This is a genomic window from Rhodopila sp., assembly GCF_035548095.1.
GTDB lineage: Bacteria > Pseudomonadota > Alphaproteobacteria > Acetobacterales > Acetobacteraceae > Rhodopila.
This window is the reverse complement of sequence record NZ_DASZUV010000023.1, coordinates 56,420-112,822: the sequence shown is the minus strand read 5'-3', so window position 1 is coordinate 112,822 and position 56,403 is coordinate 56,420. Positions and strand designations below refer to the sequence as shown.

Sequence of the window (56,403 nt, the reverse complement as noted above, 5' to 3'; positions counted from 1 at the left end):
GCATAAGCCCCGCTTCCGCCGGCGTGGCGCCCGAGGCGGCCACCAGGTAGATCGGCAGGAATGTCATCAGCGCCGTCAGCGAGGCGCCGGAACACGCCGCCATCACGTCCGACCGCCAGAAGGACGGGTTGCGCAGCAGCCGCACGTCCAACAACGGTGCGGGCGTGCGGCCCAGATGCCAGGCCAGTGCCCAGACCCCGGCGACTGTCAGCAGCATCAGAATGGCGATCCGCGGCCAGGCGGAGGCGTCCGGCTGCTGCAACTGCGTCACCGCCAGCAGCAGCGGCACCACGGCACAGGCGAGCAGCAGCACGCCGATGACGTCAAAGCTGGCCTTGCCCTGGCCACGCACGCCGTGTGGCAGCCGCAGCGTCAGCGCGATGGCGACGGCGCAAAGCGGCAGATAGGTCAGGAACACTGCGTGCCAGCCCCATGCCTGGGTAATCAGGCCGCCCGCCACGGGCCCGATGGTGGTGCCGGCAACGATGTTTGCGGCGAGATAGCCTTGGAACGTGCCGCGTTGGCGGGTCGGCACATGCTCGCCCACCAGCGCCTGGGCCATCGTCATCAGGCCGCCGCCGCCCAGCCCCTGCAGCACGCGGCCCACCAGCAGGATCCCGAAGCTCGGCGCAAAGGCACATAACGTGGAGGCGAGGGCGAAGGCCAGCAGCGACACGATCATCATCCGGCGCCGGCCGAACAGGTCCCCCAGTCGCCCATAGGCCGGGGCGGCGACCGTGCCGGCAATCAGGTTGGCGATCACCACCCAGGACAGGTTGTGGACTTCGCCGAAGCTCTTGGCGATCGACGGCAGCGCGGTAGCGACGACGGTGCCGTCCGCAGAGGCGAGAAAAACCGGTAGAATGATGGGTGGCACCACCAGCCCGAACAGGTTTCGCGGCGGCGGCACGCGCGGCGCCTGTTGCAGGGCGCTGGGCGAAGTCATCGGCTGGAACGTTTCCGTGGTTGGTGGTTCTGTCTCTGTTGCCACACTTGGCGGCGCGGCGCCATCTGGCGGGGCAGGGCGCCAGCGGTGTTGTGCCGCCTCTACCGATGTGGTGGCATCGGCGCATCGCCAACGAAGCCGGGGACATCGCATGGCCACGCACCGCCTGACCTCCACGCCCGAGACCGTCCGCTGGGGAATGTTCGACGCATCCTTCCCGCCGCTGCTGACGATCGCGTCCGGTGATACGGTGGTCATGGAATGCGTCTCGGGCGGGCCGGAGGTGATGCCGCCGCCGGAGTCGGGCCTGAAGATCCCGCCGGCGCTGGCAGCGATCCACGCCGCCAATATCCCCCGCGCGCCCGGTCACCTGATTACCGGCCCGATCGCCATCGCCGGCGCGGAGCCGGGTGACATGCTGGAGGTCCGGATCGACGCGATCGAGCTGGGCAACGACTGGGGCTTCTGCGGCTTCCGCCCGCTGGCCGGCACCTTGCCCGAGGACTTCCCGGAAAAATTCCTGTCGCATATTCCTGTCGATCGGGAACGGATGACATGCCGGATGGCCTGGGGGACGGAGCTCAATCTCGCGCCGTTTTTCGGGGTGATGGGCGTAGCGCCGCCGCCCAATTACGGCACGATCTCCACCGTCCAGCCGCGTGAGCATGGCGGCAACCTGGACAACAAGGAGCTGACCGCCGGGTCCACGCTCTTCCTGCCGGTCTGGGCTCCGGGCGGCTTGTTCTCGGCCGGTGACGGGCATGGCGTCCAAGGTGACGGCGAGGTGTGCATCAACGCGCTGGAAATCTGCCTGACCGGCACGTTCACCTTCGTGCTGCACAAAGGCGGCGGTCCGCGTGATCCCCTGTTGCGCTATCCGCGGGCGGAGACCGCCAGTCACTACATCTCCATGGGGATGCATGAGGATCTGGACATGGCGATGAAGACCGCGCTGCGGGAGATGATCGCCTTCATCACCAGTCGGGCCAACCTGTCGCGACAGGAAGCGTATCAGTTCTGCTCGTTGGCGGTGGATTTCCGTGTCACCCAGACGGTGAACGGTGAGAAGGGGGTGCACGGCCTGTTGCGGAAGGGGCTTCTGTTCTGATCGGCCTGCTATTCTGATCGGCCTGGCAAGGCGCAGGCTGGTTCAGCCGGCCTGTTCCCTGCTGCCCTGATCCCTGCTGCCCTGATCCCCTGATCCCCGGGGATTACTACATCGGTACGCCCAGCAGCGCCGCCCGCAGCTCAGGCGACGGCGGATGGCTGCCGATAAAGCCCTCGATCACCATGTTGCCCAGCCGGTTGTCGTTGAACGTCGCGACCTGTCTGCCGTTGAACAGCACGAGGAATGCATTGGCGGTGACGATGAATTCGGTGACATCCCCCTCCTGCACCGGTGCCGCCGATGCCATCAGCTTGTCGAAATCGGCCTGCAGAGCGGGATCGCAGCCGCCACCGCCGCAATTCACCTTCTCACCCTCGCGATAGCGGTCCTGCACCTGGTCCTTGGAGCCGCTGTGGATGTAGTGCAGGGCGATCACTTTCGGCCCCGGCGAGGCGAGGATGGCCTGTGAATCCGCGCTGCGCTGCGGCAGATACAGAGCGACGACATAGATGCGGACATGGAGGAAGGTCAGCGTGCGCAGGGCGGCGCCGTTCAGCACCAGGGTCTTGCCATCGACGACCATGCTGTCCGGCACGGCCACGCCCGAGACGGTTGCCGCGCGGGCCACGGTTGGCAGGAACGGCATGGCGGCGATGCCGGCGGCGTATCGCAGCAGGGGGCGCCGGGTCCAGGCCGTGGACGGGGCTGTGGCAGGGGCGATCGCTGTCATGAAGAACCTTCTGTCCGGAGCGAGGGAACGGGGCGGGTTATGGCTATGATGAAATGATGCGTGACTGTTCCTGCCATGGTCAATGCACGCAAATATGAACAGTCGGATCGGCTTGGCACGGTCGGCGGGATGCGCAATGACCGCCTGACGGCGCGCCCGGCCACGGTGCCGGCCGGGACGCCGGTCCTTCGCAGGTTGGTTGCCCAGGTCGGTTGTCCAGGTCGGTTGTTCAGGTCGGTTGCATGGCCGCGACCCTGCCAGTAACGTCCGCCGCGCAGAATTAAGGGTTTGTACCGATGGATATGACGGGCGAGCGGCGCATTCCGGCGCCGCGGCAGATTGTCTGGGATGCCTTGAACAATCCGGAAGTGCTGAGAGCCAGCATTCCCGGCTGTGAGAGCCTGGAGAAGACGTCCGACACCCAGATGAAGGCGACGGCCGCGGTCAAGCTGGGCCCGATTTCGGCCCGCTTCAACGGCAATGTCACCTTGTCCGACATCAATGCCCCTAGCAGCTACAAGATCAGTGGCGAAGGGCAGGGCGGAGTCGCCGGTTTCGCCAAGGGCGGCGCGGATGTCAGCCTGGCGGACGACGGTGAGGCGACACTGCTGCGTTATCAGGTCAACGCCCAGGTCGGCGGCAAGCTGGCGCAGCTCGGCGCGCGGCTGATCGATGCCAGCGCCAAGCAGATGGCCGATGCGTTCTTCGACCGGTTCTCGGAAGAGGTGCGTCGGCTGTCGCCCGACAGCGAGGTGCTGCCGTCCGGCCTGATGGCCGGAGAGACTTATGCGTCGGAGCCCGAGGTTGTGATAGGCAGCGCGCTGCACCGGCCGCCCTCGGCCATCCCGCTCTGGGCGCTGATCCCCAGCGAACCATTTGGCTGGCCGCTGGCCGCCTGGATCGGCGGCGCCGTTTTCGTGCTGCTCATCCTGTTCGCCCTGGGAAGCATGCTGTAGTGGCGGACCGGCCCGCAACGGTCGCCGACACCGAGGCCTTGCTGGCGAAAGGCGGCTATATCGCCGACCGGGAACTGGCGACGACGGTCCATCTCGCCCTGGCGATGGAGCGGCCGCTGTTCCTGGAGGGCGAACCCGGGACCGGCAAGACGGAAATCGCCAAGGTGCTGGCCGCCGGACTTCAGCGGCGGCTGGTGCGTCTGCAGTGCTATGACGGCATGGATCTGTCGGCGGCGGCCTATGAGTGGGACCATGCGCGGCAGTTGATGGCGATCCGCCTGGCCGAAGCCGCGGGTCAGACGGACCGCACGGAACTTGCCCATGACATCTATACCGCCGAGTTCCTGCAGGCGCGGCCCCTGCTGTCGGCGGTGAATCCCGACCTGCCGCCGGCGGTGCTGCTGATCGATGAGCTGGATCGGGCCGATGAGCCATTCGAGGCGTTTCTGCTGGAGCTGCTGGCCGACTTCCAGATCAGCGTGCCGGAGTTCGGCACCGTGCGGGCCAAGGTCCGCCCCGTGGTGGTTCTGACATCGAACCGGACACGCGAGGTGCACGATGCCATCCGCCGGCGCTGCCTGTACCACTGGGTCGACTACCCGGACGCCACCCGGGAGCGCGCCATCCTGGCCGCCAAGGCGCCGGGCGTGCCAGAACGCCTGGCCGCCCAGGCTGTTTCTTTCGTCCAACGTCTGCGTCAGGAGGATCTGTTCAAGCTGCCAGGTGTCGCCGAAACGATTGACTGGGCGCAGGCGCTGTCCTATCTGAACAAGACCGAACTGACAGCCGGCGATGTGGATGAGACGCTGGGCGTGCTGCTGAAATACCAGGATGATATCGCCAAGGTGAAAGGCGCCGAAGCGGCGCGCCTGGTTACGGACATTACCATGGCAGGCTGAGCGGTATCGCCTGGTGGCAATCAAGTACCGGTCGGCGCGGCGTTTGCCACAACGGATTTACTACGGCGGATTTGCCACGACGGATTTGCCACGACGGAAAGGAACGGCGGACCGCGCCTCGGCCTCGATGCCGCCTGGCATGTCTCCTCCGCTGTCTGGTATGGGGCAGCCGGTTGCCGTTCAATCGAACGGCAACCCGACATAGTTTTCGGCCAGCATCCGAGCGGCTGTTTCGGATGTGCACAAAAGGTCCAGCTCGGCGGAACGGATTTGCCGATCGAATCCGTCATCGGAATCGTTCTGATGAAGAACCGTGGTCATATACCAGGAAAACCGTTCCGCCTTCCACACCCGCCGCAGGCACGTGCGGCTGTAGTAGTCCAGCGCCGCGCCATCGTTCCGATGGTACATCGCTTCCATGGCGCGGGACAGGATCAGCACATCGGCCACCGCCAGGTTCAGGCCCTTGGCCCCGGTTGGCGGTACGATATGGGCGGCGTCCCCGGCGATGAACAGGCGCCCATGCTGCATCGGCTCGCAGACGAAGGATCGCAGGGGAACGATGTTCTTCTGAAAAATCGTGCCTTCCGTCAGCGCCCAGCCATCGACGTCCAGCCTCGCATGCAGTTCGTTCCAGATCCGGTCATCCGGCCACGCGGCCAGATCGTCCGCCGGGTCGCACTGCAGATACATCCGTTGCACCGCGGGTGACCGAGTGCTCAGCAGCGCGAACCCCTTGTCCTGTTTGCTGTAGATCAGCTCGTGCCAGGATCGCGGCGCTCGGACCAGAATGCCGAGCCAGCCGAACGGATAAAACTTCTGATATTCCCGCCGGACGGCAGTGGGAATCGCCTGGCGGCCGGGTCCATGGAAGCCGTCCGCGCCGACGATGTAGTCGCATCGCAACACCGTCCGCTCCCCGGTGCCGGCCCGGCGAAAGGCAATACTTGGCCTCTCCGTATCCGCGTCCAGGACCGTGGTGTCGCCGACGCCGAACAGGATCTGGCCGCCGCGATCGAGCAGGCCGGCGATCAGGTCCCTCAGTACTTCATGCTGGGCATAGACGGTGACGTGCTTGCCGCCGGTCAGCCCCGAAATATCGATGTGATGGCGTTGGCGGTCCCATTGCAGGGTAATGCCGCTATCGAAATGGCCTTCCCGCCGCATCCGCCCGCCCAGCCCGAGTTCGTCCAGCAGCAGCGTGACCCAGTGCTCCAGCACGCCGGCGCGCAGCGTGCCCTCCACCTGTTCGCGGCTGCGTGCCTCCAGGACCACGGCATCGATGCCGGCGCGCTGCAGCAGCAGGGCCAGAAACAGCCCCGCGGGTCCAGCACCGATGATCCCGACCTGGGTCCTCACGTCGATGATCCTCTCACACTCAGCGCGCCGTGGTTTTGTCCTATTGGCATTTTAATGGCGTGCTCCGGCGCGATGACCATAAGCTGATGGCGCATGCCCGCAAACAGGGCAGCGAAACAGGGAGTTGCCCAGAAGGGGAGTTGCCCAGAAGGGAGTTGACCAGACATGATCACCAGACGTTCCATGCTCACCGCTGCCTCGGCGGTCGGCCTGCTGCCGATGATGCCGGCCATCGTCAGAGCCGACGACATGCCAGGCGTGACAGCCACCGAAATCCGCATCGGTAACACCATGCCATATAGCGGCCCCGCCTCCGCCTACGGCACCATCGGCAAGGCGATCGCGGCGATGTTCAGAATGTACAACGATGACGGAGGATTTGCCGGCCGAAAGGTCACCTTCATCTCCTACGACGACGGCTACAGCCCGCCCAAGACGGTCGAGCAGGTGCGACGCCTGATCGAGGAGGACAAGGTGGCCGCCATGTTCGCGCCGTTGGGCACGCCGACCAATTCGGCCACGGTCCGCTATATCAACGCCAGGAAGGTGCCCGACCTGTTCCTGGCCACCGGCGCCGACAAATGGGGTGACTACAAGCAGCACCCGTGGGTGATCGGCTGGCAACCAAGTTACGTGGTCGAGGCGCAAGTCTACGCGAAGTATATCGAAAAGGAGAAGCCGGATGCGAAGATCGGCATCCTGTATCAGAACGATGACTTCGGCAAAGACTACCTGACCGGCGTGCGGGACATTCTGAAGGACAAATATGACAAGCTGGTCACCACCGCTTCCTATGAGGTGACGGATGCCACCATCGACAGCCAGCTGACCTCGCTGCGGACAGCGGGTGTCCAGGTGCTGATGACGATCGCCTCTCCGAAGTTCGCCGCCCAGTCGATCCGCGGCGTGGCCTCGATGGGTTGGAAGCCGCTGCACATCCTGTCCGGCGTATCGGTGTCGGTGGGGGCGGTGATGCAGCCCGCCGGGCCTGAGCACGGGATCGGGATCGTCAGCTCCGCATATCTGAAGGACCCGACGGATCCGCGCTGGGACAATGACGCCGGCATGAAGCAGTGGCGCGCCTTCATGGCGAAATACTATCCGGACGGCGATGTGAAGGATGGCGGCAACGTATCGGCCTTCGGTCTGACCTATACCATGGCGCAGGTGCTGAAGCAGTGCGGCAATGACCTGTCGCGACCCAACATGATGAAGCAGGCGACCAGCCTGAAGAATGTGGAAGTGCCGGTGCTGCTGCCGGGGATCGCCATCAACACCAGCGCGACCAACTACCGGCCGATCCGGCAGCTTCAGCTCATGCGCTGGACCGGCAAGACCTGGGACCTGTTTGGTGACATCATCTCGGGCGAGGCCGCCTGACCTTCCGGCTGCGGGCGCTCTCGCCCCGCTGGCCGCGGCGCTCTATGCTGCTGCCAGCGGGACTGGGCCAATGGGTTGCGTCCAGCGGGCTGCGGTGAGGCGGGTGCGGCCGCGCGCCTGAGGGCCATTGCGGAGGGCCATTGCGCCCCGAGGGAGATTCCGAATGGACGCAGGCGACCTGCGCGTCTTCGAAGCCGTGGCACGCCTGGGCGGGATGAACCGGGCCGCCGAGGAACTGCACACGGTGCAATCCAACGTCACCGGCCGTATCCGCGCGCTGGAGCAGGAGCTGGGCGTCCCCTTGTTCGACCGCCATGCGCGTGGCGTCGTCTGCACGGCGGCCGCCCGGCGTCTTCTGCCTTATGCCCATCGCGTCGCCGCCTTGCTGCACGACGCACGGCGGGCCGCCCGCGACGACGGCGAGCCGTCGGGACCGCTGGTGATCGGCAGCCTGGAAACAACCGCGGCGATCCGGCTGTCACCCCTGCTGGCCGGCTACGCCGCCGCATATCCTCATGTGGACTTGTCGTTGCGCACCGGCACCACCGGCGAACTGATACAGGATGTGCTGGCCCGTCGGGTCGAGGGCGCCTTTGTCTGCGGCCCGGTGGATCACCCGGACCTTGCCGCCGAATCCCGCTTCCAGGAGGAACTGGCGGTGCTGACCGCCCCGACCGTCACCGATCCGGACGCGATCATCAGTGGCGGCGATTTTCGGATCGTCGTGCTGAAGGCCGGCTGTTCGTATCGTCTGCGGTTGGAGGCCTATCTGGCCCGCCGCGGCGCGACCGGTATCCGCATTCTGGAATTCGGCACGCTGGAGGCCATTCTGGCGTGCGTCGGCGCCGGCCTGGGAATTACCCTGTTGCCGCGTGCCCTGGCGGAAACCGTGCGCCGAGCCGGCCAGGTGGCGGTGCATCCGTTGCCGACAGGGGAGGCGATGGTGGAGACCGTTTTCCTCCGCCGCCGTGATGGCTATGTCTCGAAAGCTCTTGCCGCCTTCATCGCCATGACGGCGCCGGGCGAAACGGGACCGGCCGATCGGTTTGCCAGTGCTGCCGAGTAATCGGCGCCACCGATCGCAGCGATCATTTCTTTCCGTTTTCCCTGATGGATGCCACAGCCTAGATCGGCTGGCATGTCCAGTCCCCGCACGATTGCATTTCCCGCTGCCACCCATGCCGGCGCCATGCCGGTGGCGCTTGGGGGAATGATTGCCATGGCCGGCGCGGTTGGCATCGGACGCTTCGTCTATACGCCCATCCTGCCGGTGATGATGGCAGCGTTGCACCTTTCGAAAGGGCAGGCAGGGCTGATCGCGTCGGCGAATTTCCTTGGCTACCTGGCGGGGGCGCTGCTGGCGGGCGTGGCCGCCCTGCCGGGCTCCCGGCGCTGCTGGCTGCTGGGCACGCTGGCGGTAACCGGCCTGACCACGGCGGCGATGGGGGCGACCGCTTCGGTATTCGCTTTCCTCGGCCTGCGCTTCATCGGCGGTGCCGCCAGCGCCTTCGTCCTGGTGATCGCCTCCGTGCTGGTGCTCGAGCGTCTGGCCCTGATCGGACGGCCCGGGCTGGCGGCACTGCATTTTGCCGGGGTCGGTATCGGTATCGCCGTCTCGGCGGCCGCGGTTTCGGCCGGCCTGATCGCTGGCATGAGCTGGCAGGGCCTGTGGTTTGGTGTCGGCGTACTGGCACTGCTCGCGGTGCCGCTCGCCGGTTGGCTGATCCCGCCCGAACCGGCGCACGCATCCCCCGCGGCCCGCCATGCGACCGGGCGTGGCGCCGGCCTGGTGTGGCTGGCGGCCGCATACGGGTTGTTCGGCTTTGGCTACATCATCACCGCCACGTTCCTCGTCGCGATCGTCCGTGCATCGCCGGCCATGCGCGGCGCGGAAATGCTGGTGTGGTTGCTGGTCGGCCTGACAGCCGCGCCCTCCGTCGCGTTGTGGTCACGCCTGGCGGGCCGGATCGGCGCTCGTTCCGCCTATAGCCTGGCCTGTCTGCTGCAGGCGGCCGGCGTGGCGGCCAGCGTGTTGTGGCCGAGCGCGGCCGGCGCGCTGCTGGCCGCCGCCTTGCTGGGCGGCACTTTCATGGGACTGACCGCCCTAGGCCTCGCCGAGGCTCGGCTGCTGGCACCCGCGAATCCGCGACCCGCGTTGGCATTGATGACGGCTTTCTTCGGCCTCGGGCAGGTCATCGGGCCGGCCTTGGCCGGCGCCCTGTCGGATCGCACCGGTTCCTTCGTATTGGCTTCGCTGCTGGCCGCTGCGGCGCTGATGGTCGCCGCGCTGATCGCGCAGATCCGTCCGACACGTTCCCGGCTTTGACAGGAACGCTTTGACAGGGAAGGGCACCGGCGCTTTTCTCCGCCGCGTACTGCGATTGAGGAAACGTCCGAATGCGCCCGATGGAAGGCATGCGCGTGATCGCGCTGGAACACGCGGTGGCCGCCCCGTTGTGTACGCGGCACCTGGCCGACCTGGGCGCGGAGGTGATCAAGATCGAGCGTCCGGGCGAGGGCGACTTCGCCCGCAACTACGATGACTTCGTCCACGGCCAGTCCAGCCACTTCATCTGGCTGAACCGCGGCAAGCGCAGCGTGACGTTGGACGTGAAGAACCCCGACGCACGAGAGGCGTTGGACAGGCTGATCACCGGCGCCGACGTGCTGATCCAGAACCTCGCGCCTGGCGCCGCCGCGCGGCTCGGCCTGAGCTACGAGGCGTTGAAGCCGAAGAATCCAAGGCTCGTGGTCTGCGACATCTCCGGCTACGGGGAGAGCGGACCCTACGTGACGAAGAAGGCTTATGACCTGCTGATCCAGGCCGAGGCCGGGTTGATCGCCGTGACCGGGCCGGCGGATGAGCCGTCGCGCGTCGGCATCTCGGCGGCCGACATCGCCACCGGCATGTACGCACTGACCGGCATCCTGTCCGCCCTGCTGCGCCGTGGCCGGACCGGGGAGGGAGCGAACGTGAAGGTCGCCATGCTGGATGCCGTGGCCGAGTGGACCACCTGGACGCAGCTCCGCCACGCCTATCTGGGCTCCCCGCCGCCCCGCGCGTCGACGGAGCATCCGTCGATCGCGCCGTATGGCGCGCACAGGACGAAGGATGGGCAGATCATCCTGGGCTTGCAGAATGAGCGGGAATGGGCGGTGTTCTGCGAGAAGGTACTGGGCGACAAGTCCATCATGGAGGATCCGCGTTTCAGCACCCAGACTGCACGGCGGGAGAACCGGCCGGCGCTGACGGCGCTGATCGAGGACAAGCTGTCCACCATGACCTCGGCCGAGGCGGCGGACTATCTGGAACAGGCCGGCATCGCCAATGGACGGCTGAACCAGCCGATCGATGTCTGGAACCATGTGCAACTGGTCGCCCGCGACCGCTGGCGGGAGATCGGCACCCCGAACGGTCCGGTGCGCGCGATGCTGCCACCCTTCACCTTTACCGATCAGGAAGCGGTGATGGGCGATGTGCCCGCCGTGGGTCAGGATACCGAAGCCGTGCTGACGGAGCTGGGCTTCGACAGCGCCCGGATCACCCGCATGCGGGAGACACACGCGATATGAGCGAGCCCTTCGACCCCGCCGCGCACCGGATGGTGCCGGAGCAGCGCTGGTTCGACGATTTCCGCCTGGGCGAGCGTTTCATGCTGCCCAGCCGGACGATGACCGAGGCCGTGTTCCTGGCGTTCCAGGGTGCCAGCGGCGACGCCCATCCGATCCATTACGATGTCGAGTTCTGCAGGGCGCGCGGCATGCCGGGTTTGCTTGCCCATGGGCTGCAGACGCTGGCACAGACGGCGCCAGGCGCGGGTCTGTTTCCGTACCTGGTGGAGGATTCGATCATCGGCTTCATCGAACAGTCCAGCAAATTTCTGAAACCGGTCTTCGCCGGCGACACGGTCTATCCGGCGCTGGAGATCGATGAGCTGACGCCGAGCCGGACCACGGGCGTGCTGGGTTTCCGGACGACGGTGCATAATCAGCGTCGCGAACTGGTGCTGGAAGGCCGGCAGCGCTACCTGCTGCGGCGGCGCCCGTAACGGCGTTTTGTCAACGTATCGTGTCAACGGCGCTCTTTTGTCCATTGAATTCATTCGACGGTCGACGCGAATGGTTTCACCAGCAGGAGGCCTGCCAATATCTGAATCACTCGCTCGGGGCTGGCAACGCTCCGGTTCCGGGTCGATCCGGTCACAAAAATTTTTTCGTTCACCCGCAAATTAAACAGGTTCTGCCATTTTGCTGCCATGACTCGGCACCAAGGTTTCGCCAGTGGTACTTCCCATAGGTCCAACCATGGCGCGCATAGGTCGAAGATTGCACCCCGGTCGCGTATTGCGTGAGGAATACATGGAGCCGATGCGGCTCGACGCGGACCACCTCGCCCAAGCGCTGGGTGTTCCATCCAGCCAGATCGTTCATGTCATCGACGACAGGCAGCCGATGACCTCGGATTTGGCCTTGCGGCTGGCACGGTGTTTCCGGACCAGCCCGCAATTCTGGCTGGGCTTGCAGACGGCCTATGATCTGGCCCAGACCCAGGCCCGGATTGGGGCGGAGATCGAGGCGAACGTCCAGCCGCTCGCCGCCTGATACGCGGCAGGGTGAGCGGCGCAGATAGTACTCAAGCAGGACCGGCGCCGCTATGGTTGCGGTGGGGCCCAGCCGGTCATGATCGCCATCCGTAGCGTCGCCACGACGCGGCCTCCCTCGGCTGGCAACCGCGCCAGGGCGGCCGGAAACAGCGAGCGGTCGGGAATGCAGCCATGCCGCGCCAGCACTGCATTTGTTTCACCCGCCGCGCGCAGATCCGTCAACAGGGTGAACGGATTGGCATAGAGCAGCCGGATCTCATCCAGGTCCGCCACAGGCAGCACGAACCCGGCCCGCTGCAGCAGCCCGGCGCAGTCCCGCAGCTCGGGGAACGGCGACACGCGGGGGGCGGCGCCGCCGGTTAGCGCGGCCTCTGCTTCGGTCAGCGCGGCCCGCAGCTCCGCCAGTGTACCCAGCGCCGGCAGGCTGGCCAGCAGCAGCCCGTCCGGGCGCAACGCGTGGCGCAGCTGGACCAGCGCACCTGGCAGGTCGTTGATCCAATGCAGCGACAGGCTGGCGACCACCAGATCGAAGCTGGCCGGAGCGAAGGGCAGCCACTCCTCGTCCGCCGCCACGGCAGGGCCGCCATTCAGCGCCGCCATGGCCGGTGACAGGTCGCTGCTGACCACCCGCATGCCGCGCGCGCGCAGCAGCGGCGCCACGACACCGCGCCCGCCTATGTCCAGGACATCGGTGAACCGGCGCGTCATGTCGTCCAGCCGGTCCAACAGCCGCTCCGCCGCGTCCCGCAGCACATCGGCCACCGAACCGACCGTCGCGGCCGCCCGCTCCCGGTGCAGCCGCACGGCGTGGCGGTCGAAAACCAGCATCCTCTCGTCCATCCGCGCCATCTGCGCCGGCGCGGCCCCGTTGCCAAGCCCGCGCGTCCGCGCCTACCGTCCGCCGGCGAATGGGAGGGACCCGGTATGCAATACATCGACGCTGCGACGCTGCGTGCCTGGATCACCGATGGCCAGGAACTTGCGCTCCTGGATGCGCGTGAAGATGGGGAATTCGGGGCCTCTCACCTGTTCTGGGCGATCCCCTGCGGCCTGGCGCGGCGGGAGGTCCGGGCGCGGGCCCTGCTGCCGCGCCTATCGGTGCGGATCTGCTGCGTCGATGACGGTCGCGGCCTGGCGGAAGACCTTGCCGGCTGGCTGGAAACCATCGGCGCCAGTCACGTGCATGTGCTGAAAGGCGGCACCAGGGCCTGGGCCGATGCCGGCTATGTGCTGTTCAGCGGCGTCAACGTTCCGTCCAAGGCATTCGGCGAATGGGTGGAGCACCATTACGGCACGGAAAGCGTCGACGCGCCCGAGTTGGATGCCTGGATCAAATCGGGCCGGGACATGGTCGTGCTGGACAGCCGCACCAAGGAGGAATTCACCCGGATGTCGATCCCGACCGGGATCAGTGTGCCGGGCGGCGAACTGGCCTATCGGATCGGTGATATCGCGCCGAACCCTGATACGCTGGTGGTGGTGAACTGCGCCGGCCGCACCCGCTCCATCATGGGGGCCGAGAGCCTGCGCCGCGCCGGTATCCCGAACAAGGTCGTCGCGCTGCGCAACGGTACGATGGGATGGGAGCTGGCGGGCCTGACCTGCGATCGCGGCCGCACCGATGCCTTCCTCCCCGGTACGCCTCGAACCTCTGCTTTGGCGTTGCAGCGGGCTCAGGCTTTCGCAGCGGAGTCCGGCGTGGGCACGATCACGCCCGCCCAGTTGGATGCATTCCGGCGGGACGGCGACCGTACCCTATATGTGCTGGATGTGCGTGATCCGGCGGAGTTCAAGGCCGGCCATCTGGAAGGCAGCCGCAACGCGCCGGGCGGGCAGCTCGTGCAGGCGACGGATACGTGGATCGGTGTGCGCAACGCCCGCATCGTGCTGGTCGATGATACGGGGGTGCGTGCGCGCATGTCTGCCGCGTGGCTGCGCCAGATGGGTCATCGGGACGTCTTTGTGCTGGAAGGCGCCACGCTGACATCCACGGCCCCGGAGGCGCCGGCGCCCGAACTGGCCGGTTCGGTGCGGTTCGTCGATGTCCCGACCCTGGCCGCTCGGCTGGAAGCCAGGGATGGCACGGTGGTGGTCGACCTGAACCGCAGCATCGATTTCCGCGATGGCCACATCCCGGGTGCCATCTGGGGCGTCCGCTCTTATCTGCGGAAGGAGGACGTGGCGGGCAGGAAAATCGTGGTGACGTCGCCCGACGCGCTGTTTGCACGGCTGGCCGTGCCGGAGCTGCTCGCCCTGGGCGCAGCCGAGGTGCAGGTGCTGCAGGGCGGCACGCAGGCCTGGGTCGCCGCCGGCCAGCCGGTGGCGCGTGACCGGACGGTACCGCCCGACGAAGCGTGCATCGACTTTTATCTTCGTCCCTATGACCGCAATTCCGGTATTGAGGAGGCGATGCACGCATATCTGTCGTGGGAGATCGACCTGGTTCACGAGATCAAGCGGGACGGCACTGTCGCCTTCGGCATACCGGCGGAGCGTCCCCACGCCGCTTGAAGCGAAACTCCGCGCGGTAGGCGTGGCGGCGCTGGATGCGCTGCTGCCGCCGAGTTGCCTGGTCTGCCAGGCGGAGGTCGGAGTCCATGGGGCCTTGTGTGCCGGCTGTTTCGCACGGGCCGGCTTCATCACGGCACCATTCTGCGCCCGCTGCGGCGTGCCGTTCATGGCGGAAGGTCAGGGTGGCACGGACGGTCTGTGCGGCGCCTGTCGGGACCGGCAGCCTGTCTTCCGGCAGGCGCGGGGAGCGCTACGCTACGATGACTTTGCCCGCCGGGTGCTTTTGCCGTTCAAGCACGCCGACCGCACCGAGATGGCCGAGGTACTGGTGCCGATGATGCGGCGGGCGGGGGCCGAGCTGCTGGCGCGGGCCGACATCGTGGTCCCGGTGCCGCTGCATCGCCGCCGCCTGTTTACACGGCGCTATAACCAGGCAGCGATTCTCGCGCGGGCGCTGGGCCGGCGCGGCGGACCCCCGGTGCTGCTGGATGCGCTGGCGCGGCGGCGCCAGACCGCCTCGCTCGACCACAAGAGCGCCGACGAGCGCGTGGCGGCGCTGGAGGGGGTCATCGTGGTGCGGCCTGCGCGTCGCGCGGCGATTGGCGGTCGAAGCATCGTGCTGATCGACGATGTGATGACGTCTGGCGCGACCGCCAACGCCTGTGCCACGGCGCTGCTGGGGGCGGGCGCCACGGCGGTCGACGTGCTGGTGGCGGCGCGGGTGCCGGATCCGCGGTTGGAATGATCCGCCGCCCTCCTGCCTTGCGCCGATGCGTCGCGCCGCCAATGTAAGCATCATCCGGAGGAGTTCCGCAGGTGCGGAGGCGGTGACATGATGCGATTTCAACGACTGCCATTCCAACGACTGCCGCGCGGACTGTCATGGTCCCTTCCACGAAAGACTGCGTAGTCTCATGCAGATCCCGTTCGACAACAGTTACGCGAGGCTTCCCGCGCGCTTCTACGCCCGCATCGATCCCACGCCGGTGGCGGAGCCGCGGCTCGTGCGGATCAACCGGGGGCTGGCCGAGACGCTGGGTCTCGATCCGGACGCGCTGGCCAGTCAGGACGGCGTGGCTGCGCTGGCCGGCAACGCGGTGCCGCGTGGTGCCGAACCGCTGGCCCAGGCCTACGCAGGCCATCAGTTCGGCCATTTCGTCCCGCAACTCGGCGATGGCCGCGCCTGCCTGCTGGGCGAGGTGATCGGCGGGGACGGGCAGCGGCGCGACATCCAGTTGAAGGGATCGGGACCGACCCCGTTCTCCCGCAATGGCGACGGCCGTGCGGCGGTGGGACCAGCGTTGCGGGAATATCTGATCAGTGAAGCCATGGCGGCGCTGGGTATTCCCACAACGCGCTCGCTGGCGGCGGTGACGACCGGCGAGAAGGTGTACCGCGAAACGATCCTGCCCGGTGCGGTGCTGACCCGTGTTGCCGCCAGTCATATCCGCGTCGGCACCTTCCAGTATTTCGCTGCCCGTGGCGATGAGGAAGCGGTGCGCCTGCTCGCTGATCACGCCATCGCCCGGCACTATCCGGCAGCCGAGGGCTCGTATCGCCGCTTCCTGGATGCGGTGATCGCCGCCCAGGCCGATCTGGTGGCGCAATGGCTGCTGGTGGGCTTCATCCACGGCGTAATGAATACCGATAACTGCGCGATCTCGGGCGAAACGATCGACTATGGGCCTTGCGCCTTCATGGATGCGTACGATCCAGCAACGGTGTTCAGCTCGATCGACCATGCCGGCCGGTATGCATACGGCAACCAGGGTCGGATCGTGCTGTGGAACCTGGCGCGGCTGGCCGAGACGCTGATGGCGCAACTGCCTGGCGGTGAGGCGGAGGCGCGGGACGCGCTGGGCGCCTTTCCGGCGCGCTTCCAGGAAGCATATTTCGGCGGCCTGCGTCGGAAGATCGGTCTTGGATCGGAGGTACGGCAGGGCGACGACGACCTGGCACAGGACCTGTTGCGGCTGATGGCAGAGCACCGGGCCGATTTCACGCTGACATTCCGGCGGCTGGCTGACGCGGCGGCGGGCGATGCGACGATGCTGCGTGGCATGTTCGGTGACGGCGGGGGCATCGACGCGTGGCAGGCGCGGTGGCAGGCGCGGCTGGCGGGGCGGGACCCGGCGTCGGTCGTTGTGGCTCTGAAAGCGGCCAACCCGTTGTTCATTCCGCGCAACCATCTGGTGGAAGCCGCCCTGAAGGCGGCTGTCGAAGCCCAGGATTACGGCCCGTTCGAGGAACTTCTCGGCGTGATCTCCCGCCCGTTCCACGATGATGCCGGTCCGGAACGGTTTACCTTGCCTGCGCGGGAGGAAGAGCGGGTGTTGCAGACGTTCTGCGGGACGTAGGCCGGCGCCGCATCGCCGGCCCTGGCTCACCGTGCAGCCACTATCCTCGGAACTCCCGCCGGATCGTTTCGCTCTGCTCCCCGACCGCCGGCACCGGACCCAGTGCCAGCGCCTCGTTAGACTTGATCACCGCCGGCGCGACGATCTCCGCCGTGCCGCCGCCGGGCACGCGAACCGGGGTACGCCGCAGCGCCGGGTGGTGGCTCAGCGCCGCCAGGTCGTTCACGAACCCGTAGGCCGTGTTGGCCGCCCGCAGCTTCGCGGCCGCCTGGTCGCGGGTCAGCGTGACGAACATTTCGGCCACGCGCGCATCCACCGTGGCGCGGTTGGCGACGCGGACATTGTTGCTCTCAAAGCCGGGCTGTTTCGGCAGGTCGGGGGCGTCCAGGAAAGCCGCGCAGAACTGTGCCCATTCGCGTTCGTTCTGGATTGAGATCAATACCAGCGCGCCGTCCCTGGTGGGGAAGGCGCCATAGGGGCAGATCGACGGATGCGCCAGGCCCAGGCGCTGCGGGGCCTTGCCGGTGCCTTCAAAATACAGCAGCGGCACGTTCATCCAATCGGCGACCGCATCGAACAGGCTGATCTTCAGACCCTTGCCCCTGCCGGTGATGCCGCGCTCGATCAACGCCTCCAGCACACCGGTATAGGCGTTCATGCCGCAGCCGATATCGGCGATAGAGACACCGACGCGGCCCGGCCCCTCCGGCCGGCCCGTCACCATCGCCAGCCCGGATTCCGCCTGCACCAGCAGGTCGTATGCCTTCATCGAGGCATAATCGCCGGTATCGCCGTAGCCGGAGATGTCCACGGTGATCAGGCGCGGATGCTTCGCCCGCAATGCGTCGGAGCCGAAGCCGGAGCGCGCCGCCGCGCCGGGAGCCAGGTTCTGGATGAACACGTCCGCCTTTTGCAGAATCCGGTGCAGCAACGCCGCGTCGTCGGGCTTCTTGATGTCGGCGACCAGGCTTTCCTTGCCACGGTTCAGCCAGACGAAATAGCTGGAGGACCCTTGTACCGCACTGTCATAGCCGCGCGCGAAGTCGCCCTCGGCCCGCTCGATCTTGATCACCCGCGCGCCCGCATCGGCAAGGCGGGAGGCGCAGTAGGGGGCGGCGACGGCCTGTTCGAGGGAAACGACGAGCAGTCCCGCCAGCGGCTTGGTCATGGGGTCGGGGTCCTTGGTGACGCAAAAACAGGGGTGACGCAAAAACAGGGGTGACGCAAAAACAGGCCGGAAAGGACCACGAGTGGCATGGGCGAGGCAATCCCCCAGCTGAATCCCCGACAAAAGGGCTGCTATGACGCCTCCCGCACGATCTCCCGCAGCCGGAATTTCTGTACCTTGCCGCTGGGCGTGCGGGGCAGATCGGCGACGACCTCCAGCCGCTCCGGCATGTATTGCCGCGCCATCTGCTGGGCTTGCAGATAGGCCGTCATATCGGACAGGCTGAAGCTGGCACCCTCCCGCAGGCGAACGAAGGCGCAGGCCCGTTCACCCAACCGCGGATCGGGGTAGCCCACAATGGCGACTTCCGCGATGGCGGGATGGCGGTAGAGCAGGTTTTCCACCTCCACCACCGGAATGTTCTCGCCACCGCGGATAATGATGTCCTTCGCGCGGCCGGCGATGCGGATATAGCCGTCCGCGTCGATGCGGGCGATGTCGCCGGTATCGAACCACCCCTCGGTATCGATGCCGGCCAGGTCCGGCCGCTTCAGATAGCCGACGAAGTTGGAGCAGCCCCGAACCTGCAGCAGCCCCTCGGTGCCGGGCGGTGCCGGCTGGCCATCCGCGTCCACCACGCGTACCGCCATCCCGGGCAGGGCGCAGCCATCGGAATTGACGGTCTTGTCCTCGGGGTCATCCAGCAGGGTGGTGGTGACCGCGCCGTTCTCCGACATGCCCCAGGCCGAAATCACCGTCGCCCCCAGCGCCGCTTGTGCCCGCCCGACCAAGGCGCGTGGGATGGGCGCGCCGGCCGAGACGAAGACCCGGAGCGACGGCGTGGCCGTACCGGTCCGCTCCGCATGCTCCGTCAGGTCATTCAGGAATGGTGTGGCGCCCATGGTGAAACTGGCGCCGGTCCGGGCGATCTGGCGTGCCATTTCGGGCGCGGTGAAAATATCCTGCAGGACGGCGGTGCAGCCCAGCATCGCCGGCAGCACGACGCCGTACATGAACCCGAGCTGGTGGGCGAGCGGTGAGGGCATATGGATCACGTCGTCGACTCGCAGGCGCAGCCGTTCCGCAAAGGGCGCCAGGTTGGACAGCATCGTGTTGGAGGTGTGTATCACCCCTTTCGGTTCGCCGGTCGTGCCGCTAGTGTACAGAAGCTGGATCACATCGTCCGGTGACAGCGCGGCATCCCGTTCCACGGGTTTGCCTTGCAGCAGCGCATCGAAGGCGTTCGGCCCGGCACCGCCGGCGACGAAGACATGCGTCAGGGCCGGCAGGTCGGGGCGGATACCGGCTGTCATCGCCGGATAATCGAAACCGCGGAACCGGTCCGGCACCACCAGAACCTTGGTTTCCGCCAGGCCGAGCATGAACCGCAGCTCGCGTTCACGGAAGATGACCATCAGCGGGTTGCTGACCGCGCCCAGCTTCAGACAGGCCAGGTGCAGGACGGTGAACTCCCACCAGTTCGGCAGCTGGAACGACACGACATCGCCGTGTCCGACGCCCAGCGCCCGCAAAGATCCGGCGACGCGCCGTGCCCTGTCGTCCAGGTCCCGGTAGCTCAACCGTGCCTCGGTCATGTCCTCCGCGCGAAATGCGATGACGGCCGGCTTGTCCGGCGTCGCCACCACCGCTCGTGCCAAGTGATCGCGCAACGTTTCGTCGAACCAATAGCCTGCGGCGCGCATCGCGGGCCGGCGCTGCAGCAGCAATGTGCGGTCGAACTCCATGAATCCGTCTCCCTGCCGTTTTGTATCATTATCGTTGCGCGAGATGTTGCACCGTGGCCTTGCCAGCGCGTTCGCGCGCGACGATCATCTTCATGATCTGCGCGGTGCCGTCGCCAATCTCCAACCCCATCACGTCCCGCAGGCGCTGCTGGTGCGGCAGATCCAGCGACCATCCGTAATGGCCATGGATCAGCAGGCATTGATGGATCGTATCGACCGCGGTTTTCGGACCCAGCCATTTGCACATTGCCGCCTCGGCGGTATGCGGCATGTTATCATCACGTAATCGCAATGTATGATAGCAGAGCTGGCGCACCGCCGCGACCAGACCCTCGGCCTCGGCCAACGGGAAACTGACACCCTGATATTGTGCGATCGGCGCGCCAAAGGCCTGGCGTTCCACGACATAGGCCCAGCTTTCATCCAACGACGCCTGAGCCGCCCCGATCACCTGCAGGCCAATCAGTGCCCGGCTGTAATCGAACCCCTGCATCACCTGGACGAAGCCCATCCCTTCGTCGGCCAGGCGGTGCGATACTGGAATGCGCACATCGTCGAAGAAAATGGAGCCGCGGCCGACGCATTTGCTGCCCAGGTCGTCGAAGCGCGTGGTGGTGATGCCTTGCGTGTCCATCGGCACCAGGAAGGCGGTTATACCACGCGCGCCGCTGCCGGCCGCGCCGGTGCGGGCGAACACCACTGCCACGTCCGCCTGATCCGCCATGCTGATCGAGGATTTTTCGCCGTTCAGGCGATAGACATCGCCATCGGGCCTGGCTGAGAGTATCAGGTTGGCGGCATCCGATCCGCCGCGCGGCTCGGTCAGGGCGAGGCATGGCAGCGCCTCTCCTGCAACGATACGCGGCAGCCATTCGGCGGCGAGGGCAGGGGCGGCGTAGCGGGCAATAATCTGCCCGCTCAGGGAGGCCAGCAACGGGACATAGGCAACGTTCAGGTCGGCATAGCCGATCGCTTCCATGATCACGCCGACCGTCACTGCGGGCTCACCCATACCACCGAACCGGTCAGGCAGGTCGGCGCCGATCAGGCCCAGGGCACCCATCTGCCGGATCAGCGCGCGATCGATCCGGCCCTCCTGCTCGCGGGCCATGTAGCCTGGAGCGATCTTCTCCCGGGCGATGCGGCGCGCGGTGTCCTGGAAGGCGCGCTGCGTGTCGGTCAGGCCGGCCGGCATGGGTGCGTCCCCCCTTATTTATATCTGATGCTTGCGGAAGTCCGGCTTGCGCTTTTCGTTGAATGCGCGAACGCCTTCCCTTGACTCATCGCTGGCGTAATACATCGACAGCGCCTGCATCCCCATGCCGCCGATACCGCGGATATTGTCGGTATCGGCGTTGAAGGACCGTTTCGCGATGGCGATGGCAGTGGGGCTGCGTTCCAGGATCTCAGCGCACCATTTCGCCACTTCGGCGTCGAGCTGGTCGTGCGGAACGACGGTATTGACCAGACCCATCGCCATTGCTTCGGCGGCGGTGTAGCGGCGGCACAGATACCAGATCTCCCGCGCCCTCTTTTCACCCACGATACGGGCCAGATAGGCGGTGCCGAAGCCGGGATCGACGGAACCGACCTTGGGACCGACCTGGCCGAACTGTGCCTTTTCCGAAGCAATGGTCAGGTCGCAGAGTGTCGCGAGTACGTTGCCGCCGCCGATCGCGTACCCCTGTACGCGGGCAATGACCGGTTTCGGCACGTCACGGATGATGCTTTGCAGTTCCTCCACCGGCAGGCCGATCAGGCCGCGGCCGTCATAATTGCCGCTATGCGCCGACTGGTCGCCGCCGGTGCAGAAGGCCCGGTCGCCGGCGCCGGTCAGGACGATCACGCCGATCGCCTTGTTCCAGCCTGCAGTGTTGAAGGCGTGGATCAGTTCCTCGCATGTCTTGCCGCGGAATGCGTTCAGCACGGCCGGACGGTTGATGGTGATGGTGGCAACGCCGTCCCTGGCTTCGTACAGGATGTCCTCGTACTGCATGACTATCGATCCTCTCCTCCTCAGCCGGCCATCGTCAGGCCACCGGAGACGCTGAGCACCTGGCCGGTGATGAAGGCGGCATCGTCGCTGGCAAAGAACAGGATGGCGCCCGGCAGGTCCTCGGGTTCGCCGATCCGGCCCATCGGCACGGCACGTCGGAATGCGTCTTCCAGCTTTTCCGGGTTGCCGGCACCCTTCTTGTATTCCGCGAACAGGTTGGTGTTGGTCGCGCCCGGACAGACCACGTTGAAGGTCAGGCCGGCGCGTGCATGTTCCCGCGCCAGGGTCTTCGACAAGCCCAGCATGCCGGCCTTGCAGGCCGCATAGACCGCTTCACCCGAGGAGCCGACACGGGCGGCGTCGGAGGCGATGCTGACCACCCGGCCGGCGCGGCGCCGCAGCATGCCTGGCAGCACGACATGCGTCATGTTCAGCGGTCCGATCAGGTTGATGGCAATCAGCTTCTGCCAATCGGCCGGTGTGGTGTCCTTGAACAGGCGGAAGACGTCCCAGCCGGCATTGTTCACCAGCACGGTCACCGGGCCGAGCGCGGCCTCGGCGGCGGCGACGGCGGTCTCGACCGCCTCATGGTCGGTGATGTCACAGGCGAAGGCCCGGGCGACACCGCCAGCTTCCTCGATGGCGCCAGCCACGGACTTGGCCGTGGCTTCGTTGATGTCGAACACCGCCACCTTGGCGCCTTCCTGGGCGAAGCGGTGACAGGTCGCGCTGCCGATGCCACCGCCACCGCCAGTGACGATCACGACTTTGTCCTTCAGGCCCCGCATGAGCTGAATCCTCCCTGCCGCTGTGAAGAGGCTTGTGCCCCGGTCGATATGACAATATCTTGATATATGTTCTGAAGTATGACAAGGCATTGATGGATCAACCGGCGCATATCTCTCCACCGCGTGCCGAGGAGAGTCGGTTCGACGTCGCTAACCGGTTGTTTTTTCGGCTGTACCAGGCGTCAAACCTGCTGCATAAAACCGGCACCCGAGCGGTGGCGCGCCATGGCGCGACGACGCAGCAATGGGCAGTGCTGGGGGCGCTGGCGCGTCCGGCGGTGCGAGCACAAGGGTGCTCGGTGAAAGACCTGATCGCTTTCCTGATGGTCAGCCGGCAAAACCTGACCGCCGTGCTGGACCGGCTGGAGCAGGCCGGCCTTGTCGAGCGGGTGCGCGTCTCCGGTGACGGGCGGAAGCGGCATGTGCGCTTGACAGACACCGGCACGCGGATGTGGGCCGCGATGCAGGAGCCGATCCGGCTGTATTACGAAAGTGCCCTGGCCGGCTTCTCGGATACCGAGTGCGTAACCTTGTTCCGTCTGCTGGATCGTCTGCGGGGCAGCCTGGCTTGCATCGCCGGTGCCGAGGTGGCGTAGGGATACTCTGCGACCTGGCCGTCTCGGGGGCCGGGCTTTTTTCCCGCTGACATCCCGTCGGCTTCCGGCCGTGCGATCCGTGTGCATGCCGCCCCCGCGTTGCCCCCGGCTTGAACCCGCGTAAACTCCGGCCAACGGCAAAGGAGGAAACAGCATGGGCCGGTCTGTCACTGTCCGCGGCGTCACGCTGGACATCGAGGAAAGGGGGCAGGGACGCCCGCTGTTGTTCCTGCACCCGGGCGAGGGCCTGCAGGCCAATCGCCCCTGGATCGATCGCCTGGCAGAGCACCACCGTGTGATCGCGCCGAATCACCCCGGCTTTGGCGGATCGGCGCTGCCCGACTGGATCGGATCGGTGGATGACCTGGCCTATCTTTATCTGGATCTTGCGCAGCAACTCGACCTGCGCGAGGCGGTGTTGGCCGGCGCCTGCTTCGGCGGCTGGATTGCCGCGGAAATCGCTGTGCGCAACACCGGACGCTTTGCCGGGTTGCTGCTGATCGACCCGCTGGGCATCAAGGTCGGCGGCGTGCTGGAGCGGGATATCGTCGACATGCACGCCATCCCGCGCAGCACGTTCATGCGCCTCGCCTGGGCCGATCCGGCGAGAGGAGAGATCGACTATACGCGGCTTCCCGATACCGAGTTGGCCGCCATCGCGCGCGGGCGGGAGGCGTTGGCCGTGTTCGGCTGGAAGCCTTACATGCACAATCCACGGCTGAAGCGCTGGCTGCACCGGATCGATATCCCGACCCACATCCTGTGGGGCGAGCAGGATGGCATTGTGACGATCGCCTATGGCGACGCCTGGAAAGCCGAAATCCCCGGCGCCACCATGAGGACGATCCCCGATGCCGGCCACTACCCGCATTGGGAGCAGCCCGACCTCTTCGCCGCGTGTGTCCGCGGCTTCACCGAACGGCTCTGATCCGGGAGATTCTTTGCAATGCGCACCTGGTATTTCTCCGAAATGGCCTACCATCCGGCGTGGCAGAAGGGGCTGGAGCGCGGCTCCCTGCGGGTGAATTTTCCAAACGAGATCATCGATCCGGTCGAGGCCGGCACGCTGCTGAACCGCTACCTGGACGAGTTCGCCCTGTGCGATGAGGTCGGCCTGGACATCATGGTGAACGAGCATCACAGCACTGCCACCTGCATGACCGTCTCGGTTCCCATGGCCTTGGCTGTGATTGCACGTGAAACCAGAAAGTCGCGGCTGCTGACGCTGGGGAATCCGATCGCCAACCGGCCCGACCCGGTCCGTGTCGCTGAAGAAATGGCGTGGTTGGACTGCCTGTCCGGCGGGCGGCTGGAAATGGGCCTGGTGAAGGGCGCGCCATACGAGATTCATCCGGCCAACTCCAACCCCGGCCGGCTGATGCGCCGCTACTGGGAGGCGCATGACCTGATCCTGAAGGCGCTGTCCACACATGACGGCCCGTTCTCTTGGGAAGGCGAGTATTTCCAATATCGCGCGGTGAATATCTGGCCGCGGCCGATCCAGCAGCCGCATCCGCCGGTGTGGATGACCGGCATGAGCGTGGAGACCGGAATCCTGGCGGCGGAGCGCGGCCACGTGGTGGGCACGCTGCTGTCCGGCGGTCTGGCCAAGCCGATGTACGATGCCTATCGCAAGCGCGCCCGTGAGCTGGGACGGGAGGCGACGGCCGACCGCTTCGCCTATGCCGCCATCGTCGGTGTCGGGCAGACGCGTGATGAAGGGCTGCGCCGTGCCAATCAGATCGCCGACTATGTGCGGACCGCGCCGGTGGTGGCGGAGCCGTTCACCAACCCGCCGGGCTACAACTCGATCGGCGCCAATGTCGCGATGCTGAAGGCAGGCCCTCGCGCCCATCGCCTTGTGACCGACCGCGACGGCGTGCCGATCGACCATCGCACCGCCACGGTGCAGCAGTTCATGGATACGGAAACCGTGTTCGCCGGCACGCCGGACGATGTGTTCAACCAGTTGAAGGCGTTCAACACCCGGATGGGTGGTGTCGGGCACCTGCTGTTCTTCGGCCAGGGCGGCTACCTGTCGCACCAGGATGCGAAGGAGAATATCCGCCTGTTCGGCCAGGAGGTCGCTCCTCGCCTGCTGGAATTGGGCGCGCCCGAGGAAGCGGCGGCGGCCGAGTGAGCGGCGCGCGGCCAACCGAGCAGAAGCCCGCGGAACGCAGGTTGGAGCGGCTGCCTTTAGCGGAACTGCCGCCGCTGGAGACGCTGACGCAGGTCGAGCGGTTGTTCCTGACCCGGACGCCGCTTGCCGACCTGTCGCCTCTGCGTGGCCTGCATCGGCTGCGGGTGCTGGGGTTGAAGCTGACACGGGTGACGGACCTGTCGCCATTGGCGGAGATGGCGGGACTGGAAAGCCTGATCCTGTCCTTCACGCCGGTCCGGGACGTGACGCCGTTGGCGGGATTGCGCAACCTGCGGAGCCTGTACCTGACCGGCTGCGGCGTGTCCGATATCGCGCCCCTGGCCACGCTGACCATGCTGGAGAGGCTGGATCTGGGTGGTACCGACGTCGCGGATCTGCGTCCGCTGGCGGAGCTGCGTCGTCTGGCCAGCCTGCAGCTTTCCAGTACACGGGTAACCGACCTGTCGCCGCTGGCCGGCCTGACGGGGCTACAGGTGCTGGAGGCGGGTGATACGGCGGTCGATGATTTATCACCGCTGGCAGGTCTGCCCGCGCTGCGCCGGCTGGATGTAAGAGGCACGAAGGTGACGCGGGTGCCGGAACTGCCCGGTTGCGAGATTGTCTCCGCGGCGACGTTTCGGCGGCGGCGCGGGTAGGGGTGGCGGATGCAGCGTGATGAAGATGGGCCCTATGTCTACGCCATAGCCCTATGACCAGTCGGTGCCTGTCAGGTCTCAATGACCTTATGAGCGAAAAGCTGTCGTTCGAAGTCGCCAAGTGAAAACTTACTCCAGTCGCGGATGCTGTCCTCGACCAAGCGCATCAACGCTGAGGCAGTGACCAGGTTAGCGCTTCGGATGCCGCCGACGAACCTCGAATAGACAGTCGATGTCTTCGTGCGAAGTTCTCGCGTTGCCCCTCGGAGCTGCGTTTCACTCGGAACTCGGCCAATATGCACGCAGACCTTCGCGTAGTCTTCGAAGACCTCGGCATCTTCAAACCGTTGGGTTAGCGTATTTGGTTGGAGGCCGGCGGCCTCTGCCAGTTCCGAGTAGCCGCCTTTCCAGAAGTGGTGCCTGACATCCTTGCGCGGGATGCCGCACATTTTATCGAACTCTGCCTCTCCTGGCGTTCTGTCCAGCTTGGCCGCGCAAGCTCGAAAGAGTTCGATTACTTCCTCGCGGGTTCGCCGCCTTGTTGATACTCTGCTCGTGCTGCTAGCCATGCTTCGTGGTCTCAGATTGCGATTTTGGTTTCGATCACATCATAATCCGCCTGCACGCCGCCATCAGTGGTATCGAGAAGCCCTGCCGCCGTGAGCGCCTGAACATCAGCGTGAACATTGCTGTAGTCGCGCCCCAGCGCTTTCGCGAGCGATCGCACACTGCTCACCTTATGCCGGCGGACGTAGTGCAATAGTTCCATTCGCTTGCCTGTCATGACGCGGGCGAGAGCATCCCAACTCTCGAAGGCGAGATGACGCTCTTGGAAAGTCTCCCCATGTTCCGCGCGGTGCCAAGCATTCACGAACCGCCGTGAAGCTTCTTCCTCCATTGCGCCGCCGACCGTGATCTTCACATCGCTCATCTGCTACCTCGCAAGGTCCCTACGTCGGACCAAAAATCAGCCATCAGCTGCTCGACGCTGGTGAACGCATAGGCGGTCTCCGTGCCTTGAAAATGCCGATGATCGCCTTTCCCGCGTTCATTGTCGTATCCCACCTCACGAACGCCTGGACGACCGTAGAACAGCGAATACTTCAGTCCATGGACGGACGGTGGCACAGGCGACGGTACGCGCCATAACACCATCTCCACGATCGCACCGTCGTCGTAATCGATGCGCTGGTGGAAGAGCAGTTCGGCCTTCATTTCAGGGGTTGGTAATGGTATGGTTTACCATATGGTGTCAATAGCCATAATGATTGCGTTGGATAGGGTCACGGTCACGTGAGCGTGGTAGGGGGGCCATTGGAAGAACGGCAGGGGAAAAGCGACGCCATCTTGCGCTCGCAGTGGATTGCTCGACCGCACGCTAGCCTGAGCATATTGCCCGATGACCTTTACATTCCGATCGAGCCTTGGCCTCGTATCGGTCGGCCGGCGAAACACGACCTATCGGCTTGGACGGTCACGATTGGCCCAACCCAGTGCCGATCACAGACGCAGACGCTGACCGCTGCGGCCGGCGCAAAGCCGGCTACGTCCGGCGTGCCCAGTTTTGTTCCGAAGTGGCGGACGGAGTGAGATTCGAACTCACGGTACGCTTGCACGTACGGCGGTTTTCAAGACCGCTGCCTTAAACCACTCGGCCATCCGTCCTTGCGGACGCACCTTAGCCACGCCGCTTTCCCAGGATCAAGCGACGCCGTCGGCGCTCACTACGCGTCACACTCAGTCAGCCGCGCCAATCACCAGGCACACATTCTGGCCGCCAAACCCGAAGGAGTTGGAGATCGCATGTTCAACCTCGCAGGCTCGCGCCACGTTCGGCACGCAATCTACTGGCAACGCCGGGTCCGGCGTCTCATAGTTGATAGTCGGCGGCAGAACGCCGTGCTTCAGCGAGAGCACGGTAAAGATCGCCTCCACCGCCCCCGCCGCGGTCAGCGTATGGCCGATCATCGACTTGTTGGAGGACATCGGGATCGTCCCCGCCCGGTTGCCAAAGACGGCGGTGATGCCCACCCACTCCATCTTGTCGTTTTCCGGCGTGCCCGTGCCGTGCGCGTTGATGTAGCCGATGGCATCGGGCACCAGACCGGCATCCTCCAGCGCGCGCTGGATACACGCGATGATCGGCTTGCCGTCCGGGGACGAACGGGTGCGATGGAACCCGTCCGCGGCCTCGCCGCAGCCTTCGATGACACCCAGTACCGTGGCACCACGGGCCCGCGCTGAGGCAAGGCTCTCCAGCACCAGCGCGCCGGCGCCCTCGGCCATCACGAAACCCTCGCGGTCCTTGCTGAATGGCCGCGATGCGCCGGCCGGCGGATCGTTCCGCGTCGACAGCGCCGATAGCAAGGAAAAGCGGATGATGCTCTCCGGATTGACCGACGCATCCGTGCCAACCACCAACGCGGCATCGGTTTCGCCGCGGCGGATGGCCTCGACGCCCAGCTGGATGGCGGTGCCGCCGGTCGCACAGGCGGTCGATGCGGCGATCGGGGAGCCCTTGGTGCCGAAACGGGACGCCAGATTCTCTCCGACCGACCCGAACAGGAACCGACGATAATACGCCTCGAACCCGCCCGCCCGCGCGGCGCGCCGCAGGTCGTCGTAGCGGACTGCGTCCTTGGCCCCCGACGCGGCCGCCAACGCCTCGCGTTGCGGCCATTCCATTTCCACCGGCGGCAGTGCCAGGAACAATGGGCCAGGGAAATCACCACCAGCGCCAAGATTGGCTTCGGCGATGGCCTCCTCGACCACCAATTCCGCCAGCCGCTCCGACAAGGCTGGCGCCGAAAGTTCCGAAACCGGGATGAAATCCACGGTTCCGGCGATCGTCGTGCGCATGCCGGTGGTGGGAAAGCGGGAAATGCCACGGATGCCGGAGCGTCCCGCGGTCAGCGCCTGCCAGTTCTCCGCCTGGCCCTGGCCAAGCGAGGTGATGACACCCATGCCGGTGACGGCGACGACGGGGCGGCCCAGGTGGTCGGTAGCGGAACGCATTGTGTGTCCCCCGTTATGCCGCGGTGACCAGCGCCAGTGCCTCACCCCGCCAATGGCCCCAGGATGTCACCAGGGCCTGCGTGAGTGGGTGCTCCATCCGAGCCTCGGCCGGCTCCAGCGGATTGAACAGGCGGCGGTTCTGAACGGCCATGGCTGCCAGCGCCAGGCTTGCGGGGAAGGAGGGTTCCAATCCGTGGCCCAGCGCCGTGGCTGTGGCGCGGACCGGCAGTCCCAGCTCCGCCAGCCAGGCGGCCTCCTCCTGCGTCGCGGCGGCGACTCCGCTGGCGCCCGAGATCACCGCACAGGAAGCGCGGTCGATGTCGGTCTGGAAGGTCGCAAGCTGGGCACGCGCATTGGCCGTTGCCTGGCCGGTCTCCCGCCGGCTCCGATCGGTCCGTATCCCCGCAATGTGGCATAGCGGCTCAGCGCCCCGCGCCCTTGCATGCGCTCGGCTTTCGATCACGAGGAAGCAGCCCAAGGAGCCCAGGGCGAGGCCGCCGCCGTTCGCCTGGCGTGACCAGACCCCGGCGAACGGCGCCTCCGCCGTCAGGCGCCCCATCTCGTAATGCAGCACGACATCCGGGCGCTGGGCGTTGTAGGAACCGCCAACCAGCATCAGGTCGCCCTGGCCCGCGGCAATGCGGGCACACGCGATGCGCACGGCGTCAGCCCCGCACGCCTCCTCGCCCATGAATGTCCGGGAGGAGCCGATGACGCCATGCACGATGGAGATGTTGCCGGCCAGCAGGTTCGACAACTGCGCCAGGAACAGGGTCGGACGTATGTCGCCCAGCAGGTGCTCGTTCAGGAAGGCGCCCTTGTCGGTCGCCTGAGGCAGGCCGGACAGGATCGCCTCATCCACCGTATAATCCCGCTCGCCCCCACCGGCGGCGACGATCATGTCCATCTTGCCCAGCAGCTCTGTGTTGCCTTTCACGCCGGCAGCATCCAGGGCCAAGCCGGCCGCGAATACGCCGATCCGTTGCCACGCCTCCATCTGCCGCTGGTCGCCGCGTTTGGGGATCTGCTTGTCCAGATCCAGCGGCGCGATCGGGTGCACGATCGCGGGCGCGAAGCTGTTCGTATCCACGACGGGCCGGAAGCCCGCCGGATCGTTCAGCGCGGTCCAATGGGCCTCCACACCGCTGCCAAGGCAGGAGGCCAGACCGACACCGGTGATGACGGCGTCGCGGTCGTGGGGATCAGTCGGCATGGAACAGGGACTCCGAAACGCCGATTCTGCGAGCGGTCTCCAACATGGTTCCGCGCAGCGTGTCGTTGGGGAAGGGGACGACACCATAGCGGATTTCCGCCTCAGCGACTCTCCGGCCGTCGGTCTTGATCGCTCCTTGGATGACCGCGTAGCCGGAGCCTTCGTGCAGCAAGGTTGCTTCACCCGACAGCAACCACCCGGGCTCCACAAACGATCGCATCTTCGCCTTTTCCACCTGCATCAGGAACGGCATGCGGGCGAAGCGCATGGCGGCCAGGATCAGCCAGCCACCGGTCTGCGCCATCGTCTCGATCATCAGCACGCCGGGAAGGATCGGATGGCCCGGAAAATGCCCTTCGAACACCGGCGATTGGTCCGGGACCTGGCAGGACGTCTGGATGCGGCCGCGGTCGAGGTCAAGGTCGGTGATCCGATCGACCATCTGGAAGTATTCCAGTTGCATCAGTCCACCGTACTATAGATGCGCGTCGAGTCGGAACAGCACGGCCTGTCAGGCCGATTTCGCGGCCACCAGCTTGTCGATGTTGGCGCACAGGTTCTTCATGACGAAATATTCGTCGGTCGAGACCTTGCCCTCATTGACATCCTGCATCCACGTTTCCAGCGGCATCTTGATGCCGAACGCCTTGTCAATGGCAAACGCAACATCCAGGAAATCAAGGCTGTCGATGCCAAGATCATTGATGGCGTGGCTGTCGGGCGTGATCTTCTCACGCTCGATATCGCAGGTATCCGCGATGATCCCGGCCACGGTGTCGAAAGTCGATGCCATACGTCAACCCCTAGGAAAGTCCGGCCCCCTAACATCCCCGCCCGTGGCGGGCAAGGGTGATGGATCGGCGCTGCGCCCGACGTACGGCCAGGGCCGAGCTCTGGACGTCGTCGATTTTGGCTCTCGGGATGGGGGGATTCACGTAGCCGTTGCAGGCGGCACGGCGGGCCGCCTCATCCCCCAAATCCAATGAATGGGTTCCAAAGGCCTCCTGCCTTTGGCGGGGTCCCCGAGGGACAGGGCCACTCGGTAAGACATCGGGCGGATTTCGGACCCTACCCCAGCAACGCCGCGCAGGCATCGGCCATCACCTGGCAGCCCAGCACAATGTCCTCATCGCTGGTGTTCTCGGTGTAGTGATGGCTGATGCCGCCGATGCTGGGGACGAACAGCATGGCGGAGGGCAGGCGCCGTGAAAGGATCTGTGCGTCATGCCCGGCGCCCGAGGGCATCTCCTGGTGCAGTCCGGGTGCCCGCGCATCGGCGGCTTTGCGCAGTGCCGCGCGCAAGCCGGGGTCCATGGCGGCTGGCGCGGTCTCGCTCCGGTATGCGATTTCGACGGAGCAGGGGCCTTTGCCGGCTTCGGAGACCAGCCGGTTCAGGCAGGCCTCCAGCCGGTCCAGGATCATCGGGTCGGTGTCGCGGAACTGGAAGGTCAGTTCCGCCGCGCCGGGGACGATGCTGGGGGCGCCTGGGTCCAGCCTGATGTCACCGGTGGTCCAGACCGTCCGCGGCCCGGCGAGTTTCGGAAACTCCTCTTCGATCCGGGCCACCAGCTTCACCAGGGCGACGCCGGCATCCTTGCGGATGGCCATGCGCGTGGTCCCGGCGTGGTTCTGCTGGCCCTTGAAATCGATCCGGAACCGCCGGCTGCCGACGATCGCCGTCACGACGCCGACGCGCAAATGATGATCCTCCAGATCCTGGCCTTGCTCGATATGAGCCTCGATATAGCCCTGGTAGCGTGCTGGATCGATTACCCGGCGCGGTAATCCCGCAAAACCCGCCTCGTGCAACGCGTCGCGCAGTGATTGGCCGCTGGAGCGGTTATGGCAGTCGTCGATTTCCTGCTCCGTCAGCAGGTCGCAGAAGGAACGGGAGCCGATGAAGGAGCCGAAATGCCCTTCCTCATCCGCCCAACTGGCGACGTCGATCCCGCCGCTCAATGTCCTGGCAATTTCCAGCCCGTAGATCACGCCCATGACGCCATCCAGCCAGCCGGCATGATTCTGTGTTTCCAGGTGGCTACCCAACAGCAGCTTGCGGCCGGGGCGGGAGTCCAGCCCGTAGACATTGCCGATGCCGTCGATGGATGCGTCCAGCCCGGCCTCCCGCAGCCGTCCGACAAGCCAGTGGCGCGCTTCCACGTCCTGGGGGGAGAAGGTCGGCCGATGGACGCCGGTCTTGTATCTTCCGATCTCACGGACCGCGTACAAGTCCTTCAACAGACGGGTCGCATCGATCTGGGGCATCCGCACGCTCCGTGAAAGGTTGCCGCAGTGCAGCATAATTCCCCGTCCACCGTCCATATTCCGAGAGGGAACGGCCGGTCTGGCCGTTCCCTTGTCGAGCCGGTTATTTCACCGAGGAATACGGCGTCGGAGTCAGAATGAAGTTCTTGACGTTGGCGACGATTGCCCCGTTTTCCTCGGTCTTGGCTCTGGCTGCCAGCCATTCCGGGTCAGCCGCGAACGCGTTCCACTTCTTTTCACGGTCGGCCAGGGATTCCCATTCCAGCATGTAGTACAAAGTCTGGTTGGATTCGCCGATCAGGGTCGTCCAGAAGCCAGCCTGCTTGATGCCGTGCTTTTCCCACAGCTTCAGCGTAATGGTGGCAAAACGGTTGTTCAGGTCCGGCAGCTTGCCTGGCACACACTCGTAGATCCGCAGTTCATGGATCATCGTTTCCTCCTGGGTTGGGGTGGTCCCGGAGCGCCTCCAGGATAGCTGGAAACCCTCCAGGCGCTGTTTCGCGAGCAATCTCCCAGCCCGAGGATCGCCGCGCGATGCCAGCCGGGCCGAGATTGCTTCAGGAGTGTGCGGCCGGCCGGCGCCGCCGGCAAGGCACCTGTCCGGCTCCTGGCCCGACTCTTGGGCTATTCGCCGGCTGGAGACGACGTGCCGAGCACTTCCGGCGCCGGTGGCTCCGGCGTCGCCGACGAGGGCGGCGGCTCATACGGCATCAGCAGGCCGATCAGCCGAGCGAGCGTCGCCGGCATGTCGTCGCGCTTCACCACCATGTCGATGATGCCGTGTTCCAGCAGGTACTCGGCGCGTTGGAAGCCTTCGGGCAGTTTTTCCCGCACGGTCTGTTCGATCACGCGGGACCCGGCGAAGCCGATCATCGCCCCGGGTTCGGCGATCTGGATATCGCCCAGCATGGCGAAGCTGGCGGTCACGCCGCCAGTGGTGGGATCGGTCAGCACGATGATGAAGGGCAGCCTGGCGTCCTTCACGAGCTGTGCGGCGATCACCGTACGGGGCATCTGCATCAGGCTGATGGCGCCTTCCATCATCCTGGCCCCACCGGATGCCGTAAAGACGATGTAGGGGCATTGCTGCAACGTCGCAAGCCGCGCGCCGGCGACGATCGCCTCGCCCACCGCCGCGCCCATGGAGCCGCCGATGAAGTCGAAGTCCATGACCGCGACGACCGCTTTCCGCCCCTGGATGCTGCCATGGGCAACCAGGATCGCGTCCTCCGTATGGGTCTTGTCGCGCGCCTCCTTCAGCCGGTCGGCATAGCGCTTCGAGTCGCGGAAGCGCAGCGGATCGGCGACGACCTTCGGCAGTTCGATCACCGTGTAGCTGCCTTCGTCGAAGGTCCAGTCCAGGCGCTCCTTGGCCAGAATCCGCATGTGATGGCCGCAATGCGGGCACACTTTATGGGATGCCGCGAAATCCCGATGGAAGATCATCTGCTGGCACTCGGGACATTGGTGCCACAGGTTTTCCGGCACTTCCCGCGTGAACAGGGTACGGATTTTGGGCCGGACGTACTCGGTGAGCCAATTCATGGCGCGTGCATAGCGATGCCGCGGGCGGCGGGCAATGACCGCGGCGGACGCATGTCTCCTCCGGCTGATCCGCGCATGGTCCCCGCAGTCTGCCGATGCGCCCTGGCCGCACGAGGAATGCCCTTTGGTCAGGCGTTCACGGTGACCGATAGCGCCAGCCGGGCCTCGTCTGGTCTAGGCGATCCGACGCTGGTCGTCCGTCAGCAGCGGGTAGAAGGCGCGCCCGGTCAGGTGCACGACCAGCTCCCATGCTCCAGCCGGGCCGGCAAACAGCGTCTCAGGCAGGCGTGCGTCACCGTTCGTCCACTGCCCGTCGGATCCGGCTTCCGGCGGATGAAATCCGTCCTGGAAGCGCGGATCACCGGCCGCCGCCACCCGGCTGCGATCGCCTTGCCATGCGGTCACGCGCGCGACCGCCACGCCCAGCTGGCGCGGATCGCGTAGCGTGCCAAGCTCCTGCGGAGCGGCGGCGCGCGAGCAGAGCCGAACGGAGCGGACCGGCCCTGCCAGATGGAACCGGTAGGCAGCACCGTATCGGTCCGACGGATCGATTCGCCGGCCATCGGCGACAAGGTGCAGATCCGGCTCATCCGTCAGGACCCAGCCGGGCCGCCCGCCCGTCCTGTGCAACAGATGCCGCCACAGCGCGTCGACGACCGGGCCGCCGGTCAGCACCGGTGCACAGGGAGGCTGTGGTGGCCTATCCCAGCCCGTATTGGCATTCTGAAACAGCCAGCGATTGCCATCGTCGCGATAGCTTTCCGCCGGCGCCCCGTTCGCCAGCAGAACGTCGTGGCTTTCCAACTCGACATGGTACAGCAAGACTTCCTGCGCGTGGTCGTCCCAGCGGATGGAGCGGTGGTTCACCAGAAACTCAACGGGGATGAGCACGCCATCCAGGAACAGGGCGTGCGCCTTGGTGATGCGCAGGTCGCGGTGTGGCACATTGTCCGCCAGCGCGCCTTTCAGCACCGTCACCGGCGTGGCGGGGCCGCGGCGGCCGCGTGTCGCCAGTTGCCGGCCTTGGCCGATCCAGACCACACGGCGATCGGCGCCGCTGGCCGTCCGGACAAGGTCGCCTTGCGCCAACGTTTCGACCGGCTGTTCACCGCCGGGCGTGGCGATCATCGTGCCGGCCAGAAAACAGAGCGGTGTGAAAATGAAATCGCTGCCCGTCACCGCTGGCGTGCCGTACAGCAGGATTTCCATATCGGCCGATCTATCCCCGTCAAGGTCGACCTCGACGCGTTCGTTCCCGCTGTCCGGCACGGTGATCACTTCGCCGGCGGATCCTGAAAAACTGCCTGTATTGGCGAAGTGGAGGGGATCGCCGTGACTGTCGGTGAGGCTCGACATGTCGAATTTGTCGGAACCAGCCGTAAAGTCCCCGATCGTCGTCAGGCTCGGGCCGCCGACAGGGGCGTCGGTCACGGCATTGAAGATAAAAGTGTCGTCGCCGCCCTGGCCCCACATCACGTCGGTGCCGCCACCGCCGGTGATCATGTCATTGCCGGCTCCGCCCACGATGTAATCGGCGCCGGTCCCGCCGATCAGCCGGGTTGCGTTGGTCGCGTCGCCGAACAGCGAATCGCCCTGATCATTGCCGGTCGCGGTCAGCCCGACGCCATAGACCTGCAGGTATTCGAAATTATCCGGCAGTGTGAAGCTGACCGAGGCGTAAACGCTGTCATATCCCTGATTCGGTTGCTCGATCAGAACATCGGTCGGGCTGTCGACGTAATAATTATCGTCGCCCGCGCCGCCGATCAGTGTGTTGTCGCCGTCGCCGCCGTATAGAGAATCGTTGCCATCACCGCCCGAAAGGGTGTCGTTGCCGGCCAGGCCCAGCAGCGTGTCATTGCCGCTGGATCCGATGATGATGTCGTTGACCGAGGTGCCGTGGATCACCTCACTGGTGCCGGTCGCTGTCTGGGTCAGCGTCTGCGTGGTGGCGTCCCAGGTCCAGCTCGACACCGCGTTACTGCCGGCGGCGGAGTCCGTCACCACGGTCCCGGTCCCCGCGGGGCCGTACAGAAATGCGGCCGCGTCCTCGTCCAGCGGCTTCAGATGCTGGTCGGTCGGGTTCGTGTCGCCGACGGTCGCCATCACGGTCCGCGTCGGGTCGTCGGAATCCAGTACCTGGTCATGCGTGACGACCGGGTTGGCGGCATAGTCGGTCACGACCTCGGTGGGATGCTTCAAGCCCAGCGCATGCCCGATTTCATGCAGAAGCGTGCCATAATTGACGGTGCCGTTGTTCATGAACTGGGTATTCATGAACACGTCGCCCGATGCGGTCAGATCCTCGGTGAAATACGGGTAACTGAAGTTGTTCCAGTCGCCAAATGGATAGAACCCGATTCCGCCAGAGCCGGCATAGGACGGGTTGCTGGTGGTGTTGAAGTCGACATTGGCGAAGTTGATGTCGCCCTGGCCGGCGGCAACCTGCACGAAGACGATGCCGGAGGCCGATGCCCACTCATTCAACGCCGAAATCGCCTGCGCCTGTTCCGCCGCGGAGAACGCCTGGAAGCTGGCCAGGGTGTCGAGCGTAAAGCCGTCGACGGAGGCATCGTAGGCCGGCAGCGTGGTCGGGAACGAAAAGGTGACGATGATCGGATTGCCGCCGGAACCACCGAGTGACGGAACCTCGATACCGTTCCAATAATTGCCGCTGAGCAGGGCCGTGTAGTCGTTGACGACGGTCATGGCTGTCGAGGTCCACCAGGCAGGTCAGCAATGACCCATTTTATTCGGAGTAGGGCGGAACAATCGAGATAAATTTGAGACCAAGCATTATTTGATGGATATGAGGACATTACGAAGCGCCTTGTAAAATGTGATGCCATGGGGGTCGGTTGATGAAACGGTCGGATCGGCAACCCAACGGTGCAACAAACTGTCCCGAGCGCATTGTCGGCTTGGCAACCGGTCCTCGCCGACGGGTGTCATGCCGCCTTGTCCTCGCCAGGCGTATGCCTGGCAGCCCGTCCCTGCCGGCATGGCACCCGTTCGCTTCCGGCACGGCCGCCGTGTTGATCCCGCGCGCGCACGCGCGTAGGGTCCGCCGCTTTCCATCCACCCGGCTACCGCCATCTGGACCTGATCCAAGGACCCGAACATGTCGCTCACGTCCGAACGCCTCGACCGCATCCAGCCCAGCCTGACCATCGCGATTTCCACGGTGGCGCGCCGGATGATCGCGGAGGGGAAAAACGTGATCAGCCTGTCACAGGGGGAGCCGGATTTCGACACGCCCCGCAACATCAAGGATGCGGCGATCAGAGCGATCGAGGAAGGGCAGACCAAGTATACGGATGTCGCCGGCACCCCCGCCCTGCGCAAGGCGGTGGCGGAAAAGTTCAAGCGGGACAGCGGCATCGAGTACAAGCCCGAGGAGATCATCATCGCCACCGGCGCCAAGCAGGTGCTGTTCAACGCCATGGTCGGCACGCTGAACGCCGGCGATGAAGTCATCATCCCCAGCCCGTGCTGGGTGAGCTATCCGGACATCGTCACCCTGGCCGACGGCAAGCCGGTGCTGGTGCCGTGCAGCCAGAACAACGGCTTCAAAATGCGACCCGAAGACCTTGAGGCCGCCATCACGCCGAAGACCCGCTGGTTCATGCTGAACAACCCCTGCAATCCGACCGGCGCCGGCTACAGCGCCGAGGATTTGCGGCCGATCTGCGACGTGCTGCTGCGCCATCCGCATGTATGGGTGCTGACCGACGACATCTATGACAGCCTGGTCTATGGCGGCTTCAAACCCGCAACGATCGTCGCCGTGGAGCCGACGCTGAGGGACCGGACGCTGACCGTGCACGGTGTCTCCAAGGCCTATGCGATGACCGGCTGGCGCATCGGCTTTGCCGGCGGCCCGGTGCAGCTGATCAAGGCCATGGACAAGCTGCAAAGCCAGTCGACCTCCAACCCGAACTCGATCGCCCAAGCCGCTGCGGTCGAGGCACTGACCGGTCCGCAGCAGACGGTCGAGGACATGCGCAAGGTGTTCGAGGAACGGCGGGACCTGGTCGTGTCGATGCTGAACCAGGCGCCCGGCATGCACTGCACGACCCCGGAAGGCGCGTTTTACGTCTATCCGTCGATCCAGGGATGCCTGGGCAAGACCTCCAAGGGGGGCAAGCTGATCAAGGACGACGAGGCCTTCGCCCTGGCGCTGCTGGATGAGGAAGGGGTGGCGACCGTGCACGGCGCGGCCTTCTGCTACCCGGGCTATATCCGCATCAGCTACGCCAACGCCACCGAGGAGCTGCGCGAGGCGATGACCCGTATTCAGCGCTTCTGCCAGGGACTGCACTGATGGCTGGCCAGACGCCCGCGACGCCGGGTTTCGCGTCACGCCTGAGCCGGGTGGAGCTGGCTGCCAGTGTGCGGATGACGATCAAGGCGCGCGAGCTGCGTGCAGCGGGCAAGCCGGTGGTCACCCTGACCACCGGCGAGCCGAATTTCGACAGCCCCGCCCATGCCATCGAGGCGGCGCACCAGGCCGCCCTGAAGGGCGATACGAAATACCCGCCGCAGGATGGGACGCGGGCGCTGAAGGAAGCGATCCAGCGCAAATTCAAGCGTGATTCGAACCTGGATTATGCGCTGGACGAGATATGCGTATCCAATGGCGCGAAGCAGGCGATCTTCAACGCCATCATGGCGACGGTGGACCCGGGCGATGACGTCGTGATCCCGGTCCCGTCCTGGATCGCCTATACGCAGATGGTGCAACTCTGCGAGGCGAACCCGGTGCTGGTGACCTGCCCGCAGAACAACGGCTTCAAGCCGCGGGCCGAGGATATCGACGCCGCGATCACACCGAAGACCAAGTGGCTGATCCTGAACAACCCGAACAACCCGACCGGTGCCTGCTGCTCCGCCGAGGAGCTGGAGGCGATCGCCAAGGTAATGCGGAAACACCCGCATGTCTGGATCATGTCGGACGACATGTATGAACATCTCGTCTTCGACGGGTTCCGCCACACCACGGTCGCGCAGATCGCACCCGATCTAAAGGATCGGACCCTGACGATCAGCGGCGTGTCGAAGACCTACGCCATGACCGGCTGGCGCGTCGGCTTCGCCGGTGGCCCGAAGGCGCTGATCAAGGCGATGACGGTGATGCAGGGGCAGGTCACCGCCGGCATCTCCACCGTGGGACAGGCGGCGGCCACGGCCGCGCTCGACGGCCCTCAGGGCGGCGTCGATGAGCAGATCAAGGCGTATCAGCGGCGGCGGGACATCGCGGTGGAGATGCTGAACGCGTCTCCCGGCATCTCCTGCCACAAGCCGGAGGGCGCGTTCTATGTGTTCCCGAACGTCGCCGGATTGCTGGGCAAGACGACGACCGGCGGTCGCAAGCTGAACAATGATGAGGATGTGTGCCTCGCGTTGTTGGAGGAGCACTACGTCGCCACGGTCCACGGCGCGGCGTATCACATGAGTCCGTATCTGCGGATCAGCACCGCCACCGCGGATGATGACCTGGTGGAAGGGCTGCGCCGTATTCAGACCTTCTGCGAGGGCCTGCGCTGACCGTTTTGCCGCCGATCAGGCCGGGCCGGGATGACGACGGTCCGCAGCTGATCGACCTGATCCGCACCTGCTGGTCCCGCTACCCCGGCATCGTCTTCGACGTCGATGCCGAGATGCCGGAACTGCATGCGCTGGCGACCTACTATGACGGCGCGCTCTGGGTGGCCGAGGCCGCGGGCCGGGTCGTCGGCATGATCGCCACCAGGCCGGTCTCGAAGCTGTCGCCGGGGGTGGTGGTGCCAGGGGCCGTCCCGGTAACAGTCCAAGGGGAGGTCCCGGATGGCGCACAGGGTTGCTGGGAAATCTGCCGTGTCTATGTTCATCCCGACCTGCATGGCGGCGGGTTGGGGCACGCGCTGTTGGACCGGGCGGAAGCTCATGCGGTGGCGCACGGCGCCACGCGGCTGGCGCTATGGTCCGATACGCGGTTCGATCGCGCGCACCGCTTCTACGAGAAGCGGTCCTATGTCCGGATGGGCGGCATCCGGGTACTGCATGACCTGTCGAACTCATTGGAATTTGCCTATGCCAAGCCGCTGAATGGCGTCGAACGGCTGGATGCCGCCGGCGCGGCGTCGGCGGAGCGGCGCCTGGCCGACATTCTCATCGCCTGTGTGGAGGCGGGGGCGTCGGTGTCGTTCCTGCCGCCGCTCGATACCGGCCGGGCTGCCGCGTTCTGGCATGGCATCAGCACCGGGGTGGCCAACGGGAGGGGGTTGTTGTTTGCCGGATGGCGGAATGGCGTGCTGTCCGGTTGTGTCGGCCTGGACCTGGCGATGCCCGAGAATCAGTCGCACAGGGCCGAAGTCCAGAAGCTGCTGGTGCATCCGCAAGCGCGCCGCACCGGTCTCGCGCTGGCCCTGATGGCACAGGCGGAACAGGCCGCCCTGGCCGAGGGGCGCACGCTGCTGACCCTGGATACGCAAGCCGATGCCGCCGGCGCGGCCCTGTATCGCCATGCGGGCTGGACGGAAGCCGGCCGTATCCCCGGCTTCGCCCGCGACGCCACCGGGCGGCTTCGGGATACGCTGATTTTCTGGAAACGGCCGGCGCCCGCTGCGGACGGCCGACCTGAGGGCCGTTAGGACCCGCCGGCGTCCCTCTCGGAAACGCCGGGCCCAGGGTCCGGGGCCATCAGGCCCCTTTGCCCAAAATAGAATGTGGCCGGGCGAGGTTGATCATGGCGCTGGACGCCACTTGCCAGCCTTTCGGCGCCGCTTCTGGACGGATCATCCCATCATGCTGCGGCAGAACCGGTGCTCCCAGGGCTTCGGACAGCCGGTTCGCGGCATCCAGCACCTGCGGCAGCACGGCGCGCGGACGCGGCGGGCGCATCCGCATGGAAGGCGACGCGATGTAGAGCACGGCGATCACCGCTCCACTGGCGTCCCGCACTGGCGCGGCGATGCCGACCGCGCCCGCCACGACCTCATCCGAGGTGATCAGGTAGCCGCGGGTGCGGATGCGCTGCAGATCGGCCGCGATCCAGGTCGCGTCGGTCCGCGTTGCCGGGGTGAACCGGTTCAGCCGACGGGCGAGCAACTGGGTCTGCACCGGTTCTGGCGCGAAGGCGAGCAGCAGACGGCTGCTGCCGGCATGCAGCGGGCTGCGCTTGCCGACTTCCGAATATACCCGGAGGGCCGGATCGGTCTGGTAGATGGCGACCGTTTCGCTCTCCATCCCCTCGCGGACGCGGAGATAGACGTTCTCCCCCGTCGCCTTGCCGAGCTGTGCCAGGATCGGCATGGCGGTGGCCGCAAGGGCGCCTTGCTCAGTCGCGGCTCGGCTTAGCACGTTCCAGCGGGCGCCCAGGCGCCAAAGGCCGCGGGATTCGTCCTGAAGTGCAAAGCCGCGGGATTGCAAGGTGCGCAACAGCCGGAAACCGGCGGTGCGGGTGCAGCCGGCGGACTCCGCCAGGGCTGCCAGGGACGCCGGGCCGATACGGGCGAGGGCTTCAAGGATATCCAGGGTGCGATCGACGACCGCGATATTGTAGTCTGGGGGGGAGGCATCCGGAAAGCCCGCGTTCAGCGCGGCAGATTTGGCTTTTGGTTTGGACGTTCCGTTGATGCTCTTCACAGGGCCCATATTTCGTTCCCTCTTGGTGCGGGCCGCCGACTTTTCGTTGCGCTATGATGCGGATCAACCATTTCGGGCCCGAAAGCGAATTTTCTTCGAACTATCGTCGCATCGTGGCCGGCAATCCGTTAATCCTCATTTTGCATGGGTGCTATGCAGGCCACCAAAAACGGCATACCTGGGAAGTATTCTCTCGTGCAGCGCTGTATGAGAGATGTTTCTTTCCCTCGGCCAACGAAATTGTTTCACAATCCTACAGCTGCGCGGCGGCTGGAAATCCGTGCTGCATGCAGGCGCCATCAGCATCGCATGGATACCGATCCGCGTCCGGACATTTGTTGTATGCCGCGTCGCACAACGTGATTGGCGACCGTCTCAACTGTAACCGTCGTGCCAGCGCCAGGGCGGCCGGCAGACCGGTCGGGGCCGCGGCGGTCACCGCGGCGGATCGCGGAGAAGCAGCAAGACGCGGAGCGGATATGGCCGGGCCGGCCGCCTCTGCCCGTCCTTCCCGCCGGTTCGGCTGCTCTGCCCCGGTTCGGCTGCTCTGCCAAGGATGTCGCTTGTCGCCGGGGATCGCCTGCGCTAAAGCGCGCGCTTCGTGTCGCGCGGCGTCATCTCCGTCGGGCTAACGCCGTTGAACTGCGCATGTGATGCCGCATGCGCAGCGACCCGAGCGTACCGGCGCGGGCGTGGTGAAACTGGTAGACACGCCAGATTTAGGTTCTGGTGGCGAAAGCCGTGGGGGTTCAAGTCCCTTCGCCCGCACCACCGGCCCGACGGCCGTCTTGCTCGGCCGGACGTGTACATAAGGAAGTGACTGGTTAGGATTGGCCGACAATGCAGGTAACCGAGACCCTCTCCGAAGGGCTGAAGCGGGGCTTTACGGTGGTGCTTCCCGCCGCCAACCTCGATGCCAAGCGCAATGACCGGCTGGCGTCGCTGGGCAAGGAGCTGCGGTTGCCCGGGTTCCGTCCCGGCAAGGTGCCACCGGCGATCGTGAAGCAGCGGTATGGCAAGGCGGTCTCGGCCGAGGTGGTCGAGGAATCCGTGAACGACGCCACCCGCACCGTGCTGAGCGAACGCGGCCTGCGTCCGGCGCGCCAGCCGACATTGACGGTGAAGACCGAGGACCCGACGCAACCCGGCACGGACGTCGAATTCACGCTGGAGATGGAGGTTCTGCCGTCGATCGCACTGCCCGATTTCAGCACCATCGCGCTGACCCGGCTGAAGGCCGAGGCGCCCGCCGAAAAGGTCGATGAATCGCTGCAGAACATTGCCAGGGCCAATCGCACGCTGGAGCCGATCCCGGCGGAGACGCTGTCAAGCCGTCCGGAAGGTGAGGGCGCGGCTACCGGCGATGTGCTGAAGGTGGACTTCGTGGGCAAGATCGACGGTACCCCGTTCGAGGGTGGGACGGCCAACGACATCGATGTGGAAATCGGCGGTTCCGGCTTCATCCCGGGCTTCGCCGAGCAACTCGCCGGCGCCCGGCTCGGCGAGCAGCGCACGATCAACGTGACCTTCCCGGACGACTACGGCAAGGAAGACCTGCGCGGGAAGGCGGCGACGTTCGATATCACGGTGAAGCAGATCAACCGCCAGATCATCCCCGCCATCGATGACGAACTGGCCAAGAAGCTGGGCGTCGAAAACCAGGAACGGCTGCGTGAACTGGTGACCAGCCGCATCCAGCAGGAGCTGGACAGCATGGCCCGCACCCGGCTGAAGAAGATGCTGCTGGACGCGCTGCAGGGAATGGTCGATTTTCCGGTGCCGGAGATGATGGTGAACGATGAGTTCGGCCAGATCTGGCAGCAGCTTGAGCGTGCGAAGGAGTCCGACACGCTGGACGATGCCGATAAGGGCAAGGACGACGAGACCCTGAAGTCCGAATACCGCGCGATCGCCGAACGCCGTGTGCGTCTGGGCCTGTTGCTGGCGGAAATCGGCCAGGTGAACGCCATCACCGTGACCGATCAGGAAATGGAGCGGGCCATGTGGTCGCGGGCCATGCAGTTCCCCGGCCAGGAGATGCAGATGCTGGAGCTGTTCCGGAAATATCCGATGCTGGCCAACAATGTCCGGGCGCCGCTGATGGAGGACAAGGTCGTCGACTACGTCCTGGAGCTGGCGAAGATCACCGATGAGGTCGTCTCGGCGGACGAGCTCGAAAAGGCGGTGGAGACGATGGCGGACAACATGCCGGCCTGATCCGGCCGGTTGACCGATCGAACAAAGAGCAGCCGGCTCGGTGACCATGGCCGCCTCGGCTGCCCTTTTTCAGCCGTCTGGTTTTTGCGCGCCGTACACCTACTTATGATAGGTCATTCCGACCGACCCCTTGCAACCAGGTGAGTACCATGCGGGACCGCGACCCAGTCGACATCTATGCCAATAATCTCGTCCCGATGGTGGTCGAGCAGACCGCGCGCGGCGAACGTGCCTTCGATATCTACTCCCGCCTGCTGAAGGAACGGATCATCTTCCTGACCGGTCAGGTCTATGACCAGGTCTCATCGCTGATCTGCGCACAATTGCTGTTCCTGGAATCGGAGAACCCGAACAAGGACATCAGTTTCTACATCAACAGTCCGGGCGGGGTGGTGTCGTCCGGCCTGGCGATCTATGACACGATGCAATATATCCGCAGCCCGGTCAGCACCGTGTGCATTGGCCAGGCGGCGTCCATGGGCAGCCTGTTGCTGTGTGCCGGCGCCAAGGGCAAGCGGTTCGCGTTGCCGAATTCCCGGGTCATGGTCCACCAGCCTTCCGGCGGCGCCCAGGGGCAGGCGACCGATATCGAAATCCAGGCACGCGAGATCCTGACGCTGCGCAAGCGACTGAACGAGATCTATGTCCGCCACACGGGCCAGCCCATCGAGGCCATCGAACGCAAGCTGGAACGCGATACCTATATGTCGGCCGAGGAAAGCCGGGATTTCGGGCTGGTCGATGAAGTTGTCGAGGCGCGTCCGATGGCGTCGTCAGGTGAGGATACTGCCAAGTCCTGACCGCATCGGCAAACAGGCAGGGGCGCGCGCCGGTCATTGTGATCCGCGGGGATGCGTGCCGCCGCGCAACGTCCCCGCCAGCGGCGTTTCATCGTGGCCCGGCGACTAACCCGGGCCACGAAGCATGACGCGCATGCGTCGGCCGCGTTGCGGTTCTTGTCCCGACGGCCCTTAGGGAGCTATTATCCCGAATTGTGCCCCTGAATCCGGGGGAGGAGTGCGCATGAGCAAGTCCGGCGATTCAAAGAATACCCTCTACTGCTCGTTCTGCGGCAAGTCCCAGCACGAGGTTCGTAAGCTTATCGCCGGTCCGACGGTCTTCATCTGCGACGAATGCGTCGAACTCTGCATGGATATCATCCGTGAGGAGCACAAGACGCATCTGGTGAAGTCCCGCGATGGGGTGCCTACCCCGCGGGAGATCTGCAAGGTGCTGGACGATTACGTGATCGGTCAGGACCATGCCAAGCGGGTCCTGTCGGTCGCGGTGCACAACCATTATAAGCGTCTGGCGCACGGCCAGAAGAACAACGACGTCGAGATCGCGAAGTCCAACATCCTGCTGGTTGGCCCGACCGGGTCGGGCAAGACGCTGCTTGCCCAGACATTGGCCAGAATCCTGGACGTGCCGTTCACCATGGCGGATGCCACGACCCTGACCGAGGCCGGCTATGTCGGTGAGGACGTGGAGAATATCATCCTGAAGCTGCTGCAGGCGGCCGACTACAACGTTGAGCGGGCGCAGCGCGGCATCGTCTATATCGACGAAGTCGACAAGATCAGCCGCAAATCCGACAACCCCTCCATCACCCGTGACGTCAGCGGGGAAGGGGTGCAGCAGGCTCTGCTGAAGATCATGGAAGGCACCATCGCCTCGGTACCGCCGCAGGGCGGGCGGAAGCATCCGCAGCAGGAATTCCTGCAGGTCGACACCACCAATATCCTGTTCATCTGCGGCGGTGCCTTCGCCGGGTTGGAGCGGATCATCAGCGCCCGCGGCAAGGGTTCGGGTATCGGCTATGGCGCTGAGGTACGCAGCCAGGATGAGCGGCGGATGGGCGCGATTTTGCGCGAGGTGGAGCCCGAGGATCTGCTGAAATTCGGCCTGATCCCCGAGTTCATCGGCCGCCTGCCTGTGGTGGCAACGCTCGAGGACCTGGACGAGAGCGCGCTGATGGAGATTCTGACCAAGCCGAAGAACGCGCTGGTGAAGCAGTACGGCCGGTTGTTCGAGATGGAGGGCGTCAAGCTGTCCTTCACTGAGGACGCATTGAAATCGGTGGCCACACGGGCGATCGCCCGGAAAACCGGCGCGCGCGGCCTGCGTTCGATCATGGAGCAGATTCTGCTCGCCACCATGTTCGATTTGCCGGGCCTCGACGGTGTCGAGGAGGTCGTGATCAACCGAGAAGTCGCGGAATCCAGGGCCAATCCGCTCTATCTGTACGGGAAAGAGCGGGCGGAGAGCAGTGCCTGACACAAAAAGGCGCTGTTCTACCCCTCCGGCTGGCCGGTAATGACGCGATCGCGGGGTTCAAGGGCTTGTGGCACGGTGTTTGCAGTCCATATCCCGCGAACGGGGCGTGACAGACCCATACAAGCGTCTTCCGAGCCGCATTCGGGCGGAAGGGGCTGACTGTCCATAAGGAGGTCGAAGCATATGACGGAACAAAATAAGCCGGCTGCCGAAGGGTCCGCCTCTGGCGACCTGATGCCGGTCTTGCCGCTGCGTGACATCGTTGTATTTCCGCACATGATCGTGCCGCTGTTCGTGGGGCGCGAGAAATCGGTGCGGGCGCTGGAAGCGGTGATGAAGGACGACAAGCAGATCCTGCTGGTCGCCCAGAAGAATGCCTCGCAGGACGACCCATCGGCGGATGACATCTATCGGATCGGCACCGTCTCGACGATCCTGCAGCTGCTGAAACTGCCCGACGGCACGGTGAAGGTGCTGGTGGAAGGGGGGCGGCGGGCGAAGATCGCCAGCTTCCGCGAAACCGAATCATATTTCGAGGCGGTCACCACGCCGATGCCGGACGTGGAGGGGGACAAGAAGGACATGGAGGCCCTGGGCCGTACCGTGGTCTCCCAGTTCGAGCAGTACATCAAGCTGAACAAAAAGATCGCGCCGGAAGTCCTTGTTTCTCTGAATCAGATCGAGGAGCCGTCCAAGCTGGCTGATACGGTGGCCAGCCATCTGAACCTGAAGATTCCGGAAAAGCAGGAATTGCTGGAAGTCGCCCGCGTCAGTGAGCGGCTGGAGCGCGTGTTCGGCCACATGGAGTCGGAAATCGGCGTCCTGCAGGTGGAGAAGCGCATCCGCAACCGCGTGAAGCGGCAGATGGAGAAGACGCAGCGCGAGTACTACCTGAACGAGCAGTTGAAGGCGATCCAGAAGGAGTTGGGCGAGGGCGAGGACGGCAAGGACGAGAACGCCGAGCTGGAAGCGCGCATCAAGAAGACGAAGTTCAGCAAGGAAGCTCGGGAAAAGGCCATGGCGGAGCTGAAGAAGCTGCGCACCATGAGCCCCATGAGCGCCGAGGCGACGGTGGTGCGCAACTACCTCGACTGGATGCTGTCCATTCCGTGGAAGAAGCGCAGCAAGATCCGCAACGACGTGATCGAGGCGGAGAAGGTGCTGGAGACCGACCATTACGGTCTGGACAAGGTGAAGGAGCGGATCATCGAGTACCTGGCGGTGCAGGCGCGCTCGCCCAAGGTGCGCGGCCCGATCCTGTGCCTGGTCGGGCCGCCCGGCGTCGGCAAGACCAGCCTGGGCAAGTCGATCGCCAAGGCCACCGGGCGCAGCTTCGTGCGCATGTCGCTGGGCGGCGTGCGGGACGAGGCCGAGATTCGCGGTCATCGGCGGACCTATATCGGCTCGATGCCCGGCAAGGTCATCCAGGGCATGAAGAAGGCGAAGACCTCCAACCCATTGTTCCTGCTGGACGAGATCGACAAGCTGGGCTCCGACTGGCGCGGCGACCCGTCCTCGGCGCTGCTGGAGGTGCTGGACCCGGAGCAGAACAGCACGTTCAACGACCACTATCTGGAGGTCGACTACGACCTGTCCGATGTGATGTTCGTGACGACGGCGAACAGCCTGCGCATGCCCCAGCCGCTGATGGACCGTATGGAGATCATCCGTATCCCCGGCTACACCGAGGATGAGAAGGTGGAGATTTCCAAGCGCCACCTGATCAGCAAGCAGTCCGAGGCGCATGGCCTGAAGAAGGACGAGTGGAGCATCAGCGAGGATGCGCTGCGCGACCTGATCCGGTACTACACACGGGAAGCCGGCGTCCGCAACCTGGAGCGTGAGATCGCCAATCTGGCCCGCAAGGCGGTGAAGGAGATCGTCACGAAGAAGGCGGCGAAGGTCGCGATCACCCGCAAGAACCTGGAGAAGTACGCCGGCGTGAAGAAGTTCCGCTTTGGCGAGACCGAGGCCGAGGACATGGTGGGGGTCGTGACCGGCCTGGCCTGGACCGAGGTGGGCGGGGAGATCCTGACCATCGAGTCGGTCATGCTGCCGGGCAAGGGCGCGGTGAAGCAGACCGGCAAGCTGGGCGACGTGATGCAGGAAAGCGTCTCTGCGGCGCTATCCTATGTCCGCAGCCGCTCGATCAAGTTCGGCATCAAGCCGACCCTGTTCGAGAAGCGGGATATCCATGTCCACGTGCCGGAAGGCGCGACTCCGAAGGATGGTCCGTCGGCGGGTATCGCCATGGCCACCTCCATCGTCTCGGTGCTGACCGGTATCCCGGTGCGCCGCGACGTGGCGATGACCGGTGAGATCACCCTGCGCGGCCGGGTGCTGCCGATCGGCGGGTTGAAGGAGAAGCTGCTGGCCGCCCTGCGGGCCGGCATCACGACGGTCTTCATCCCGAAGGAGAACGAGAAGGATCTGGCCGAAATCCCGGACAACGTGAAGAAGAACCTGAAGTTGATCCCGGTGGCGGACGTCGATGAGGTGATCGCCCAGGCGCTGGTGCGCAAGCCGGAGCCGATCGAATGGGAAGAACCGGCTGAGGCGCCATTGCCTGTCGCCAAGGGCGAATCGGCGGGCGCTTCCTTGCCGCACTGAATCGTGTCGCCCGTATCTTGATTCCCATCAAGATACGGGGTGATCACAGGGTTTTGTAATGGCCCGCCGGAACGGTCCGGCGGGCCATTTTTCGTGGTTTTTTCAGGTTTTCTGCCATTGACGGGGTGGAAACGCGGCCAGTAGTGTCCGCCGGCTTTCGCGGGGGGTCCGCCCCTCAGCTTGGATTCGTTGCTTTTGACAAGAGAAGGAAAACGCTGTGAACAAGATGGATCTTATCGCAGCCGTGGCTGAGGAAACGGAGCTGTCGCGTATTAAGGCGGGCGAAGTCGTGGATGCGGTCTTCAATGCCATCACGTCCGCGCTGAAGGAAAAGCAGGAAGTCCGTCTGGTCGGGTTTGGCACGTTCGCCTCCACCGTCCGCAAGGCCAGCACGGGCCGCAATCCCCGCACCGGCGAGGAGATGGCCATCCCTGAGTCGACCACCGTGCGCTTCAAGCCGGGCAAGGGCCTGAAGGACTCGGTCAGCGGCTAGTGCTTTTCCGGTCCATGCCCAGCGCGCCGCGTCGTCCGAGGCCGCAGTTCGTTCGGTGAGGCGGAATTAGGACACACCGCACACAGGCCCATTGCAGCCTGATCCAGAAAATCCCGTTGGCTTGCGACGCGCACCCGGTTCAAGGTGCGCGTCGGTTCATGGGCGGTTAGCTCAGCGGTAGAGCGTCTCGTTTACACCGAGAGGGCCGGCGGTTCGAATCCGTCACCGCCCACCAACCCCGCCATATTCTGTCCTCGGATGATACAACCCAAGCCCGCCTCGCGAGCGCCGGGGGCTTGGCTGCCGGCAGGCTTGTCGGACGTGATCTCCACGGCGCGCTGCTGCGTTGCCTTGCTTCGCCGTGCGTGCCGGTTGTCCGCTACGACTTTTTTTCCGGCGATCGGGTTTCGCGCTTGACGCTTTTTCCGCCGCGGCATAAACGCTGCGCCTCGCTGCTGCGGGTGTAGCTCAGTTGGTTAGAGCGCCGGCCTGTCACGCCGGAGGTCGCGGGTTCGAGCCCCGTCACTCGCGCCAGCAGCAATTCCCCCCAAATCAATGGCCTACCGCCTGTCGCTGACCAACGCGCGGCCTGTCGGACGCCAAAAATTCGACGCATTTTCGGCGTCGCGGGCTATGGCGGTCGCAATCGGATGGGTCTATGGTCCGCCGCGTTGCACGCAGGGTCGGGAAACGCGGTGGCGCCGATGGGCGCCCGGCCGCGTTCGCGCTGCGAGCGACCATGAACGATGGTGCCAGGACGATGCAGCCAGTTTTGTTCGGCTATCTGCCGATCCTTGTTTTCCTTGTGATTGCGGGCGGAATAGCGCTCGCCATGGTCGGGGGATCACTGCTGGCGGCGCGGCAGAAGCCTTATCAGGAAAAGCTGACGCCCTATGAGTGCGGCTTCGAACCGTTCGATGACGCCCGGCGCCGGTTCGACGTCCGGTATTACCTGGTTGCCATCCTGTTCATCATCTTCGACCTGGAAGTCGCCTTCCTGTTTCCATGGGCCGTGGCGCTGAACAAAATCGGCGCCTTCGGTTTCTGGTCGATGATCGGCTTCCTGGCCGTGCTGACGGTGGGGTTCATTTACGAATGGTGCAAAGGCGCCCTGGAGTGGGAGTAGCGGCATGAATGATTCGACCGCCATTGCCTGGAACCGGCAGGCACTTCCCCCGGGACCGGAACAGGACGCCGTCATCAAGGGCATCACGGGAGAGATCGCCGACAAGGGTTTCCTGGTCGCCAATCTGGACAAGGTGGTGAACTGGGCTCGCACCGGCAGCCTGTGGCCGATGACCTTCGGCCTCGCCTGCTGCGCGATCGAAATGATCCACGCCTATATGCCGCGCTATGACCTGGATCGGTTCGGCATCATTCCACGTGCCTCGCCGCGGCAGAGCGACGTGATGATCGTCGCCGGCACCCTGACCAACAAGATGGCTCCCGCGCTGCGCCGTGTGTACGACCAGATGCCGGAACCGCGCTGGGTGATCAGCATGGGCAGCTGCGCCAATGGTGGCGGCTATTACCATTACTCATATGCGGTGGTGCGCGGCTGTGACCGCGTGGTGCCGGTGGATGTGTATGTGCCGGGCTGCCCGCCGACCGCCGAGGCACTGGTGTACGGGATCATGCAATTGCAGAAGAAGATCCGCCGCACGGGGACGATCCTGCGTGGCTGAGGAAACCGCTCCCGCGGCCGAAGTGCCGCCGCCCCCGCCGCCGACTGCCCTGGAACTGCTGGGCCAGGCGATCGCGACGCTTGCGGGCGTGACCGCCTGGAAGATCGAATCGGGCAACGAACTGGTCGTGCATGTGGAGCGCGAGTCGCTGCTGACGGTCGCCACCGCGCTGCGCGACGATCCGCGCTTCGCGTTCGAGCAGATGATGGATCTGTGTGGCGTGGACTGGCCGGAGCGCGAAGTGCGGTTCGAGGTGGTCTACAACCTGCTTTCGGTGACCTTGAATCAGCGCGTGCGGGTGATCGTGCCGACCGGCCTGAATGAGCCGGTAGCCTCGGTCTGCGGCATCTGGCCCTCGGCCACCTGGTGGGAGCGGGAGGCCTGGGACCTGTTCGGCATCGTCTTCACCGGACAACCGGACCTGCGGCGCATCCTGACCGATTACGGGTTTGAGGGGCACCCGATGCGCAAGGACTTCCCGCTGACCGGCTATGTGGAAGTTCGGTATGACGAGGACCGCAAGGCGGTCGTCTACGAACCGGTCAAGCTGACTCAGGACTGGCGCAGCTTCGACTTCCTGTCACCCTGGGAAGGCATGACCACGCTGCCGGGCGATGAGAAGGTTTTCACGGAACGCGCGGAAGAGCGCCAGGCACAGGCAAAGGGCTAGGCGGCCATGAGCGAGACCGTGCATTTGGATCAGACGCCGAGAGGCCGGATCGTCGAGATCGACAGCCACTCCATCAATTTTGGTCCGCAGCACCCGTCGGCGCACGGCGTGCTCCGCCTCATCCTGGAGCTCGATGGTGAGGTGGTGGAACGGGCGGATCCGCATATCGGGCTGCTGCACCGCGGCACCGAGAAGCTGATGGAATACCGCACCTATACTCAGAACGTGCCGTATTTCGACCGGCTGGATTACACCTCCCCCATGGCGCAGGAGCACGCCTTCGTCCTGGCGGTGGAGAAGCTGCTGAGCATCACGCCGCCGGATCGCGGCCAGTGGATTCGCGTGATCTTCGCCGAAATCACACGCGTGCTGAACCATCTGCTCAACCTGACCACCTACGCTTTGGATGTCGGCGCGATCACGCCAAGCCTGTGGGGGTTTGAGGAGCGGGAGAAGCTGATGGAGTTCCATGAGGCGGCGTCCGGCGCGCGCCTGCATGCGAACTATTTCCGGCCCGGCGGTGTCGCGAAGGACCTGCCGGCCGGGCTGACCGACCGCATCGCCGTCTGGAGCGAGACCTTCCCGAAGTTCTGCGACGATCTGGAGGAGCTGCTGACCGCCAACCGGATCTGGAAGCAGCGGACGGTCGATATCGGGGTCATTTCCGCCGAGGACGCGCTGGCCTGGGGCTTTGCCGGCCCGCCGCTGCGCGCGTCCGGTGTGCCGTGGGACCTGCGACGGACCCAGCCCTACGACAAATACGCCGAGGTGGAGTTCCAGATTCCGGTCGGGCGGAATGGCGATTGCTACGATCGCTATCTGGTCCGCCTGAACGAGATGCGGGAGAGCGTGAAGATCATCCGCCAGGCGCTCGAAAAGATGAAGCCTGGACCGGTAAAGGTACAGGATCGCAAGTTCACCCCGCCATCGAGGGGGGAGATGAAGCGCTCGATGGAAGCGCTGATCCATCACTTCAAGCTGTATACCGAGGGATATCACGTGCCGGCCGGCGCGACCTACACGGTGGTGGAAGCGCCGAAGGGAGAGTTCGGCGTCTATCTCGTCGCCGACGGCACCAACCGCCCGTATCGCTGCAAAATCCGCTCCACCGGGTTCGCCTTCCTGCAGGCGACCGATGTCCTGTGCAAACGTCACATGCTGGCAGACGTGTCGGCGATCGTCGGATCGCTGGACGTGGTGTTCGGCGAGATCGACAGGTAGACCATGGCAGAGTCCAACGGACCGGCGTTCGAACAGCCGGCCAGCTTCGCCTTCGACGCGGACAGCGAGGCGGAACTGGCGAAGATCATTGCCAAGTATCCGGAAGGGCGGCAGGCAAGCGCGGTCATCCCCGGGCTTTATGTCGCCCAACGCCAGATGAAGCGGCAAACCGGCTCCGCCTGGGTGCCGGTCAAAGCCATGGATGCCCTAGCCGCCCGGCTGCAGATGGCGCCGATCCGCGTCTACGAGGTGGCGACATTCTACTTCATGTTCAATACCAGGCCGATTGGAAAGTACCACCTGCAGGTCTGCACCACGACGCCATGCTGGCTGCGCGGATCGGATGCGGTGACCGAGGCCTGCCGCAAGGAAACCGGCATCCAGGGTTGGGGTGAGACCTCGGCGGATGGCTTGTTCACGATGACCGAGGTCGAATGCCTGGGCGCCTGCGTGAACGCGCCGATCCTGCAAGTTGACGATGACTATTATGAGGATATGGACGCGCAAAAGGTGGCCGACCTGCTGGCCGCGCTGCGCCGGGGGGAACGGCCCCCACCCGGATCGATGGCGGGGCGCCAGACCTCGGCGCCGGCCGGCGGTCCCACCACCCTGACGACATTGCGTTTCGCGCCGGAGGCCTGAGCCATGCTTGCCGACCAGGACCGCGTCTTCACCAATCTCTACGGCCTCTATGACCCGTTCCTCAAAGGCGCTCGGGCCAGGGGTGACTGGGACAACACCAAGGCGCTGCTGGAGCGCGGACGTGACGCGATCATTCAGGAAATGAAGGATTCCGGCCTGCGCGGGCGCGGCGGTGCCGGCTTCCCGACCGGGCTGAAATGGTCGTTCATGCCCAAGCAGTCTGACCGGCCCTGCTACCTGGTGGTCAACGCCGATGAATCGGAGCCCGGCACCTGCAAGGACCGCGACATCATCCGCCATGACCCCCACAAGCTGCTGGAGGGCTGCCTGGTTGCCGGTTTTGCCATGGGGGCTTGTGCGGCGTTCATCTATATCCGTGGTGAATTCTACAACGAATCCCGGATGTTGCAGGCCGCGATCGATGAGGCGTATGAGGCCGGGCTGATCGGCAGGAACGCCTGCGGATCGGGGTATGCCTTCGACATCATCCTGCACCGCGGCGCCGGCGCTTATATCTGCGGCGAGGAAACAGCGCTGATCGAAAGCCTGGAAGGCAAGAAGGGGATGCCGCGGATGAAGCCGCCGTTCCCTGCCGGCGTCGGGCTGTACGGTTGCCCGTCCACCGTGAATAATGTCGAATCCATCGCGGTGTCGCCGACCATCCTGCGGCGCGGGGCCAGCTGGTTCACTTCGCTGGGCCGGCCGAACAATGCCGGGCAGAAGGTCTTCTGTATCTCCGGCCATGTGAACAAGCCCTGCAATGTCGAGGAGGAGCTTGGCATCCCGCTGAAGGAGCTGATCGAGAAATACGCTGGCGGCGTGCGAGGCGGCTGGGACAACCTGCTGGCGATCATTCCCGGCGGCTCCTCGGTGCCGCTGCTGCCGAAGTCGATATGCGACGAGGTGCTGATGGATTTCGACAGTCTTCGCGCGGTGCGGTCCGGCCTCGGCACGGCCGCGGTGATCGTCATGGACACGTCCACCGACGTCATCAAGGCGATCGCCCGGCTGTCCAAGTTCTACATGCATGAGAGCTGCGGCCAGTGCACGCCGTGCCGCGAGGGGACCGGCTGGATGTGGCGGGTGATGACCCGCATGGTGGAAGGCCGGGCCGACCCATCCGAGATCGATACGCTGGAGCAGGTGACGAGACAGGTCGAGGGCCACACGATCTGCGCCCTGGGCGATGCCGCGGCCTGGCCGATCCAGGGTCTGATCCGGCATTTCCGGCCGGTGATGGAGGAGCGGATCGCGGCCTACAAGGCACGCGAACCGGCTTCTGTCCCGATGGCGGCGGAATAGGGCGTGATTATCACCGACCTCGAGGAGCCGATCGCGGCGACGAAGTCCGACCTCGGCAACTCATCCTTTGTCGGCGTATCGCTGGGCGGGGCGCGATTTGAGGATGCCGGAATGACTTCGGTGCGCTTTGAGTATGTGAATATGTCGGACGCAGGCTTCACGCGCATGAACCTGTCGCGCGCGGTGTTCGACGATGGCCTCCTGCCTGGCTCACGGTTCACCAACGTCAATATGTCCGGCGCCTGCTTCCGTGACGTCAATCTGGCAGGCAGTGCGATTCAGAACGCCAACCTGTCCGGCGTGCACATCAGCAACTGCAATATAGCCGGTCTCCGTATTGACGGTGTCCTGGTGAGCGATCTGCTCGTAGCCCATCGGAAATCAGCGTAATGACCAAAGTCACCATCGACGGCGTCGAGGTCGACGCCCCGGCCGGATCGACGATCCTGCAAGCGGCGGAACTCGCCGGGATCGAAATCCCCCGCTTCTGCTACCACGAGCGCCTGTCCATCGCCGGCAACTGCCGCATGTGCCTGGTGGAGGTGGAGAAGGCGCCACCGAAGCCCATCGCCTCCTGCGGGTACCCGATCGCCGAGGGCATGGTCGTGCATACCAACAGCAAGATGGTGCGTAACGCCCGCCGCGGGGTGATGGAATTCCTGCTGATCAACCACCCGCTGGACTGCCCGATCTGCGACCAGGGCGGCGAATGCGACCTGCAGGACCAGGCGCTGGGCTACGGCATGGATCACTCGCGCTATGCCGAGAACAAGCGGGCGGTGCCCGACAAGAATCTGGGCCCGCTGGTGAAGACGGTAATGACGCGCTGCATCCATTGCACGCGCTGCATCCGTTTCATCACCGAGGTCGCCGGGGTTCCCGACCTGGGCGCCACCAATCGCGGCGAGCACATGGAGGTCGGCACCTATGTCGAGAAGGCACTGGGGTCCGAGCTGTCGGGCAACATCATCGACCTGTGTCCGGTCGGCGCGCTGACCTCCAAGCCCTACGCTTTCGTTGCGCGGCCGTGGGAGCTGGGGAAGACCGACAGCATCGATGTGCTAGATGCCGTCGGCGCCAATATCCGCATCGATGCCCGCGGCAATGAGGTGCTGCGGATTCTGCCGCGCATCAATGATGATGTGAATGAGGAGTGGCTGGGCGACAAGTCGCGCTTCGCGATCGACGGCCTGAAGCGCCGCCGCCTCGACCGTCCCTGGGTGCGGGAGAACGGCAAGCTCCGCGAGGCGAGCTGGGAGGAGGCGTTCGGCCTCATCGCCGCCAGGCTGAAAGGGCTGGCCGGCGACCGGATCGGCGCCGTGGCCGGCGACCTGTGCGATGCCGAAAGCATGCTGGCGCTCAAGGACCTGCTATCATCGCTGGGATCGCAGAATTTGGATTGCCGGCAGGACGGCGCCAGGCTGGATCCGACGCGGCGGGATTTCTACTGTTTCAACACGTCCATCGCCGGGATCGAGGAGGCGGACGCGATCCTGATCATCGGCGCCAACCCACGCCGTGAGGCGCCGGTGCTGAACGCCCGCATTCGCAAGCTGTGGGCGGCCAGCCCGATCCCGATCGGGGTGATCGGTACCGCGGCCGACCTGACCTATCAGGTCACCCATCTGGGCGCGGCGCCGACAGTGCTGAGCGACCTGATCAATGGTGGGCATGATTTCGCCA

Annotated in this window: 53 protein-coding genes and 4 tRNA genes (2 of these 57 only partly in view); 35 read left to right on the top strand and 22 right to left on the bottom strand. The window is 65.1% G+C overall.

What is annotated here, in order from left to right:
* Positions 1–946 carry the 5' portion of an MFS transporter gene (locus VHC04_RS17680; RefSeq protein WP_325683703.1) on the bottom strand. 551 nt of this gene lie to the left of the window's left edge, so the window shows 946 of its 1,497 coding nt (coding positions 1–946); it begins with the start codon at positions 944–946; its stop codon lies beyond the left edge, outside the window.
* A gap of 151 nt (positions 947–1,097) precedes the next feature.
* On the opposite strand from VHC04_RS17680, the gene VHC04_RS17675 reads away from it, so the two are divergent.
* Positions 1,098–2,054 (top strand): acetamidase/formamidase family protein, encoded by a 957-nt coding sequence (locus VHC04_RS17675; RefSeq protein WP_325683701.1) that lies wholly within the window; start codon positions 1,098–1,100, stop codon positions 2,052–2,054.
* Between the two features lie 106 nt (positions 2,055–2,160).
* Here the strand turns inward: VHC04_RS17675 and VHC04_RS17670 are convergent, their stop codons facing one another.
* Positions 2,161–2,784 carry a chalcone isomerase family protein gene (locus tag VHC04_RS17670; RefSeq protein ID WP_325683699.1) on the bottom strand — a complete coding sequence of 208 codons (624 nt, stop codon included), beginning with the start codon at positions 2,782–2,784 and terminating at the stop codon, positions 2,161–2,163.
* A 296-nt stretch (positions 2,785–3,080) separates the two neighbouring features.
* Between VHC04_RS17670 and VHC04_RS17665 the strand changes: the two genes are divergently transcribed.
* Both VHC04_RS17665 and VHC04_RS17660 read left to right on the top strand, forming a co-directional pair.
* Positions 3,081–3,740: an SRPBCC family protein gene (locus VHC04_RS17665; RefSeq protein ID WP_325683697.1), complete on the top strand. Its 660-nt coding sequence runs from the start codon at positions 3,081–3,083 to the stop codon at positions 3,738–3,740.
* On the top strand, positions 3,740–4,639 hold the full coding sequence (locus VHC04_RS17660; protein WP_325683695.1) for an AAA family ATPase: 900 nt from the start codon (positions 3,740–3,742) through the stop codon (positions 4,637–4,639). Before VHC04_RS17665 ends, VHC04_RS17660 begins: the two co-directional genes overlap by 1 nt.
* 180 nt (positions 4,640–4,819) lie before the next feature.
* Here the strand turns inward: VHC04_RS17660 and VHC04_RS17655 are convergent, their stop codons facing one another.
* Positions 4,820–5,998, bottom strand: coding sequence for a 4-hydroxybenzoate 3-monooxygenase (locus VHC04_RS17655; protein WP_325683693.1), 1,179 nt, complete (start codon positions 5,996–5,998; stop codon positions 4,820–4,822).
* A 165-nt stretch (positions 5,999–6,163) separates the two neighbouring features.
* Here VHC04_RS17655 and VHC04_RS17650 point away from each other — a divergent pair, with 165 nt between their 5' ends.
* The 6 genes from VHC04_RS17650 (at position 6,164) to VHC04_RS17625 (ending at position 11,980) form a co-directional block, all read left to right on the top strand.
* A complete protein-coding gene (locus VHC04_RS17650) occupies positions 6,164–7,378 on the top strand; it encodes an ABC transporter substrate-binding protein (protein ID WP_325683691.1) in 1,215 nt (404 codons plus the stop codon).
* 163 nt (positions 7,379–7,541) lie between these two features.
* Positions 7,542–8,444: a LysR family transcriptional regulator gene (locus tag VHC04_RS17645; RefSeq protein WP_325683689.1), complete on the top strand. Its 903-nt coding sequence runs from the start codon at positions 7,542–7,544 to the stop codon at positions 8,442–8,444.
* A gap of 72 nt (positions 8,445–8,516) precedes the next feature.
* A complete protein-coding gene (locus VHC04_RS17640; protein ID WP_325683687.1) occupies positions 8,517–9,704 on the top strand; it encodes a YbfB/YjiJ family MFS transporter in 1,188 nt (395 codons plus the stop codon).
* A gap of 71 nt (positions 9,705–9,775) precedes the next feature.
* Complete coding sequence (locus VHC04_RS17635; protein ID WP_325683685.1) at positions 9,776–10,951, top strand: CaiB/BaiF CoA transferase family protein; 1,176 nt, start codon at positions 9,776–9,778, stop codon at positions 10,949–10,951.
* Positions 10,948–11,427 (top strand): MaoC family dehydratase, encoded by a 480-nt coding sequence (locus VHC04_RS17630; RefSeq protein WP_325683683.1) that lies wholly within the window; start codon positions 10,948–10,950, stop codon positions 11,425–11,427. Before VHC04_RS17635 ends, VHC04_RS17630 begins: the two co-directional genes overlap by 4 nt.
* A 256-nt stretch (positions 11,428–11,683) precedes the next feature.
* Complete coding sequence (locus VHC04_RS17625) at positions 11,684–11,980, top strand: HigA family addiction module antitoxin (RefSeq protein WP_325683681.1); 297 nt, start codon at positions 11,684–11,686, stop codon at positions 11,978–11,980.
* Positions 11,981–12,030: 50 nt separating this feature from the next.
* On the opposite strand, the gene VHC04_RS17620 is transcribed toward VHC04_RS17625, so the two are convergent.
* On the bottom strand, positions 12,031–12,822 hold the full coding sequence (locus VHC04_RS17620) for a methyltransferase domain-containing protein (RefSeq protein WP_408903829.1): 792 nt from the start codon (positions 12,820–12,822) through the stop codon (positions 12,031–12,033).
* Positions 12,823–12,906: 84 nt separating this feature from the next.
* On the opposite strand from VHC04_RS17620, the gene VHC04_RS17615 reads away from it, so the two are divergent.
* The 3 genes from VHC04_RS17615 to VHC04_RS17605 all read left to right on the top strand — a co-directional run bounded on the left by VHC04_RS17615 (position 12,907) and on the right by VHC04_RS17605 (position 16,850).
* A complete protein-coding gene (locus VHC04_RS17615; RefSeq protein ID WP_325683677.1) occupies positions 12,907–14,493 on the top strand; it encodes a rhodanese-like domain-containing protein in 1,587 nt (528 codons plus the stop codon).
* A gap of 22 nt (positions 14,494–14,515) precedes the next feature.
* Positions 14,516–15,238, top strand: coding sequence for a ComF family protein (locus VHC04_RS17610; RefSeq protein ID WP_325683675.1), 723 nt, complete (start codon positions 14,516–14,518; stop codon positions 15,236–15,238).
* 169 nt (positions 15,239–15,407) lie between these two features.
* Positions 15,408–16,850 (top strand): protein adenylyltransferase SelO, encoded by a 1,443-nt coding sequence (locus VHC04_RS17605; protein WP_325683673.1) that lies wholly within the window; start codon positions 15,408–15,410, stop codon positions 16,848–16,850.
* 40 nt (positions 16,851–16,890) lie between these two features.
* Here the strand turns inward: VHC04_RS17605 and VHC04_RS17600 are convergent, their stop codons facing one another.
* The 5 genes from VHC04_RS17600 to VHC04_RS17580 all read right to left on the bottom strand — a co-directional run bounded on the left by VHC04_RS17600 (position 16,891) and on the right by VHC04_RS17580 (position 22,547).
* On the bottom strand, positions 16,891–18,018 hold the full coding sequence (locus tag VHC04_RS17600; protein WP_325683671.1) for a CaiB/BaiF CoA transferase family protein: 1,128 nt from the start codon (positions 18,016–18,018) through the stop codon (positions 16,891–16,893).
* A 131-nt stretch (positions 18,019–18,149) separates the two neighbouring features.
* Entirely contained in the window at positions 18,150–19,763 is a 1,614-nt protein-coding gene (locus tag VHC04_RS17595) for a cyclohexanecarboxylate-CoA ligase (protein ID WP_325683669.1), read from the bottom strand.
* Between the two features lie 28 nt (positions 19,764–19,791).
* Positions 19,792–20,958 carry an acyl-CoA dehydrogenase family protein gene (locus VHC04_RS17590; RefSeq protein ID WP_325683667.1) on the bottom strand — a complete coding sequence of 389 codons (1,167 nt, stop codon included), beginning with the start codon at positions 20,956–20,958 and terminating at the stop codon, positions 19,792–19,794.
* Positions 20,959–20,976: 18 nt separating this feature from the next.
* On the bottom strand, positions 20,977–21,759 hold the full coding sequence (gene badI, locus VHC04_RS17585) for a 2-ketocyclohexanecarboxyl-CoA hydrolase (RefSeq protein WP_325683665.1): 783 nt from the start codon (positions 21,757–21,759) through the stop codon (positions 20,977–20,979).
* A 20-nt stretch (positions 21,760–21,779) separates the two neighbouring features.
* Positions 21,780–22,547 (bottom strand): SDR family NAD(P)-dependent oxidoreductase, encoded by a 768-nt coding sequence (locus VHC04_RS17580; protein WP_325683663.1) that lies wholly within the window; start codon positions 22,545–22,547, stop codon positions 21,780–21,782.
* Positions 22,548–22,606: 59 nt separating this feature from the next.
* On the opposite strand from VHC04_RS17580, the gene VHC04_RS17575 reads away from it, so the two are divergent.
* The 4 genes from VHC04_RS17575 to VHC04_RS17560 all read left to right on the top strand — a co-directional run bounded on the left by VHC04_RS17575 (position 22,607) and on the right by VHC04_RS17560 (position 25,939).
* Positions 22,607–23,143 (top strand): MarR family winged helix-turn-helix transcriptional regulator, encoded by a 537-nt coding sequence (locus VHC04_RS17575; RefSeq protein ID WP_325683661.1) that lies wholly within the window; start codon positions 22,607–22,609, stop codon positions 23,141–23,143.
* 154 nt (positions 23,144–23,297) lie between these two features.
* Positions 23,298–24,071 (top strand): alpha/beta fold hydrolase, encoded by a 774-nt coding sequence (locus tag VHC04_RS17570; protein WP_325683659.1) that lies wholly within the window; start codon positions 23,298–23,300, stop codon positions 24,069–24,071.
* 18 nt (positions 24,072–24,089) lie between these two features.
* Positions 24,090–25,283, top strand: a complete 1,194-nt coding sequence (locus tag VHC04_RS17565; protein WP_325683657.1) for an LLM class flavin-dependent oxidoreductase — start codon at positions 24,090–24,092, stop codon at positions 25,281–25,283.
* On the top strand, positions 25,280–25,939 hold the full coding sequence (locus VHC04_RS17560; RefSeq protein ID WP_325683655.1) for a leucine-rich repeat domain-containing protein: 660 nt from the start codon (positions 25,280–25,282) through the stop codon (positions 25,937–25,939). Before VHC04_RS17565 ends, VHC04_RS17560 begins: the two co-directional genes overlap by 4 nt.
* Positions 25,940–26,010: 71 nt before the next feature.
* Here VHC04_RS17560 and VHC04_RS17555 read toward each other — a convergent pair whose 3' ends face one another.
* From VHC04_RS17555 to VHC04_RS17500, 12 genes are all read right to left on the bottom strand, one after another.
* Entirely contained in the window at positions 26,011–26,508 is a 498-nt protein-coding gene (locus tag VHC04_RS17555) for a hypothetical protein (protein ID WP_325683653.1), read from the bottom strand.
* A gap of 11 nt (positions 26,509–26,519) precedes the next feature.
* The gene (locus VHC04_RS17550; protein WP_325683651.1) at positions 26,520–26,870 is read right to left on the bottom strand and encodes a hypothetical protein; all 351 of its coding nucleotides are present in this window, start codon (positions 26,868–26,870) and stop codon (positions 26,520–26,522) included.
* Complete coding sequence (locus VHC04_RS17545; protein WP_325683649.1) at positions 26,867–27,154, bottom strand: toxin-antitoxin system TumE family protein; 288 nt, start codon at positions 27,152–27,154, stop codon at positions 26,867–26,869. The genes VHC04_RS17550 and VHC04_RS17545 overlap by 4 nt, the downstream gene beginning before the upstream one ends.
* 360 nt (positions 27,155–27,514) lie before the next feature.
* A tRNA-Ser gene (locus VHC04_RS17540) sits at positions 27,515–27,604 on the bottom strand.
* Between the two features lie 72 nt (positions 27,605–27,676).
* Positions 27,677–28,954 carry a beta-ketoacyl-ACP synthase gene (locus VHC04_RS17535; protein WP_325683647.1) on the bottom strand — a complete coding sequence of 426 codons (1,278 nt, stop codon included), beginning with the start codon at positions 28,952–28,954 and terminating at the stop codon, positions 27,677–27,679.
* A gap of 13 nt (positions 28,955–28,967) precedes the next feature.
* Positions 28,968–30,167, bottom strand: coding sequence for a beta-ketoacyl-ACP synthase (locus VHC04_RS17530; RefSeq protein ID WP_325683645.1), 1,200 nt, complete (start codon positions 30,165–30,167; stop codon positions 28,968–28,970).
* Complete coding sequence (locus VHC04_RS17525) at positions 30,157–30,630, bottom strand: 3-hydroxyacyl-ACP dehydratase FabZ family protein (RefSeq protein ID WP_325683643.1); 474 nt, start codon at positions 30,628–30,630, stop codon at positions 30,157–30,159. The genes VHC04_RS17530 and VHC04_RS17525 overlap by 11 nt, the downstream gene beginning before the upstream one ends.
* A 48-nt stretch (positions 30,631–30,678) precedes the next feature.
* Positions 30,679–30,960, bottom strand: coding sequence for an acyl carrier protein (locus VHC04_RS17520; RefSeq protein ID WP_325683641.1), 282 nt, complete (start codon positions 30,958–30,960; stop codon positions 30,679–30,681).
* Between the two features lie 275 nt (positions 30,961–31,235).
* Complete coding sequence (locus VHC04_RS17515) at positions 31,236–32,432, bottom strand: Zn-dependent hydrolase (protein ID WP_325683639.1); 1,197 nt, start codon at positions 32,430–32,432, stop codon at positions 31,236–31,238.
* 103 nt (positions 32,433–32,535) lie between these two features.
* Complete coding sequence (locus tag VHC04_RS17510) at positions 32,536–32,862, bottom strand: NIPSNAP family protein (RefSeq protein ID WP_325683637.1); 327 nt, start codon at positions 32,860–32,862, stop codon at positions 32,536–32,538.
* Positions 32,863–33,056: 194 nt separating this feature from the next.
* Positions 33,057–33,977 (bottom strand): acetyl-CoA carboxylase, carboxyltransferase subunit beta, encoded by a 921-nt coding sequence (accD, locus tag VHC04_RS17505; RefSeq protein WP_325683635.1) that lies wholly within the window; start codon positions 33,975–33,977, stop codon positions 33,057–33,059.
* A gap of 174 nt (positions 33,978–34,151) precedes the next feature.
* Complete coding sequence (locus VHC04_RS17500) at positions 34,152–36,686, bottom strand: Hint domain-containing protein (protein WP_325683633.1); 2,535 nt, start codon at positions 36,684–36,686, stop codon at positions 34,152–34,154.
* Between the two features lie 412 nt (positions 36,687–37,098).
* Here VHC04_RS17500 and VHC04_RS17495 point away from each other — a divergent pair, with 412 nt between their 5' ends.
* From VHC04_RS17495 to VHC04_RS17485, 3 genes are read left to right on the top strand one after another with little or no spacing between them, the layout of a single operon-like run.
* On the top strand, positions 37,099–38,301 hold the full coding sequence (locus VHC04_RS17495) for a pyridoxal phosphate-dependent aminotransferase (protein ID WP_325683631.1): 1,203 nt from the start codon (positions 37,099–37,101) through the stop codon (positions 38,299–38,301).
* Positions 38,301–39,524: a pyridoxal phosphate-dependent aminotransferase gene (locus tag VHC04_RS17490; protein WP_325683629.1), complete on the top strand. Its 1,224-nt coding sequence runs from the start codon at positions 38,301–38,303 to the stop codon at positions 39,522–39,524. The genes VHC04_RS17495 and VHC04_RS17490 overlap by 1 nt, the downstream gene beginning before the upstream one ends.
* A 5-nt stretch (positions 39,525–39,529) precedes the next feature.
* Positions 39,530–40,609, top strand: coding sequence for a GNAT family N-acetyltransferase (locus VHC04_RS17485; protein WP_325683627.1), 1,080 nt, complete (start codon positions 39,530–39,532; stop codon positions 40,607–40,609).
* Positions 40,610–40,658: 49 nt separating this feature from the next.
* Here VHC04_RS17485 and VHC04_RS17480 read toward each other — a convergent pair whose 3' ends face one another.
* A complete protein-coding gene (locus VHC04_RS17480; RefSeq protein WP_325683625.1) occupies positions 40,659–41,612 on the bottom strand; it encodes an IclR family transcriptional regulator in 954 nt (317 codons plus the stop codon).
* Positions 41,613–42,289: 677 nt separating this feature from the next.
* On the opposite strand from VHC04_RS17480, the gene VHC04_RS17475 reads away from it, so the two are divergent.
* The 16 genes from VHC04_RS17475 to nuoG all read left to right on the top strand — a co-directional run.
* Positions 42,290–42,374: transfer RNA gene (locus VHC04_RS17475), tRNA-Leu, on the top strand.
* 69 nt (positions 42,375–42,443) lie between these two features.
* A complete protein-coding gene (tig, locus tag VHC04_RS17470; protein ID WP_325683623.1) occupies positions 42,444–43,820 on the top strand; it encodes a trigger factor in 1,377 nt (458 codons plus the stop codon).
* Between the two features lie 149 nt (positions 43,821–43,969).
* Positions 43,970–44,620, top strand: coding sequence for an ATP-dependent Clp endopeptidase proteolytic subunit ClpP (gene clpP, locus VHC04_RS17465; protein WP_325683621.1), 651 nt, complete (start codon positions 43,970–43,972; stop codon positions 44,618–44,620).
* Between the two features lie 223 nt (positions 44,621–44,843).
* Entirely contained in the window at positions 44,844–46,097 is a 1,254-nt protein-coding gene (gene clpX / locus VHC04_RS17460; protein WP_325683619.1) for an ATP-dependent Clp protease ATP-binding subunit ClpX, read from the top strand.
* Between the two features lie 183 nt (positions 46,098–46,280).
* Positions 46,281–48,707, top strand: a complete 2,427-nt coding sequence (gene lon, locus VHC04_RS17455) for an endopeptidase La (RefSeq protein ID WP_325683617.1) — start codon at positions 46,281–46,283, stop codon at positions 48,705–48,707.
* Between the two features lie 217 nt (positions 48,708–48,924).
* Positions 48,925–49,200, top strand: a complete 276-nt coding sequence (locus VHC04_RS17450; RefSeq protein ID WP_325683615.1) for an HU family DNA-binding protein — start codon at positions 48,925–48,927, stop codon at positions 49,198–49,200.
* A gap of 160 nt (positions 49,201–49,360) precedes the next feature.
* Positions 49,361–49,435: transfer RNA gene (locus tag VHC04_RS17445), tRNA-Val, on the top strand.
* Positions 49,436–49,657: 222 nt separating this feature from the next.
* Positions 49,658–49,734, top strand: a tRNA-Asp gene (locus VHC04_RS17440).
* A gap of 226 nt (positions 49,735–49,960) precedes the next feature.
* Positions 49,961–50,326 carry an NADH-quinone oxidoreductase subunit A gene (locus VHC04_RS17435; RefSeq protein WP_325683844.1) on the top strand — a complete coding sequence of 122 codons (366 nt, stop codon included), beginning with the start codon at positions 49,961–49,963 and terminating at the stop codon, positions 50,324–50,326.
* 4 nt (positions 50,327–50,330) lie between these two features.
* On the top strand, positions 50,331–50,885 hold the full coding sequence (locus tag VHC04_RS17430; protein WP_325683613.1) for a NuoB/complex I 20 kDa subunit family protein: 555 nt from the start codon (positions 50,331–50,333) through the stop codon (positions 50,883–50,885).
* Positions 50,878–51,555, top strand: a complete 678-nt coding sequence (locus tag VHC04_RS17425) for an NADH-quinone oxidoreductase subunit C (RefSeq protein ID WP_408903828.1) — start codon at positions 50,878–50,880, stop codon at positions 51,553–51,555. The genes VHC04_RS17430 and VHC04_RS17425 overlap by 8 nt, the downstream gene beginning before the upstream one ends.
* 6 nt (positions 51,556–51,561) lie before the next feature.
* Positions 51,562–52,776, top strand: a complete 1,215-nt coding sequence (locus tag VHC04_RS17420; protein ID WP_325683611.1) for an NADH-quinone oxidoreductase subunit D — start codon at positions 51,562–51,564, stop codon at positions 52,774–52,776.
* A 3-nt stretch (positions 52,777–52,779) separates the two neighbouring features.
* Positions 52,780–53,418, top strand: a complete 639-nt coding sequence (locus VHC04_RS17415; RefSeq protein ID WP_325683609.1) for a complex I 24 kDa subunit family protein — start codon at positions 52,780–52,782, stop codon at positions 53,416–53,418.
* 3 nt (positions 53,419–53,421) lie between these two features.
* Complete coding sequence (nuoF, locus tag VHC04_RS17410) at positions 53,422–54,720, top strand: NADH-quinone oxidoreductase subunit NuoF (protein ID WP_325683608.1); 1,299 nt, start codon at positions 53,422–53,424, stop codon at positions 54,718–54,720.
* Positions 54,721–54,723: 3 nt separating this feature from the next.
* A complete protein-coding gene (locus VHC04_RS17405) occupies positions 54,724–55,110 on the top strand; it encodes a pentapeptide repeat-containing protein (RefSeq protein ID WP_325683606.1) in 387 nt (128 codons plus the stop codon).
* Positions 55,110–56,403: the 5' portion of an NADH-quinone oxidoreductase subunit NuoG gene (nuoG, locus tag VHC04_RS17400; RefSeq protein ID WP_325683604.1), read on the top strand. The gene runs 782 nt beyond the window's last position; the window shows 1,294 of its 2,076 coding nt (coding positions 1–1,294); the start codon lies at positions 55,110–55,112; its stop codon lies beyond the right edge, outside the window. Before VHC04_RS17405 ends, nuoG begins: the two co-directional genes overlap by 1 nt.

Coding starts and splice junctions, on each gene's coding strand:
- badI (WP_325683665.1), bottom strand. CDS start 21,759: ATGCAGTACGAGGACATCCTGTACGAAGCCAGGGACGGCGTTGCCACC.
- VHC04_RS17550 (WP_325683651.1), bottom strand. CDS start 26,870: ATGAGCGATGTGAAGATCACGGTCGGCGGCGCAATGGAGGAAGAAGCT.
- VHC04_RS17595 (WP_325683669.1), bottom strand. CDS start 19,763: ATGGAGTTCGACCGCACATTGCTGCTGCAGCGCCGGCCCGCGATGCGC.
- VHC04_RS17495 (WP_325683631.1), top strand. CDS start 37,099: ATGTCGCTCACGTCCGAACGCCTCGACCGCATCCAGCCCAGCCTGACC.
- VHC04_RS17520 (WP_325683641.1), bottom strand. CDS start 30,960: ATGGCATCGACTTTCGACACCGTGGCCGGGATCATCGCGGATACCTGC.
- tig (WP_325683623.1), top strand. CDS start 42,444: ATGCAGGTAACCGAGACCCTCTCCGAAGGGCTGAAGCGGGGCTTTACG.
- VHC04_RS17580 (WP_325683663.1), bottom strand. CDS start 22,547: ATGCGGGGCCTGAAGGACAAAGTCGTGATCGTCACTGGCGGTGGCGGT.
- VHC04_RS17615 (WP_325683677.1), top strand. CDS start 12,907: ATGCAATACATCGACGCTGCGACGCTGCGTGCCTGGATCACCGATGGC.
- VHC04_RS17525 (WP_325683643.1), bottom strand. CDS start 30,630: ATGCAACTGGAATACTTCCAGATGGTCGATCGGATCACCGACCTTGAC.
- VHC04_RS17565 (WP_325683657.1), top strand. CDS start 24,090: ATGCGCACCTGGTATTTCTCCGAAATGGCCTACCATCCGGCGTGGCAG.
- VHC04_RS17420 (WP_325683611.1), top strand. CDS start 51,562: ATGAGCGAGACCGTGCATTTGGATCAGACGCCGAGAGGCCGGATCGTC.
- VHC04_RS17650 (WP_325683691.1), top strand. CDS start 6,164: ATGATCACCAGACGTTCCATGCTCACCGCTGCCTCGGCGGTCGGCCTG.
- VHC04_RS17635 (WP_325683685.1), top strand. CDS start 9,776: ATGCGCCCGATGGAAGGCATGCGCGTGATCGCGCTGGAACACGCGGTG.
- accD (WP_325683635.1), bottom strand. CDS start 33,977: ATGAATTGGCTCACCGAGTACGTCCGGCCCAAAATCCGTACCCTGTTC.
- VHC04_RS17625 (WP_325683681.1), top strand. CDS start 11,684: ATGGCGCGCATAGGTCGAAGATTGCACCCCGGTCGCGTATTGCGTGAG.
- VHC04_RS17555 (WP_325683653.1), bottom strand. CDS start 26,508: ATGGCTAGCAGCACGAGCAGAGTATCAACAAGGCGGCGAACCCGCGAG.
- VHC04_RS17620 (WP_408903829.1), bottom strand. CDS start 12,822: ATGGACGAGAGGATGCTGGTTTTCGACCGCCACGCCGTGCGGCTGCAC.
- nuoF (WP_325683608.1), top strand. CDS start 53,422: ATGCTTGCCGACCAGGACCGCGTCTTCACCAATCTCTACGGCCTCTAT.
- VHC04_RS17480 (WP_325683625.1), bottom strand. CDS start 41,612: ATGGGCCCTGTGAAGAGCATCAACGGAACGTCCAAACCAAAAGCCAAA.
- VHC04_RS17675 (WP_325683701.1), top strand. CDS start 1,098: ATGGCCACGCACCGCCTGACCTCCACGCCCGAGACCGTCCGCTGGGGA.
- clpX (WP_325683619.1), top strand. CDS start 44,844: ATGAGCAAGTCCGGCGATTCAAAGAATACCCTCTACTGCTCGTTCTGC.
- VHC04_RS17435 (WP_325683844.1), top strand. CDS start 49,961: ATGCAGCCAGTTTTGTTCGGCTATCTGCCGATCCTTGTTTTCCTTGTG.
- VHC04_RS17545 (WP_325683649.1), bottom strand. CDS start 27,154: ATGAAGGCCGAACTGCTCTTCCACCAGCGCATCGATTACGACGACGGT.
- VHC04_RS17430 (WP_325683613.1), top strand. CDS start 50,331: ATGAATGATTCGACCGCCATTGCCTGGAACCGGCAGGCACTTCCCCCG.
- VHC04_RS17640 (WP_325683687.1), top strand. CDS start 8,517: ATGTCCAGTCCCCGCACGATTGCATTTCCCGCTGCCACCCATGCCGGC.
- VHC04_RS17570 (WP_325683659.1), top strand. CDS start 23,298: ATGGGCCGGTCTGTCACTGTCCGCGGCGTCACGCTGGACATCGAGGAA.
- VHC04_RS17600 (WP_325683671.1), bottom strand. CDS start 18,018: ATGACCAAGCCGCTGGCGGGACTGCTCGTCGTTTCCCTCGAACAGGCC.
- VHC04_RS17515 (WP_325683639.1), bottom strand. CDS start 32,432: ATGCCCCAGATCGATGCGACCCGTCTGTTGAAGGACTTGTACGCGGTC.
- VHC04_RS17665 (WP_325683697.1), top strand. CDS start 3,081: ATGGATATGACGGGCGAGCGGCGCATTCCGGCGCCGCGGCAGATTGTC.
- VHC04_RS17630 (WP_325683683.1), top strand. CDS start 10,948: ATGAGCGAGCCCTTCGACCCCGCCGCGCACCGGATGGTGCCGGAGCAG.
- VHC04_RS17535 (WP_325683647.1), bottom strand. CDS start 28,954: ATGCGTTCCGCTACCGACCACCTGGGCCGCCCCGTCGTCGCCGTCACC.
- VHC04_RS17500 (WP_325683633.1), bottom strand. CDS start 36,686: ATGACCGTCGTCAACGACTACACGGCCCTGCTCAGCGGCAATTATTGG.
- VHC04_RS17590 (WP_325683667.1), bottom strand. CDS start 20,958: ATGCCGGCCGGCCTGACCGACACGCAGCGCGCCTTCCAGGACACCGCG.
- lon (WP_325683617.1), top strand. CDS start 46,281: ATGACGGAACAAAATAAGCCGGCTGCCGAAGGGTCCGCCTCTGGCGAC.
- VHC04_RS17510 (WP_325683637.1), bottom strand. CDS start 32,862: ATGATCCATGAACTGCGGATCTACGAGTGTGTGCCAGGCAAGCTGCCG.
- VHC04_RS17645 (WP_325683689.1), top strand. CDS start 7,542: ATGGACGCAGGCGACCTGCGCGTCTTCGAAGCCGTGGCACGCCTGGGC.
- VHC04_RS17670 (WP_325683699.1), bottom strand. CDS start 2,784: ATGACAGCGATCGCCCCTGCCACAGCCCCGTCCACGGCCTGGACCCGG.
- VHC04_RS17415 (WP_325683609.1), top strand. CDS start 52,780: ATGGCAGAGTCCAACGGACCGGCGTTCGAACAGCCGGCCAGCTTCGCC.
- VHC04_RS17530 (WP_325683645.1), bottom strand. CDS start 30,167: ATGCCGACTGATCCCCACGACCGCGACGCCGTCATCACCGGTGTCGGT.
- VHC04_RS17605 (WP_325683673.1), top strand. CDS start 15,408: ATGCAGATCCCGTTCGACAACAGTTACGCGAGGCTTCCCGCGCGCTTC.
- clpP (WP_325683621.1), top strand. CDS start 43,970: ATGCGGGACCGCGACCCAGTCGACATCTATGCCAATAATCTCGTCCCG.
- VHC04_RS17490 (WP_325683629.1), top strand. CDS start 38,301: ATGGCTGGCCAGACGCCCGCGACGCCGGGTTTCGCGTCACGCCTGAGC.